48 protein-coding genes and 1 riboswitch (1 of these 49 cut by a window edge) are annotated in these 57,277 nt (G+C 65.1%); of the genes, 33 read left to right on the top strand and 15 right to left on the bottom strand.

All coding sequences use genetic code 11. The features are described from left to right. The 4 genes from mdoH to IB261_RS27745 form a co-directional block, all read left to right on the top strand. Positions 1-2,286, top strand: the 3' portion of a protein-coding gene (gene mdoH, locus IB261_RS27760) for a glucans biosynthesis glucosyltransferase MdoH (RefSeq protein ID WP_081515383.1). 288 nt of this gene lie to the left of the window's left edge; 2,286 of the gene's 2,574 nt are visible here — the last part of the coding sequence; its start codon lies beyond the left edge, outside the window; it ends in the stop codon at positions 2,284-2,286. Between the two features lie 223 nt (positions 2,287-2,509). Continuing rightward, the gene (locus IB261_RS27755; protein ID WP_081515384.1) at positions 2,510-3,307 is read left to right on the top strand and encodes a transporter substrate-binding domain-containing protein; all 798 of its coding nucleotides are present in this window, start codon (positions 2,510-2,512) and stop codon (positions 3,305-3,307) included. A 73-nt stretch (positions 3,308-3,380) separates the two neighbouring features. Further along, positions 3,381-4,343, top strand: coding sequence for an amino acid ABC transporter permease (locus tag IB261_RS27750; RefSeq protein ID WP_192383679.1), 963 nt, complete (start codon positions 3,381-3,383; stop codon positions 4,341-4,343). Beyond that, entirely contained in the window at positions 4,336-5,070 is a 735-nt protein-coding gene (locus IB261_RS27745; protein ID WP_081515386.1) for an amino acid ABC transporter ATP-binding protein, read from the top strand. Before IB261_RS27750 ends, IB261_RS27745 begins: the two co-directional genes overlap by 8 nt. Positions 5,071-5,336: 266 nt before the next feature. Here the strand turns inward: IB261_RS27745 and rhlE2 are convergent, their stop codons facing one another. The 6 genes from rhlE2 to IB261_RS27715 form a co-directional block, all read right to left on the bottom strand. After that, a complete protein-coding gene (rhlE2, locus tag IB261_RS27740) occupies positions 5,337-7,439 on the bottom strand; it encodes an RNA helicase RhlE2 (protein WP_192383680.1) in 2,103 nt (700 codons plus the stop codon). A gap of 154 nt (positions 7,440-7,593) precedes the next feature. Continuing rightward, positions 7,594-8,442, bottom strand: coding sequence for a methylenetetrahydrofolate reductase [NAD(P)H] (gene metF / locus IB261_RS27735; RefSeq protein WP_081515389.1), 849 nt, complete (start codon positions 8,440-8,442; stop codon positions 7,594-7,596). A 54-nt stretch (positions 8,443-8,496) separates the two neighbouring features. After that, the gene (locus IB261_RS27730) at positions 8,497-9,027 is read right to left on the bottom strand and encodes an HD domain-containing protein (RefSeq protein WP_081515390.1); all 531 of its coding nucleotides are present in this window, start codon (positions 9,025-9,027) and stop codon (positions 8,497-8,499) included. A 53-nt stretch (positions 9,028-9,080) separates the two neighbouring features. Beyond that, positions 9,081-10,490 carry an adenosylhomocysteinase gene (ahcY, locus tag IB261_RS27725; protein ID WP_081515391.1) on the bottom strand — a complete coding sequence of 470 codons (1,410 nt, stop codon included), beginning with the start codon at positions 10,488-10,490 and terminating at the stop codon, positions 9,081-9,083. 22 nt (positions 10,491-10,512) lie between these two features. After that, positions 10,513-10,625: riboswitch (S-adenosyl-L-homocysteine riboswitch) on the bottom strand. Between the two features lie 329 nt (positions 10,626-10,954). Continuing rightward, positions 10,955-12,178: a CaiB/BaiF CoA transferase family protein gene (locus IB261_RS27720; RefSeq protein WP_151188564.1), complete on the bottom strand. Its 1,224-nt coding sequence runs from the start codon at positions 12,176-12,178 to the stop codon at positions 10,955-10,957. A 124-nt stretch (positions 12,179-12,302) separates the two neighbouring features. Then, positions 12,303-13,484 (bottom strand): acyl-CoA dehydrogenase, encoded by a 1,182-nt coding sequence (locus tag IB261_RS27715; RefSeq protein WP_038803335.1) that lies wholly within the window; start codon positions 13,482-13,484, stop codon positions 12,303-12,305. A 229-nt stretch (positions 13,485-13,713) separates the two neighbouring features. On the opposite strand from IB261_RS27715, the gene IB261_RS27710 reads away from it, so the two are divergent. From IB261_RS27710 to IB261_RS27690, 5 genes are all read left to right on the top strand, one after another. Beyond that, entirely contained in the window at positions 13,714-14,622 is a 909-nt protein-coding gene (locus IB261_RS27710; protein WP_081515393.1) for a LysR family transcriptional regulator, read from the top strand. A gap of 105 nt (positions 14,623-14,727) precedes the next feature. Continuing rightward, positions 14,728-15,135 (top strand): acyl-CoA thioesterase, encoded by a 408-nt coding sequence (locus IB261_RS27705; protein ID WP_045215897.1) that lies wholly within the window; start codon positions 14,728-14,730, stop codon positions 15,133-15,135. 193 nt (positions 15,136-15,328) lie between these two features. Further along, positions 15,329-16,336 (top strand): ABC transporter substrate-binding protein, encoded by a 1,008-nt coding sequence (locus IB261_RS27700; RefSeq protein WP_192383681.1) that lies wholly within the window; start codon positions 15,329-15,331, stop codon positions 16,334-16,336. 67 nt (positions 16,337-16,403) lie between these two features. Beyond that, positions 16,404-17,210, top strand: a complete 807-nt coding sequence (locus IB261_RS27695) for an ABC transporter permease (RefSeq protein ID WP_015479267.1) — start codon at positions 16,404-16,406, stop codon at positions 17,208-17,210. After that, a complete protein-coding gene (locus tag IB261_RS27690; RefSeq protein ID WP_081515395.1) occupies positions 17,210-17,986 on the top strand; it encodes an ABC transporter ATP-binding protein in 777 nt (258 codons plus the stop codon). The genes IB261_RS27695 and IB261_RS27690 overlap by 1 nt, the downstream gene beginning before the upstream one ends. Before the next feature lie 19 nt (positions 17,987-18,005). On the opposite strand, the gene IB261_RS27685 is transcribed toward IB261_RS27690, so the two are convergent. After that, positions 18,006-18,998, bottom strand: coding sequence for a TPM domain-containing protein (locus IB261_RS27685; protein WP_192383682.1), 993 nt, complete (start codon positions 18,996-18,998; stop codon positions 18,006-18,008). After that, a complete protein-coding gene (locus IB261_RS27680; protein WP_081515397.1) occupies positions 18,995-19,609 on the bottom strand; it encodes a LemA family protein in 615 nt (204 codons plus the stop codon). The genes IB261_RS27685 and IB261_RS27680 overlap by 4 nt, the downstream gene beginning before the upstream one ends. A 146-nt stretch (positions 19,610-19,755) precedes the next feature. On the opposite strand from IB261_RS27680, the gene IB261_RS27675 reads away from it, so the two are divergent. The 3 genes from IB261_RS27675 (at position 19,756) to IB261_RS27665 (ending at position 21,685) form a co-directional block, all read left to right on the top strand. Next, positions 19,756-20,586, top strand: a complete 831-nt coding sequence (locus IB261_RS27675; RefSeq protein WP_081515398.1) for an EamA family transporter — start codon at positions 19,756-19,758, stop codon at positions 20,584-20,586. A 100-nt stretch (positions 20,587-20,686) separates the two neighbouring features. Continuing rightward, complete coding sequence (locus IB261_RS27670; RefSeq protein WP_151188562.1) at positions 20,687-21,073, top strand: MAPEG family protein; 387 nt, start codon at positions 20,687-20,689, stop codon at positions 21,071-21,073. A 144-nt stretch (positions 21,074-21,217) separates the two neighbouring features. After that, complete coding sequence (locus tag IB261_RS27665) at positions 21,218-21,685, top strand: c-type cytochrome (protein ID WP_081515400.1); 468 nt, start codon at positions 21,218-21,220, stop codon at positions 21,683-21,685. A gap of 67 nt (positions 21,686-21,752) precedes the next feature. On the opposite strand, the gene IB261_RS27660 is transcribed toward IB261_RS27665, so the two are convergent. Then, positions 21,753-22,151 (bottom strand): DUF1090 domain-containing protein, encoded by a 399-nt coding sequence (locus IB261_RS27660; protein WP_192383683.1) that lies wholly within the window; start codon positions 22,149-22,151, stop codon positions 21,753-21,755. A 163-nt stretch (positions 22,152-22,314) separates the two neighbouring features. On the opposite strand from IB261_RS27660, the gene IB261_RS27655 reads away from it, so the two are divergent. After that, on the top strand, positions 22,315-23,313 hold the full coding sequence (locus tag IB261_RS27655; RefSeq protein WP_081515402.1) for a CE1 family esterase: 999 nt from the start codon (positions 22,315-22,317) through the stop codon (positions 23,311-23,313). Here IB261_RS27655 and IB261_RS27650 read toward each other — a convergent pair. Continuing rightward, on the bottom strand, positions 23,310-24,056 hold the full coding sequence (locus IB261_RS27650; RefSeq protein ID WP_192383684.1) for a metallophosphoesterase: 747 nt from the start codon (positions 24,054-24,056) through the stop codon (positions 23,310-23,312). The genes IB261_RS27655 and IB261_RS27650 overlap by 4 nt on opposite strands. A 172-nt stretch (positions 24,057-24,228) precedes the next feature. Here IB261_RS27650 and IB261_RS27645 point away from each other — a divergent pair, with 172 nt between their 5' ends. Further along, the gene (locus IB261_RS27645) at positions 24,229-25,533 is read left to right on the top strand and encodes a ferredoxin reductase family protein (RefSeq protein ID WP_192383685.1); all 1,305 of its coding nucleotides are present in this window, start codon (positions 24,229-24,231) and stop codon (positions 25,531-25,533) included. Between the two features lie 5 nt (positions 25,534-25,538). Here IB261_RS27645 and ligB read toward each other — a convergent pair whose 3' ends face one another. The 3 genes from ligB to IB261_RS27630 all read right to left on the bottom strand — a co-directional run bounded on the left by ligB (position 25,539) and on the right by IB261_RS27630 (position 29,565). Further along, positions 25,539-27,206, bottom strand: coding sequence for an NAD-dependent DNA ligase LigB (ligB, locus tag IB261_RS27640; RefSeq protein ID WP_192383686.1), 1,668 nt, complete (start codon positions 27,204-27,206; stop codon positions 25,539-25,541). 148 nt (positions 27,207-27,354) lie between these two features. After that, positions 27,355-28,545, bottom strand: a complete 1,191-nt coding sequence (metK, locus tag IB261_RS27635) for a methionine adenosyltransferase (RefSeq protein ID WP_081515406.1) — start codon at positions 28,543-28,545, stop codon at positions 27,355-27,357. 18 nt (positions 28,546-28,563) lie between these two features. Next, entirely contained in the window at positions 28,564-29,565 is a 1,002-nt protein-coding gene (locus tag IB261_RS27630; RefSeq protein ID WP_192383687.1) for an ArsR/SmtB family transcription factor, read from the bottom strand. A 224-nt stretch (positions 29,566-29,789) separates the two neighbouring features. On the opposite strand from IB261_RS27630, the gene tkt reads away from it, so the two are divergent. The 8 genes from tkt to IB261_RS27590 all read left to right on the top strand — a co-directional run bounded on the left by tkt (position 29,790) and on the right by IB261_RS27590 (position 37,889). Next, a complete protein-coding gene (gene tkt, locus IB261_RS27625) occupies positions 29,790-31,787 on the top strand; it encodes a transketolase (protein ID WP_192383688.1) in 1,998 nt (665 codons plus the stop codon). 59 nt (positions 31,788-31,846) lie between these two features. Then, a complete protein-coding gene (gene epd, locus IB261_RS27620; protein WP_192383689.1) occupies positions 31,847-32,893 on the top strand; it encodes an erythrose-4-phosphate dehydrogenase in 1,047 nt (348 codons plus the stop codon). Positions 32,894-32,921: 28 nt separating this feature from the next. Beyond that, the gene (locus IB261_RS27615) at positions 32,922-34,085 is read left to right on the top strand and encodes a phosphoglycerate kinase (protein ID WP_192383690.1); all 1,164 of its coding nucleotides are present in this window, start codon (positions 32,922-32,924) and stop codon (positions 34,083-34,085) included. Between the two features lie 424 nt (positions 34,086-34,509). After that, the gene (locus tag IB261_RS27610) at positions 34,510-34,845 is read left to right on the top strand and encodes an MliC family protein (protein WP_192383691.1); all 336 of its coding nucleotides are present in this window, start codon (positions 34,510-34,512) and stop codon (positions 34,843-34,845) included. Positions 34,846-34,965: 120 nt separating this feature from the next. Continuing rightward, the gene (gene fba, locus IB261_RS27605; protein ID WP_024764154.1) at positions 34,966-36,030 is read left to right on the top strand and encodes a class II fructose-bisphosphate aldolase; all 1,065 of its coding nucleotides are present in this window, start codon (positions 34,966-34,968) and stop codon (positions 36,028-36,030) included. A gap of 73 nt (positions 36,031-36,103) precedes the next feature. Then, a complete protein-coding gene (locus tag IB261_RS27600) occupies positions 36,104-36,532 on the top strand; it encodes a hypothetical protein (RefSeq protein WP_081515413.1) in 429 nt (142 codons plus the stop codon). 42 nt (positions 36,533-36,574) lie between these two features. Beyond that, positions 36,575-37,345, top strand: coding sequence for a class I SAM-dependent methyltransferase (locus IB261_RS27595; protein WP_192383692.1), 771 nt, complete (start codon positions 36,575-36,577; stop codon positions 37,343-37,345). 49 nt (positions 37,346-37,394) lie between these two features. Further along, positions 37,395-37,889, top strand: a complete 495-nt coding sequence (locus IB261_RS27590) for a YgjP-like metallopeptidase domain-containing protein (protein WP_081515415.1) — start codon at positions 37,395-37,397, stop codon at positions 37,887-37,889. Here IB261_RS27590 and IB261_RS27585 read toward each other — a convergent pair. After that, the gene (locus tag IB261_RS27585) at positions 37,883-38,350 is read right to left on the bottom strand and encodes a hypothetical protein (RefSeq protein WP_081515416.1); all 468 of its coding nucleotides are present in this window, start codon (positions 38,348-38,350) and stop codon (positions 37,883-37,885) included. The two genes, IB261_RS27590 and IB261_RS27585, sit on opposite strands and share 7 nt — an antisense overlap. 176 nt (positions 38,351-38,526) lie before the next feature. Beyond that, positions 38,527-40,956 (bottom strand): penicillin-binding protein 1A, encoded by a 2,430-nt coding sequence (locus IB261_RS27580; RefSeq protein ID WP_081515417.1) that lies wholly within the window; start codon positions 40,954-40,956, stop codon positions 38,527-38,529. Positions 40,957-41,142: 186 nt separating this feature from the next. Between IB261_RS27580 and IB261_RS27575 the strand changes: the two genes are divergently transcribed. From IB261_RS27575 to hemE, 11 genes are all read left to right on the top strand, one after another. After that, on the top strand, positions 41,143-42,207 hold the full coding sequence (locus IB261_RS27575; protein ID WP_017520515.1) for a pilus assembly protein PilM: 1,065 nt from the start codon (positions 41,143-41,145) through the stop codon (positions 42,205-42,207). Next, positions 42,207-42,800, top strand: a complete 594-nt coding sequence (pilN, locus tag IB261_RS27570; protein WP_081515418.1) for a type 4a pilus biogenesis protein PilN — start codon at positions 42,207-42,209, stop codon at positions 42,798-42,800. The genes IB261_RS27575 and pilN overlap by 1 nt, the downstream gene beginning before the upstream one ends. Then, a complete protein-coding gene (pilO, locus tag IB261_RS27565; RefSeq protein ID WP_192383693.1) occupies positions 42,797-43,447 on the top strand; it encodes a type 4a pilus biogenesis protein PilO in 651 nt (216 codons plus the stop codon). The genes pilN and pilO overlap by 4 nt, the downstream gene beginning before the upstream one ends. Further along, the gene (gene pilP, locus IB261_RS27560) at positions 43,444-43,968 is read left to right on the top strand and encodes a type 4a pilus biogenesis lipoprotein PilP (protein WP_081515420.1); all 525 of its coding nucleotides are present in this window, start codon (positions 43,444-43,446) and stop codon (positions 43,966-43,968) included. Before pilO ends, pilP begins: the two co-directional genes overlap by 4 nt. A gap of 53 nt (positions 43,969-44,021) precedes the next feature. Continuing rightward, positions 44,022-46,100, top strand: a complete 2,079-nt coding sequence (locus tag IB261_RS27555) for a type IV pilus secretin PilQ (RefSeq protein WP_081515421.1) — start codon at positions 44,022-44,024, stop codon at positions 46,098-46,100. Positions 46,101-46,135: 35 nt separating this feature from the next. Continuing rightward, entirely contained in the window at positions 46,136-46,627 is a 492-nt protein-coding gene (gene aroK / locus IB261_RS27550) for a shikimate kinase AroK (protein WP_263864845.1), read from the top strand. A gap of 50 nt (positions 46,628-46,677) precedes the next feature. Then, positions 46,678-47,784: a 3-dehydroquinate synthase gene (aroB, locus tag IB261_RS27545; protein WP_081515422.1), complete on the top strand. Its 1,107-nt coding sequence runs from the start codon at positions 46,678-46,680 to the stop codon at positions 47,782-47,784. Positions 47,785-47,790: 6 nt separating this feature from the next. Further along, entirely contained in the window at positions 47,791-49,482 is a 1,692-nt protein-coding gene (locus IB261_RS27540; RefSeq protein WP_151188549.1) for an AAA family ATPase, read from the top strand. Between the two features lie 461 nt (positions 49,483-49,943). Continuing rightward, positions 49,944-54,389 carry a glutamate synthase large subunit gene (gene gltB / locus IB261_RS27535; protein WP_151188548.1) on the top strand — a complete coding sequence of 1,482 codons (4,446 nt, stop codon included), beginning with the start codon at positions 49,944-49,946 and terminating at the stop codon, positions 54,387-54,389. Positions 54,390-54,416: 27 nt separating this feature from the next. After that, positions 54,417-55,835, top strand: coding sequence for a glutamate synthase small subunit GltD family protein (locus tag IB261_RS27530; RefSeq protein ID WP_081515425.1), 1,419 nt, complete (start codon positions 54,417-54,419; stop codon positions 55,833-55,835). Positions 55,836-56,023: 188 nt separating this feature from the next. Continuing rightward, on the top strand, positions 56,024-57,088 hold the full coding sequence (gene hemE / locus IB261_RS27525; RefSeq protein WP_081515426.1) for a uroporphyrinogen decarboxylase: 1,065 nt from the start codon (positions 56,024-56,026) through the stop codon (positions 57,086-57,088). Positions 57,089-57,277: the final 189 nt, after the last annotated feature.

Here is a 57,277-nt window from a genome sequence, read left to right as displayed (position 1 = left end):
GAACCCTGGCGCACCAACCCGATCATGCGCGGCTGGCGCCGCCTGACCGGTCGCAGCAACCCCTCCAAGCCCTCCCGCGACCTGCCCAAGGCGCGCTGGCAGCGGGTCGGCTCGCTGCGCCGGTTCATCCTGGTCCTGCTCATGCTCGGCCAGACCAGCGTCGCCACCTACTACATGAAAGGCATCCTGCCCTACCAGGGCTGGGCCTTCGTCGATCTCGAAGAAATCAACCGCCAGACCTTCCTGCAGACCCTGGAGCAGGTGCTGCCGTACGTCATCCAGTTCGGCGTGCTGGCGCTCTTCGCCATCCTCTTCTGCTGGGTCTCGGCAGGTTTCTGGACTGCCCTGATGGGCTTCTGGGAACTGCTCACCGGCCGCGACCGCTACCGCATTTCCGGCAGCAGCGCGGGCAGCGAGCCGATCGCCGCCGACGCACGCACCGCCATCGTCATGCCGATCTGCAACGAGGATGTTCCGCGCGTCTTCGCCGGCCTGCGGGCGACCTACGAGTCGGTCGCGGCCAGCGGCGAGCTGGATCGCTTCGACTTCTTCGTGCTCAGCGACACCAACCAGCCCGACATTGCCATGGCCGAAGAAAAGGCCTGGATCGAGCTGTGCAAGGAAGCCCTGGGCTTCGGTCGCATCTTCTACCGTCGCCGCCGGCGCCGGGTGAAGCGCAAGAGCGGCAACATCGATGACTTCTGCCGTCGCTGGGGTGGCCAGTACAAGTACATGGTCGTCATGGACGCGGACAGCGTGATGAGCGGCGATTGCCTGACCAAGCTGGTGCGCCTGATGGAGGCCAACCCCGAGGCTGGCATCATCCAGACCGCGCCCAAGGCGTCGGGCATGGACACCCTCTACGCGCGCATGCAGCAGTTCGCCACCCGCGTCTACGGTCCGCTGTTCACCGCCGGCCTGCACTTCTGGCAGCTGGGCGAATCCCACTACTGGGGCCACAACGCGATCATCCGGGTGAAACCCTTCATCGAGCACTGCGCCCTGGCGCCGCTGCCGGGCAAGGGTTCCTTCGCTGGCGCGATCCTCTCCCACGACTTCGTCGAAGCCGCGCTGATGCGCCGTGCCGGCTGGGGCGTGTGGATCGCCTACGACCTGGAAGGCAGCTACGAGGAATTGCCGCCCAACCTGCTGGACGAGCTCAAGCGCGACCGCCGCTGGTGCCACGGCAACCTGATGAACTTCCGCCTGTTCCTGGTCAAGGGTATGCACCCGGTGCACCGCGCGGTGTTCCTCACCGGCGTGATGTCCTACCTGTCGGCGCCGCTGTGGTTCTTCTTCCTGGTGCTGTCCACCGCGCTGCTGGCGGTGCACCAGCTGATGGAGCCGCAGTACTTCCTGGAGCCGCGCCAGCTGTTCCCGATCTGGCCGCAGTGGCACCCGGAGAAGGCCATCGCCCTGTTCTCCACCACCCTGACCCTGCTGTTCCTGCCCAAGCTGCTCAGCGTCATGCTGATCTGGGCCAAGGGCGCCAAGGGCTACGGCGGTGTGATCAAGGTGACCCTGAGCATGCTGCTGGAGATGTTCTTCTCCGTGCTGCTCGCCCCGGTGCGCATGCTCTTCCATACCCGCTTCGTGCTGGCCGCGTTCCTCGGCTGGGAAGCCCAGTGGAAGTCGCCGCAGCGTGACGACGACGATACCCCGTGGAGCGAGGCGATCCGTCGCCACGGCCTGCAGACCCTGCTGGGCCTGTGCTGGGCGCTGCTGGTGGCGTGGCTGAACCCGCGCTTCCTGTGGTGGCTGTCGCCCATCGTCGGCGCCCTGATGCTGTCGATCCCGGTCTCGGTGATCAGCAGCCGGGTCAAGCTGGGCCTGGCCTCGCGCGACGAGAAACTGTTCCTCATCCCCGAGGAATACGACACCCCGCGCGAGCTGCGTGCCACCGACGAGTACACCTACCAGAACCGCTGGCAGGCGCTGAAGGACGGCTTCGTCCGTTCCGCCGTCGACCCGGTGCTGAACGCCCTGGCGTGCGCCATGGGCACCGCCCGCCACGGTCAGTCCGCCGCCATCGAAGCGACCCGTACCGCGCTGGTCGAGAAGGCGCTGGAAGCCGGCCCCGAGCAGCTCGACGGCAACCGCCGCCTGGCGCTGCTGAGTGACCCGGTGGCGCTGTCGCGCCTGCACCTGGCGCTCTGGCAGGGTGACAAGGAACAGTGGATCGGCCCCTGGCGGCAATCGCTGCAGGCCGATGCCCATGCCCCGGCCGTGCCCCTGGCGCCGGTCGCGGAGCAGGGCGCCATGGCGCTGCCCGCCGCGCAATCCTGACCCAGCGCCTTCCTCGTCCCGTCCGGGGCGAGGGAGGCGTGGCGGTTTAGCCTGTTTTCCCCGCGCACCGCTGCTGGTACCCTTCGCCAGCTATCCAGAAAAGATTGAGATATCCGCCGCATGGGGTACGCTTCGCACCCTTCTGTGCCCGGCATGCCTGGGCGCGCGCGATTCGATCGCTGGAAAAAACAAGAAGTTCTTTCACTTGCTTGGGAGTATGGGGATGAAAAAGTACCTGGCATCGCTGGTGATGGGCGTCTGCGCCCTGGTCAGCGTGAGCGCGGCTCAGGCCGGCGCCATCGATGAAGCGGCCAAGCGCGGCACCCTGCGCGTAGGCATGGACCCGACCTACATGCCGTTCGAGATGACCAACAAGCGCGGTCAGATTGTCGGTTTCGAAGTGGACCTGCTCAAGGCCATGGCCAAATCCATGAACGTCAAGCTGGAGCTGGTCTCCACCGCCTATGACGGCATCATCCCGGCCCTGCTCACCGACAAGTTCGACATGATCGGTTCGGGCATGACCCTGACCCAGGAACGCAACCTGCGCCTGAACTTCTCCGATCCCTTCATCGTGGTCGGCCAGACCCTGCTGATCCGCAAGGAACTGCAAGGCGAGATCAAGTCCTACAAGGACCTGAACGACGCGAAATACCGCATCACCTCCAAGATCGGCACCACCGGCGAATTCGTTGCCAAGAAGCAGCTGTCCAAGGCCCAGTACCACGGTTTCGACAACGAGCCCGAAGCGGTCATGGATGTGGTCAACGGCAAGGCTGACGCCTTCATCTACGACTCGCCCTACAACGTCGTCGGCGTGAGCAAGTTCGGCGCCGGCAAGCTGGTGCACCTGGACCAGCCGTTCACCTACGAGCCGCTGGCCTTTGGTCTGAAGAAGGGCGACTACGACTCGATCAACTTCATCAACAACTTCCTCAAGCAGATTCGCGAAGACGGCACCTACGATCGCCTGCATGACAAGTGGTTCAAGAACACCGACTGGCTCAAGGACATGGAATAATCCACGTCTGACGCTGGTTGACCCGACGCGCAGGCCCTGAGCCTGCGCGTTCGCATTTTCACGGTAGAGATTCGTGGCTAGAACGAAACGCGCAACCTGGCCCTGGCACGGGCTGACCGGACTGATCCTGCTGTTGATCGGTCTGGCCCTCTGGTACTCCACTTCGCTGATCTCCTACGAGTGGCGCTGGAACCGCGTCCCGCAGTACTTCGCCTACCAGGCCGAAGAACCGCTGCGCGCGGAGAGCATCTCGCGGGTCGAGAAGATCGAGGATCAGGGCGGTAACGCCCGTGTCACCCTGGTGGACGAAGACGGCAAGCAGCAGGTGCTGAGCGTGGCTGCCGACACCCTGCAGTTCTCCGAGAACGACGACGTCGCCGAGGGCGATGTGGTCGGCTCGACCCGTCACTGGGCTGCCGGCCCGCTGGCCTGGGGCCTGTGGACCACGGTGTGGATCTCCTTCGTTTCCGGCGCGTTCGGCCTGTTCATCGGCCTGTTCACCGGTCTCTGTCGCCTGTCGAAGAATCCAGCCCTGCACGACCTCTCGACGCTCTATGTCGAACTGGTACGCGGCACGCCGCTGCTGGTGCAGATCTTCATCTTCTACTTCTTCATCGGCACCGTGCTGAACCTGTCCCGCGAGTTCGCCGGTGTGGCGGCGCTGGCGCTGTTCACCGGTGCCTACGTGGCCGAGATCGTCCGCGCCGGCGTGCAGTCCATCGCCCGTGGCCAGGATGAGGCCGCGCGCTCCCTGGGGCTGAACGCCGCGCAGTCGATGCGCCACGTGATCCTGCCGCAGGCATTCAAGCGCGTGCTGCCGCCGCTGGCCGGGCAGTTCATCAGCCTGGTGAAGGACACTTCCCTGGTCTCGGTGATCGCCATCACCGAGCTGACCAAGAGCGGCCGCGAGGCGATCACCACCTCGTTCTCCACCTTCGAGATCTGGTTCTGCGTCGCCGCGCTCTACCTCGTGATCAACCTGCCGCTGTCGCATCTGGCGGGGCGTCTGGAGCGGAGGCTCGGCCAAAGTGATTGAAGTCCGTAATCTGACCAAGGTCTACGACACCCGCGGGCTGGTCGTGCGCGCGGTGGACGATGTCAGCACCGGCGTCGCCCGCGGCGAAGTGGTGGTGGTGATCGGGCCGTCCGGCTCGGGCAAGTCCACTTTCCTGCGCTGCCTGAATGGCCTGGAAGAGTTCGACTCCGGCTCGGTGAGCATCGACGGCGTTGACCTCGCCAACCCGAAGACCGACATCAACGCCTACCGCCGCGAAGTCGGCATGGTGTTCCAGCACTTCAACCTGTTCCCGCACATGACCGTGCTGGAGAACCTGTGCCTGGCGCAGAAGGTCGTGCGCAAGCGCGGCAAGGCCGAGCGCGAAGCCAAGGCCCGTGCGCTGCTGGAAAAGGTCGGTATCGGCCAGAAGGCCAACGAGTACCCGTCGCGCCTCTCCGGCGGCCAGCAGCAGCGCGTGGCGATTGCCCGTGCGCTGTGCATGGAACCGAAGGTGATGCTGTTCGACGAACCCACCTCGGCGCTCGACCCGGAAATGGTCGGCGAGGTGCTGGACGTGATGAAGACCCTGGCCGTGGAAGGCATGACCATGGTTTGCGTGACCCACGAGATGGGCTTCGCCCGCGAAGTAGCGGACCGCGTGCTGTTCTTCGATCACGGCAAGCTGCTGGAGGACGCCGCTCCGGCGGAGTTCTTCGCCCAGCCCAAGGATGCGCGTGCGCAGAGCTTCCTGCGGCAGGTGCTGTGAGTCTCATGCACTGCTGAAAAAGCCGCCTTCGGGCGGCTTTTTTGTGCCTGCCCGGAGGGGAAGTCTGTTCTCTGTGATCAGCCGCTGGCACCCGTAGGGCGAATAACCCGGAACGGGTTATCCGCCAGGGCGGCGGATAACGCCGTAGGCGTTATGCGCCCTACGCGGGCAAATGAGGTGCGGGGCTTTTGTAGGATCACTGGGTGTGTCGGCGACAAATCGCGGGCAAAAAGAAACCGCCCCGGAGGGCGGTTTCTTCTACAGCATCACTCGCGGTTGCGGGTCAGCAGCGCGGGACGCTCGGTCTTGCGGCGCGGTTCCAGTTCTTCCAACTGCTCCGGCGTCGGGAAGCGGTCGGTACGGACCAGGTCGCGCTTGTTGATCACTACCGGCTGGCGGGTCGGCTTGGCGGCGCCGTACTCGCTCGGCTCGCGCAGCGGGGCGTCGTTCATGCGCGAAGCCGGAGCCTTGCCACCGCGCTTGCGCTGGCCTTGCCCCTGCCCCTGCTTGCCCTGGCCGTTGCCGCCCTGGCCTTGTCCACGACCGCCGGCGCCAGGCTTCTTGGCAGCACGGCCCTGGCCTTGACCTTGGCTGCGGCCTTGACCGCTGCCGCCCTGGCCGCCGCCCTGACCACCCTGGCCGCGGGCGCGTTGCTGGCCCTGACCCTGGTTCTGGCCCTGACCTGCGCCTTGTCCCTGGCCCTGACCGCCACGGCGGCGCTGGCCGCGTTGCTGGTCCTTGTCCGGGAACGGGCTGACGTAGTCGGCGCGGTTGCCGAAATTGTCGAAGTCGTCGTCGAGGAATTCTTCCGGATCGCGATTGCCATCGACAGCTTTCGGCGCGCGAGCCGGCTTGGCCTGCTGCTGACGGCCCTGGCCCTGCTGCTCTTGCTGCTGGCGGGGCTGGCGCGGTTGACGGGGTTCGCGCGGTTCGCGCGGCTCACGAGCCTGAGCGTTGGCGTTCGGCTGAGCATCGCCGCCCTGGCCGTCGCCCTTCTTCTTGCCGCGTCCGCCACGACGGCGGCGCTTGCCGGCCGGCTTTTCGCCGTCGGCGGCTTCGCCTTCAGCGCTGGGAGCGGCGCTCTGCTGCTCTTCGGCCTGCGGCTGTTGCGGCTTGTCCTTGTTGCGGTCCTTGCGCTCGCCGCGCTTGGCCTTGTCCTTGCGCGGCTGACGCTGCGGGGCTTCCTTCGGCTCGGGCTGCTGGACTTCCGGCAGCACGGCGTCGGGGTCGAAGCCGAGCATGTCGCCATCGGGGATGCGCTGCTTGGTCAGGCGCTCGATGGCCTTGAGCAGCTTGTCCTCGTCCGGCGCCACCAGCGAGATGGCTTCACCGGTACGACCGGCGCGGCCGGTACGGCCGATGCGGTGGACGTAGTCTTCCTCGACGTTGGGCAGCTCGTAGTTGACCACGTGGGGCAACTGGTCGATGTCCAGGCCGCGGGCGGCGATGTCGGTGGCGACCAGGATGCGCACGTCGTTGGCCTTGAAGTCGGCCAGGGCCTTGGTGCGCGCGTTCTGGCTCTTGTTGCCGTGGATCGCGGCGGCCGGCAGGCCGTGCTTGGTCAGGTACTCGGCCAGGCGGTTGGCGCCGTGCTTGGTGCGGGTGAACACCAGCACCTGCTCCCAGGCGCCCATGGTCACCAGGTGCGCCAGCAGCGCGCGCTTCTGTACCGACGGAATGCGGAACACACGCTGCTCGATACGCTCGACGGTGGTGTTCGGCGGGGTGACCTCGATGCGCTCCGGGTTGTGCAGGAGCTTGTTGGTGAGGTCGATGATGTCTTTGGAGAAGGTCGCGGAGAACAGCAGGTTCTGGCGCTTGGCCGGAAGCTTGGCGAGGACCTTCTTCACGTCGTGGATGAAGCCCATGTCGAGCATGCGGTCGGCTTCGTCGAGGACGAGGATTTCCACGCGGGACAGATCGACGCTGCCCTGGCCGATCAGGTCGAGCAGGCGGCCGGGGCAGGCGACCAGGACGTCGACGCCCTTGGACATCGCCTGGACCTGCGGATTCATGCCGACGCCGCCGAAGATGCAGGCGCTTTTCAGGGGCAGGTCACGGGCGTAGACCTTGAAGCTGTCGTGCACCTGGGCAGCCAGCTCGCGGGTCGGGGTCAGTACCAGGACGCGGGCCTGGCGCGGGCCGTGGCGGTGTTCGCGGTCCGGGTGGCCTTCGGGGAACAGGCGTTCGAGCACCGGGAGGGCGAAGCCGCCGGTCTTGCCGGTGCCGGTCTGGGCGGCAACCATGAGGTCGCGGCCTTGCAGTACTGCGGGGATGGCGCGTTCCTGGACGGGAGTGGGGCGCGCGTAGCCGGCGGCTTCAACGGCGCCAGCCAGGGCCTCGGAGAGACCGAGGGAAGTAAAGGACATGCGGGGTTCCTGTAGGCCGGCGACCTGCCGGCTCGAGGGCGCGTGATTTCAGGCTCGGGGCGAGCGCTCAGCCGATGGCTGGAAGCACCCCGTCCACGATACGCCGGCGTTGCGCTGGCCGGGATCGCGGACGGTAAGCCCGGAGCAATGATCCTCAGCGGGGGAGCTTGAGGTTGTTCCAGAGCGCCAGGCTGGGTTCAGCCTGGTTCAGGGTGTAGAAATGCAGACCGGGTGCGCCGCCCTCGAGGAGGCGTTCGCACATGTCGGTGATGACCTGCTCACCAAAGGCCTGGATGCTGGCGATGTCGTCGCCGTAGGCTTCCAGCTGCTTGCGAATCCAACGGGGGATTTCCGCGCCACAGGCGTCGGAGAAGCGGGCCAGTTTGGTGTAGTTGGTGATCGGCATGATACCCGGTACGACCGGAATGCTGACACCGAGTTTCTCCGCACGCTCGACAAAATGGAAGTAGCTGTCGGCGTTGAAGAAGTATTGTGTGATGGCAGAGTCGGCGCCGGCTTTGACCTTGCGCACGAAATTCGCCAAATCATCCTCGAAATTGCGCGCCTGCGGGTGAACTTCCGGATAGGCGGCAACTTCGATGTGGAAGTGATCGCCGGTTTCGGCGCGGATGAATTCCACCAGTTCGTTGGCGTAGCGCAGCTCGCCGCTGGCCATGCCCATGCCTGAGGGCAGGTCGCCGCGCAGGGCGACGATGCGACGGATGCCGGCGTCCTTGTAGTGGGCCAGCAGGGCACGCAGCTCGGGCTTGGTGTCGCCGACGCAGGACAGGTGCGGTGCGGTCGGCACCTTCACTTCGCCATCCAGCTGCAGCACGGTGGTCAGGGTGCGATCGCGGGTGGAGCCGCCGGCACCATAGGTGCAGGAGAAGAAGTCGGGCTTTTTCGCGGCCAGCTGGCTTGCAGTGGCCAGCAGTTTTTCATGGCCGGCTTCGGTCTTGGCGGGGAAGAACTCGAAGCTGAAACGGCGTTCTTTCTGACTCATGGTCGTTCCTTCGGCGCCCCGTCATCGCGTGGCTGCCGGCATGTGCCGTCGACTTCAGAAGTAACGGCGGTAGTTGTCTATCTTCGTGCGCAGTCGCTCGGCGCTGGGCTCGTGCGCATGGCCGAGGACGGCCAGGATGCGCTGCGACTGAACATGGTATTCGGCGATCTTGCTCCGCGCCCAGGTCGAGGGTGGCGGCTGCAGGTTGGTGATCCGGTCGCACAGCTTGACGATCGCATACTGCGGCGCGCCGGTCGCCAGCCTTTCGAGGTAGATGTCGAATGGCAGTTTCTCGCCATTCACCACCTTGCTCAGGCGCTGGGCGCCGTCGGCGACGAACTCGCCGAAACGCATCTGCAGTTCCTCGAAGGGCACCGGGGTGTCCTCGAGTACGTCGTGCAGCAGGGCAATCTGGACGGTCTCCGCCAGGCGCTGGATGGGCGCTTCGCGGTCGGCCGCCATCACTTCATTGGCTACCATCGCCAGGTGGACTGCGTAGGGCAGCGACGAGGCGGTCAGCGTCTGCCCGGCGTGAGCGCCGGCGGCGAAGAGCCAGGCCTGGTTGTAGCTGTCCTGCAGGTCCATGGGGCACCAGATGGCAAAGAGGGCAGACGATTGCTCGTCTGCCCTCTGGCACATCAGTAGCGGTAGGTGTCCGGCTTGAACGGGCCTTCCACGGTCACACCGATGTACTCGGCCTGTTTCGGGGTCAGCTGGGTGACGACGCCACCGAAGCCTTTGACCATTTCCAGGGCCACTTCTTCGTCCAGTTTCTTCGGCAGGACTTCGACGGTCAGACGCTCGGCTTTCTTCTCGGCGGAGAGGTCAGCGTACTTCTGCTCGAACAGGAAGATCTGCGCCAGCACCTGGTTGGCGAAGGAGCCGTCCATGATGCGGCTCGGGTGGCCGGTGGCGTTGCCCAGGTTCACCAGACGGCCTTCGGCCAGCAGGATCAGGTAGTCGTCGTTGGCCGGATCGAAGTCGCCAGCACCGGTGCGGTGGATCTTGTGCACCTGCGGCTTCACCTCTTCCCAGGCCCAGGTCTTGCGCATGAAGGCGGTGTCGATCTCGTTGTCGAAGTGACCGATGTTGCACACCACGGCACGCTTCTTCAGCGCTTTCAGCATGCCGGCGTCGCAGACGTTGACGTTGCCGGTGGTGGTGACGATCAGGTCGATCTTGCCCAAGAGAGCTGCGTCAACGCTGGCTTCGGTGCCGTCGTTCAGGCCGTTCTTGTACGGGGAAACCAGCTCGAAGCCGTCCATGCAGGCCTGCATGGCGCAGATCGGGTCGATTTCGGAAACCTTCACGATCATGCCTTCCTGGCGCAGGGACTGGGCGGAGCCCTTGCCCACGTCGCCGTAGCCGATCACCAGAGCCTGCTTGCCCGACAGCAGGTGGTCGGTGCCGCGCTTGATGGCGTCGTTCAGGCTGTGACGGCAGCCGTACTTGTTGTCGTTCTTGCTCTTGGTCACAGCGTCGTTGACGTTGATCGCCGGGACTTTCAGGGTGCCGGCCTTGAGCATGTCGAGCAGGCGGTGCACACCGGTGGTGGTCTCTTCGGTGACGCCGTGGATGCGCTCGAGCATCTGCGGGTATTTCTTGTGCAGGATTTCGGTCAGGTCACCGCCGTCGTCCAGCACCATGTTGGCGTCCCACGGCTGGCCATCTTTCAGGATGGTCTGCTCGATGCACCACTCGTACTCCTGCTCGGTCTCGCCTTTCCAGGCGAAGACCGGGATACCGGCGGCGGCGATGGCGGCAGCAGCCTGGTCCTGGGTGGAGAAGATGTTGCAGGACGACCAGCGGACCTCTGCACCGAGGGCAGTGAGGGTCTCGATGAGCACGCCGGTCTGGATGGTCATGTGGATGCAGCCGAGGATCTTCGCGCCTTTCAGCGGCTGGCTGGCGGCGTACTTGCGGCGCAGGCCCATCAGAGCCGGCATTTCGGACTCGGCGATGATCAGCTCGCGGCGGCCCCAGGCGGCCAGGGAAATGTCGGCGACTTTGAAGTCGGTGAAACCGGCAGGCGTCATGACAGCGCTCATGCGTAACTCTCCATTCGTTGTCTGCGAATGGGCGCCGTTGATGCGTTTGGCGATCGGCGGTTGCCGACCGTGACGCGCCCCATCCGAGCCTGACATGTCGAAGCGAATCGACCTGCTGCAGCGCCCCTCGGACAGGTGGCGGGAACAGCCGGACAGCGCCGGCCGTTATTGAAGCTTGCGGATTATAGCCATGGCGCATGACAAGCCAAAGGCTTTTGGTCGCGTTCACGTATTGCATCGCGGCCGGGATCCCCGTCGCGCCCGCGCCAGGGGCCGTGAAAACCCTGGCGCGGGCGTCGTTGCGGGGATCGTTGGGCGCTCGCGGGAGCGGGCACCGATGGTCAGTCGTAGGGCGCATAAAGCGGCACGCTTTATCCGCCGTTCCTGGCTTCTGAGTCGACGGACGGCGGATAACGCCTGAGGCGTTATTCGCCCTACGGGAGTTTCATCGTGGGGCGGGGGCGTCAGATCACGCCGTCGTCGCGCAGCTTGCCGATGGCCGCCTGGTCCAGGCCCAGCACGCCTTCGAGGATTTCCTGGGTGTGCTGGCCGAGGGTCGGCGGGGCATTGCGGTATTCCACGGGCGTCTCGGACAGGCGGATCGGGCTGGCCACCTGCGGCACGCTGCCAGCCAGCGGATGCGGCAGGTCCACGCGCAGGCCGCGGGCGATCACCTGCGGGTCGGCGAAGACCTGCGCCAGGTCGTTGATCGGACCGCAGGGTACGCTGGCCTGTTCCAGCAGCGTGATCCATTCGGCAGTGGTGCGCATCACGGTGGACTGGCGGATCAGCGGGATCAGCACCTCGCGGTGCGCCACGCGCGCCTGGTTGGTGGCGAAGCGCTCGTCGCTGGCCCATTCCGGGTGGCCCGCCAGTTCGGCGAATTTGCGGAACTGCCCGTCATTGCCGACGGTGAGGATGAGGTCGCCATCGGCAGTGGGGAAGTCCTGGTACGGCACGATGTTCGGGTGCGCGTTGCCCAGGCGACGCGGCGGGTTGCCGGTGGTCAGGTAGTTCAGGGTCTGGTTGGCCAGGCAGGCGACCTGCACGTCCAGCAGCGCCATGTCGATGTGCTGGCCGATGCCGCTGACATCGCGATGGGCGAGGGCGGCGAGGATCGCGGTGGACGAGTACAGGCCGGTGAGGATGTCGGTCAGCGCGACGCCGACCTTCACCGGGCCGGCGCCTTCCTCGGCGTCGGAACGGCCGGTCAGGCTCATCAGGCCGCCCAGGCCCTGGATCATGAAGTCGTAGCCGGCGCGCTTGGCGTAGGGGCCGAACTGGCCGAAGCCGGTGATCGAGCAGTAGATCAGCTTCGGATTCAGCGCTTTCAGCGACTCGTAGTCCAGGCCGTAGGCTTTCAGCCCGCCAACCTTGAAGTTCTCCAGCACGATGTCGGCCTTGGCGGCGAGTTCGCGCACCAGGCGCTGGCCTTCGGGCTGGGTGAAGTCGATGGTCAGGGATTTCTTGTTGCGGTTCGCCGACAGGTAATACGCCGCTTCGCTGGTGTCGCGGCCGTCTGCATCCTTCAGGAACGGCGGGCCCCAGGCGCGGGTGTCGTCGCCGCTGCCGGGACGCTCGATCTTGATCACTTCCGCGCCGAGGTCGGCGAGGATCTGCCCGGCCCAGGGGCCGGCGAGAACGCGGGAGAGGTCGAGGACACGGATGTGCGAAAGGGCGCCGGACATGCAATCACCTGCAGCTTGAATAGGGGCGGGGAGGGCGCAGTGCGGGGACTCCACGGTCCTCCCCGGGGCCTCTCGGGCGAGAGGTAAAACGGGCGCCAGCTCCGAAGGAACTGGCGCGAGGCGCTTAGAAGAACGCCTGGATGCCGGTCTGGGCGCGGCCGAGGATCAGCGCGTGGACGTCGTGGGTCCCTTCGTAGGTGTTCACCACTTCCAGGTTGACCAGGTGGCGGGCGACGCCGAATTCGTCGGAGATGCCGTTGCCGCCGAGCATGTCGCGGGCCAGGCGGGCGATGTCCAGGGCCTTGCCGCAGCTGTTGCGCTTCATGATCGAGGTGATTTCGACGGCGGCGGTGCCTTCGTCTTTCATCCGGCCCAGGCGCAGGCAGCCTTGCAGGGCGAGGGTGATGTCGGTCTGCATGTCGGCCAGTTTCTTCTGGATCAGCTGGTTGGCAGCCAGCGGGCGGCCGAACTGCTTGCGGTCCAGGGTGTACTGGCGAGCGGTGTGCCAGCAGGCTTCGGCGGCACCCAGGGCGCCCCAGGAGATGCCGTAGCGGGCGGAGTTCAGGCAGGTGAACGGACCACGCAGGCCGCGCACGTCCGGGAAGGCGTTCTCTTCCGGGCAGAACACGTTGTTCATCACGATCTCGCCGGTGATCGAGGCGCGCAGGCCGACCTTGCCGTGGATCGCCGGGGCGGACAGGCCTTCCCAGCCTTTTTCCAGGACGAAGCCGCGGATCTGGCCTTCGTCATCCTTGGCCCAGACCACGAAGACGTCGGCGATCGGGCTGTTGGTGATCCACATCTTGGCGCCGGTCAGGCGGTAGCCGCCGTCGACCTTCTTGGCGCGGGTGATCATCGAGCCCGGGTCGGAGCCGTGGTCCGGCTCGGTCAGGCCGAAGCAGCCGATGTACTCGCCGCTGGCCAGTTTCGGCAGGTATTTCTGCTTGGTGGCTTCGTTGCCGAATTCATTGATCGGCACCATCACCAGGGAGGACTGCACGCTCATCATCGAGCGGTAGCCGGAGTCGATGCGCTCGACTTCACGGGCGATCAGGCCGTAGCACACGTAGTTCAGGCCGCTACCGCCGTACTGTTCGGGGATGGTCGCGCCGAGCAGGCCGGTTTCGCCCATCTCGCGGAAGATCGCCGGGTCGGTCTGTTCATGGCGGAAGGCTTCCAGCACGCGCGGAGCCAGCTTGTCCTGGGCGAACTGCTGGGCGCTGTCGCGCACCATGCGCTCTTCTTCGGTGAGTTGCTGATCCAGCAGCAGCGGATCTTCCCAGTTGAAGCTTGCTTTGGTCGCCATGGAGAAACCTCGAACGCAGACAGTGAAAGACCCGCACAAGTCTAGGCGGGCTCGGTGTGGGCCATCCTAGTCAGCCGTCGGGAAGCCGGGCAACCGACTAATTCGCACGCTGTTGTGCTATTTTGTCACTCCGTAATCGCAGGGTTGATGCGATTTTTTCCAGGAGCTGCCTCTATATCAGGCGTTCCTGGCGAATTCTGCGCATCACGATATTCCGAAGAGGCATTCGATGCGACGCAAGATCCCGACCACCGCGGCGCTGGTCGCCTTCGAATCCGCCGCCCGCCACGAAAGCTTCACCAAGGCCGCGGACGAACTGTCGCTGACCCAGAGCGCCATCTGCCGGCAGATCGCCACGCTGGAGGAGTTCCTCGGCGTCGAGCTGTTCCGTCGTTCGCGGCGCGGGGTGAAGCTGACCGAGGCGGGGCTCAACTACAGCCGCCGCGTGGCCCAGCGCCTGGACGCCGTGGAGCGCGACACCCTGGCGGTGATGGGCCAGCAGGGTGGCGGTACGCTGGAGCTGGCGGTGGTGCCGACCTTCGCCACCCAGTGGCTGTTGCCGCGGCTGAAGGATTTCAAGCGGCTGCACCCGGAAGTCACGGTCAACCTGACCAACCGCACCCGGCCGTTCCTCTTCGCCGACACCGAGTTCGACGCCGCGCTGTATTTCGGCGATGGCGTGTGGTCCGGTACGGTCGCCAACTTCCTCATGCACGAGAATCCGGTGCCGGTGTGCAGCCCCGAGCTGCTGGGTGGGCAACGGGCGTTGTCCGCGGCCCAGATCGCCGAGTTGCCGCTGATGCAACAGACCACCCGGCCCTACGCCTGGCGCCAGTGGTTCGGTTCGCTGGGCATGAGCGTGGCGCACGACATGAGCGGCACCCGCTACGAGCTGTTTTCCATGCTCGCCCAGGCGGCGATGCACGGCATGGGCGTGGCGCTGATCCCGCCGATGCTGATCCAGCAGGAGCTGGCCGACGGCCGGCTGATCGTGCCGATGCAACATGCCTATTTGAGCGAAAATGCCTATTACCTGATGATTCCCGAACGCAAGGTGGAGTCGGCGACCCTGGGCGCGTTCCGCGACTGGCTGGTCGACGAGGCGGCACGGTACAGAGCCGAAGCCGGCCTTGGCTGAGCCATGACAAGCAGACAGGCGCCGGCCGGGTCCAGACTTGCATAGCCGGCGGGGCTTTCCCCGTCATCGCGCTCACGAGGCGCAACCTCCCAAGAAGGAGCTTCCATGAATTTCCATACCCGCAAATGGGTCAAGCCTGAAGACCTCAACCCGAACGGCACCCTGTTCGGCGGCAGTCTTCTGAAGTGGATCGACGAAGAAGCGGCGATCTACGCCATCATCCAGCTGGGCAACCAGCGTGTGGTGACCAAGTTCATCTCGGAGATCAACTTCGTCAGCTCGGCACGCCAGGGCGACATCATCGAGCTGGGCATCACCGCCACCGAGTTCGGTCGCACCTCGATCACCCTGACCTGCGAGGTGCGCAACAAGATCACCCGCAAGAGCATCCTCACGGTCGACAAGATGGTCTTCGTCAACATCGGTCCGGACGGTCAGCCGGCGCCCCATGGTCGCACCGAGATCCTCTACATCAAGGACCAGTTCAAGGACGACGCCATTCCCCAGCCCTGATGGCTGGCTCGCCGAGGTGATTGCCAGCGTGCCCGGAGCCAAGCCGAACCGCGGCGAAAACCTTTGCATTTGCGTCGATTGAATGTGAGCCTGTGCCCGCCCACGGCGGGCATGGGCCGACGCACGCTCCCCGCCGATCCAGCAGCACGCATTCACCCGAATGTGCCTGCAAAACAATGACCGGGGAGAGACCATGCACACCACCTTCGCATCCGCGCTGCGCCAACTGGCCGTGGCCACCTGTGCCAGCCTGCTGCTGGCCGGCGCCGCGCACGCTGCAGCGATCAACGCCGACACCAAGCCCGAAGCCGGCACCTTCAAGATGGGCATGCAGCCCTGGCTGGGCTACGGCCAGTGGTATGTCGCCGAACAGGCTGGCGCCTTCAAGGCCAACGGCCTGGAGCAGGTCGAGCTGGTCAACTTCACCGAAGACAAGGACATGAACGCCGCCCTGGCCAGCGGCCAGATCGACGGTGGCAACCTCGCCACCCACACCGCCATGGCCATGGTCGCTGCCGGCCTGCCGGTGAAGATCGTCCTGCTGCTGGACCAGAGCACCAGCGCCGACGCGCTGATCGTCGACCCGTCGATCAAGACACTGACCGACCTCAAGGGCAAGCAGGTTGCCTACGAAGAAGGCACCACCAGCGACATCCTCCTGCACAGCGCCCTGCGCAAGGCCGGCCTGACTATCGCCGACGTGCAGCCGGTGCCGATGCCCGCCGCCAACGCCGGCAGCGCGCTGATCGCCGGCCAGGTCCCGGCTGCCGTGACCTACGAGCCCTACCTGTCCGCCGCCAAGCAGCAGAACCCCAAGGTCAACCTGCTGTACAAGGGCTCGGATGATCCGGGCATCATCAGCGACGTGTTCGTGGTCCGCGACGAAGTCCTCAAGGAACGTCCCGGCCAGGTGCTGGCGCTGATCAAGAGCTGGGAAGCCGGCCTCAAGCACTACAACGAGAAGGGTGCCGAAGGCCGCGCCGCCATCGCCAAGGGCGTGGGCGCCGACGAGTCCGAGCTGACCAGTGCCTTCGACGGCGTGCACTTCTACTCGGTGAAGGAAAACCAGGCCGAGCTGAAGGGCGCCTTCCAGAAGGGCTCGTTCGAGCACATCCAGAAGGCCGCCAGCGAAGCCGGCATCCTCCAGCAGCCGGTCACCCCGGCGCAAGCCATCGACGCGCGCTTCGTCGAGGCTCTCTGATCCTCTGAAACACCCCGCGCGCCGGCCCTGAGCCGGCGCGCGTCTTTCTCCGTTCGACGAGCCCGACATGAAAGCCCGTAAATCCAACCCGCTGTTCACCATCGGCAAGCCGATCGCGCAGCGCCACTTCCTGCTCATCGGCGGCGCCGTGTTCGTCCTGCTGGCGCTGCTCTGGTGGCTGGCCGGCGCGAGCGGCGCGGTGCCGAAGATATTCCTGCCGGCGCCCGGCGACGTCTGGGCGCGCATGCTCAAGCTGGCCGCCGACGGAACCCTGTGGTCGGACCTGAAGGTCAGCGTGTACCGCATCGCCGTGGCCTTCCTGGTGTCCTCGGCGATGTCTATCGTGATCGGCGTGTTCGCCGGCTGCTACGGCTTCTGGAAAGCCGCCACCGAGCCGCTGGTGGACTTCGTGCGCTACATGCCGGTGGTCGCCTTCGTTCCGCTGACCATCCTCTGGGCCGGCACCAGCGACTTCCAGAAATTCCTCATCATCTGGATCGGCACCTTCTTCCAGCAGGTGCTGATGGTGATGGACGCCATCAAGCGCGTGCCGGCGGACTTCGTCGGCCTCGGCCGCACCCTCGGCATGCCGGATCGCCGCATCCTCCTGAGGATCGTCCTGCCCAGCGCCCTGCCGGGCATCTGGGACGCGCTGCGGATCAGCCTCGGCTGGGCCTGGACCTGGCTGGTGCTGGCCGAACTGGTGGCCGCCACCTCCGGCCTGGGCTACCGCATCACCGTGTCCCAGCGCTTCTTCCAGACCGACACCATCATCGGCTACATCCTTCTGCTGGGCTTCCTCGGGCTGGTCACTGACCAGGCCATGCGCGCCGGCGAGAAGGTCCTGTTCCGCTACAACCGGAGACGCAGCTGATGGCGACTTTGGAAATCTCCGGCCTGAACAAGAGCTTCGCGGTCGGCAAGGAGCGCCGCGAGGTGCTGCGCAACATCGACCTGACCCTGGCGGACAACGAGTTCGTCTCCATCGTCGGCACCTCGGGCTGTGGCAAGAGCACGCTGCTGTCCATTGCTGCCGGCCTGGAGGAGTTCGACAGCGGCAGCGTCAAGGTGGATGGCGTGCCGATCGCAGGTCCCGGCCTGGACCGTGGGGTGGTGTTCCAGTCCTACACCCTGCTGCCGTGGCTCACTGCGCGGCAGAACGTCGAGTTCGCCCTCAAGGCGGCCGGCATGTCCCGTGCGCAGTGCCGCGAGATCGCCGATGAGCACCTGGAACTGGTGAAGCTGACGAAGTTCGCCGAGGCTTATCCGAACGAATTGTCCGGCGGCATGAAGCAGCGCGTGGCGATTGCCCGAGCGCTGTCCTACCGGCCGAAGATCCTGCTGATGGACGAGCCCTTCGGCGCGCTGGATGCCATGACCCGTCACCAGATGCAGGAGCTGCTCACGCGCATCTGGGAGACCCACCGGCTGACGGTTATGTTCGTCACCCATGACGTGGAAGAGGCGGTCTACCTGTCCGACCGCATCGTGGTAATGGGCCTGGGCCCGGGGCGGATCAAGACCACCTTCGACGTGAAGCTCGGTCGTCCGCGCCATGAGGACATGGCCGCCAGTGCCGAGTTCATCGACCTGCAGCGCCAGGTGCTGCGTTCGATCCGCGAAGAAGAACAGGGCGTCGCCGCCCTGTAATTCTCAAGCGTGCAGGGGCTTACCAGCGGCCGGAGGCCCCGCCGCCGCCGCTGGAGCCACCGCCCCCTCGGAAGCCTCCGCCTCCGCCGCCCCCACGCCCACCGCCGCCACGGCTGATCGAGCTGATGATCATCAGCAGCAGCTGCAGCACTCCCGAGGTCAGCCACATCGGCGGCAGGAAGAAGATGTACAGCACCAGCGGGATCGAGAAGGAACCGATCATCTGCTGCTGCAGGGCTGCGGGATTGGTTTCGCTGAACAGCAGCACCGCCGAAGCCACGCCGCCGACCAGCGCGCTGCACAGCAGGTAGCGGCCCATGCTGCGCTGGCGCAGCCACTGCACCGGGAGCAGCAGGCACAGCAGCGGCACACCGACCAGCAGGGCGAGCAGGCCGATCAGGCGCGCGGGCGGGATTTCCTCGGCGGCGCTGGCGTTGCGGTTGGAGTAGGCATCGCTGTAGCCCGTCACCGGGCCGGTCTGCGGCAGTTGGTCGGCTGCGCTTTCGTCGGGTTCGGCTGGGGCTACCGCTGGCGGCTCGATCAGCGCTACCAGGCTGTCCACGCCGGCCTGGATGCCGCCGGCGAAATCACCGGTCTTGAAGTGCGGGACGATCTGATCGCGGATGATGCGTCCGGCCTGCACGTCGGTAATGGTGCCCTCCAGCCCGTAGCCGACTTCGATGCGCAGCGCTCGGTCATTCTTGGCAACCACCAGCAGCACGCCGTCGTCCACGCCCTTGCGGCCGAGCTTCCATTGCTCGAAGGCGCGGACTGCGTAGTCCTCGATACTGTCCTCGCCGGTGCTGGGGATCAGCAGCACGGCGATCTGCGCGCCCTTGCGCTGTTCGAGGCCGGCGAGCCGGCTTTCCAGCTGCGCGCGCTGGCCTGCATCGAGGGTCTGGGTGAGGTCGGTGACGCGGGCGCCGAGCGGCGGGATGGCGACCGGCGCCGCCTGCAGCAGGCCCGCCCAGCACAGCAGCAGGGCGGCCAGCAGCCAGCGCGGCAGGGTCATTGCGCGGGCTGCGCCGGCGCGTTGCCGAAGTCCACTTTAGGCGCGGTGGAGATGGCGGCTTCGTTCTCGACGCTGAAGTTGGCCTTGGGCTTGTAGCCGAAGATTTTCGCGGTGATCACCTGCGGGAACTGGCGAATCATCACGTTGTATTCCTGCACCGACTTCACGTAGCGGCCACGGGCGACGGTGATGCGGTTCTCGGTGCCTTCGAGCTGGGTCAGCAGGTCCTTGAACAGGCCGTCGGCCTTGAGCTGCGGGTAGTTTTCCGAGACCACCAGCAGGCGCGAGAGCGCCGAACTGAGCTGGCCCTGGGCCTGCTGGAAGCGCTTGACCGCTTCCGGATCGTCCAGCTGGTCGGCATTGAGCGTGGTGCTGCCAACCTTGGCGCGGGCCTCGGTCACCTGGGTCAGCACGCTGGCTTCATGGGAGGCGTAGCCCTTCACGGTGCTGACCAGGTTGGGGATCAGGTCGGCGCGGCGCTGGTACTGGTTGAGCACTTCCGACCAGGCGGCCTTCACCTGCTCGTCACCGGCCTGCATGGCGTTGTAGCCGCAGCCGGAGAGCAGGGTGACCAGGATGTAGCCGGTGAGGAACTTGATCAAACGGGGCATGGCAGACGCTCGTGCTGACGAAAAGGCCCAGTCTAGGTCAGTTCCGGCTGAGGAGTCAGATGGAAATGTCCGAAACAGCCAGCACTTGCCGGCCATGGGGTGGCTCAGGGTAGAATTCATCTGGTCTATACCAGGAGTTCGTTTTCGTGCTCGCCACTACCCTGGTGCTGCTGGCCGCCCTGCTGCACGCCACCTGGAATACCCTCGTCAAATTCAGCAGCGACCGCCTGCTGGTGGTAGCCTGCATGGACATGGTCGGCCTGGCAGCCGCGCTGGCCCTGCTGCCATGGATCGAGATTCCTCCCGCGGCGGTCTGGCCCTGGCTGCTGGCCGCCGTGTCGCTGCAACTGGTCTACCGGGTGCTGCTGATCCAGGCCTACAAGGTCGGTGACCTGGGGCTGGTCTACCCGCTGATGCGCGGCCTGTCGCCGCTGGTGGTGCTGGCGCTGACCCTGACCTTCGGCGGCGAGCACCTGACCGACAAGCAGATCCTCGGCATCCTGCTGATCCCGGTCGGCATGCTGTTCCTGCTCAAGGGCGGGGGCGGCTCGAAGCTGCCGTGGATCGCCTATCCCACTGTGCTGCTGATGGGCGTGTGCATCGGCAGCTACACCTGGACCGACGGCAACGCGCTGAAGCTCTGGCCCAAGCCGCTGGACTACCTGGTCTGGCTGTCGCTGCTGTCCGGCCTGCCATTCCCGCTGGTTGCGCTGGTCGGGCGAACGCGGGCCTTCGCCAAGTTCTGGATCAACGACTGGAAGCTCGGCCTGAGCGTCGGATTCTGCGTGCTGCTCAGCTACGGGCTGGTGCTCTGGGCCATGCAGATGGGCTCCATCGCCGAGGCTGCCGCGCTGCGCGAGACCAGCGTGCTGCTGGTGGTGCTGTTCGGCATGCGCTTCCTCAAGGAGCCCTTCGGCCTGCCGCGCCTGGCCGCCTGCAGCCTGGTGCTGGCGGGCATGCTGGTGATGAAGCTGTGAGGATTGGCCCGCGCTACGCCGCGTGGCGCCAAGCCGGTCAAGGACGCGGCGTGCGGCGATGACCTAAGCTGCGCGCTTTCCCCTCGACGAGATTCTTCCCATGCCCATTGCCTTCTGGTGCGTCCTGATCGCGATCTTCCTGCCCTACGTCGGCACCAGCCTCGCCAAGTTCACCGGCGGTGGTTTCGGCCCCCGGCAGAACCACGACCCGCGTACCTTCCTCGCCACCCTGGAGGGCTACCGCAAGCGCGCCAACGCCTTCCAGATGAACAGCTTCGAGGTCACCCCGGCCTTCGCCGCGGCGGTGATCATCGCCTACGTGGTGAACAACGCCGAACCCGCCACCATCGACCGCCTGGCCATCGCCTGGGTCACCAGTCGTCTGCTCTACCTGATCTTCTACGTCGCGGACCTGGCGTTGCTGCGCTCGCTGGTCTGGTTCCTCGGCATGGGCCTGATCATCGCGATCTTCGTCGTTTCGGCCTGACCTGTGCGCGCCTGAACGGCGGCTGAACGAAAGGCGCACGGCTGCGGCGGATGGCCGCAGCTGCTTGGGCGTGGTCTGGAACATTCGGACATCGGGGCGGATAATCCGGCGCTTCCGTGAATAGCCGTCCTACAAGAGTCCCCCATGAAGTTGAAGACCCTGCTCGTTCTGCTGCTCGCCGGCACGGCGCTCGCCGGCTGCCATCGCCAGGACCCCAACTCGCCGGAGTACAAGCGCCAGGCGGTGTTCAAGGAGATGCTCAAGACCAGCGAGGACATGGGCGGCATGCTGCGCGGACGCATCCCCTTCGATGCGGACAAGTTCCGCGCGAACTCGACCAAGCTCGGCGAACTGGCCGACAAGCCCTGGCAGTATTTCCCCACTACCCAGCCGCCGGCTGACAAGGTGGAAAGCGACGATACCCGCGCCAAGGCGGAAATCTGGCAGCGCCAGCTGGAGTTCCAGGCCGACGCCAAGACCTTCCAGCAGGCCGTCCACGCGCTGGGCGAGAACACCCGCAATGCCACGCCGACGCCCGAGGGCGTGCGCAAGGACTTCGCCGCGGTGGAAGACGCCTGCGAAGCCTGCCACAAGAAATTCCGCGCGCTCTAACGCCGTAGTCCTTTGCAGGAGCGAGCAAGCTCGCTCCTGCAGTCAGCGTGACCCGCCAAGCAGGGCTTTACTCCTCCAGCTCGCGCTTGGCCTGCTCCAGTTCGGCGCGGGCTTCGGCCAGCTTGTCCTTGCGCTTCTCGATCTTCTCCGCGTCGCCCTTGTTCATCGCCTTGCGCAGGTCCTTTTCGCGCTGGGCGACTTCCTTCTCGGCATCCAGCACGTTCTGCTTGCGCTCCTGCGTGAGGCTGGCGTCGGTGCAGTAGGTCTTCACCTTCTCCAGCGCGGTCTGCAGGCCGGCGACGCGGTTGCCGTTGCCCTGGGTCTTGGCCTGCTCGAGCTGGGTTTCGATGGCGGCACGCTTGGCTGCGCAGCCGGTCAGCGGTTGCTTGGCGGCATCGGCGGCAAACAGCGGGTTTGCGCAGCCGAGGGCGAGAACGGCGGCCATCAGGGCAGAGCTTCGGAACATTTTCGGAGTCCTTGGTTACCAAACACTATGACGTTGGAGTCAACGGCTAGAGTTTGCCATGGACGGCGCGGCGAGGGGCTGCCCCAGGACAATCGCCCCCGTTCGATTGCCCAGGAGAAAGCCGAGACTCGCAAGGCCCGCCAGGCGGGCAAGGAGAGGCGGTATGCGGGTGGCGATGCGGATCGTGCAGGCACTCATCGCGCTGCTGGTGCTGGCGCTGCTGGTGGGCGGCTGGTGGTACGTGCCCGGTGAGCTGAAGCTGCAGCCGGTGCTGACCGGCAGCAGCGAGGATGCCTCGGTGCGCCAGGGCGAACGGCGCCGCAGCTATGTCCTCTACGTGCCGCAGAAACTGGCCGAGCGCCCGGCGCTGCTGGTGGTCCTGCACAGCTCGCAGAGCAACGGCGAGCGCATGCGCCGCGACAGTGGCTACCGCTTTGATGCCCTGGCCGATCGCGATGGTTTCCTGGTGCTCTATCCCGATGGTTTCGAAGGGCACTGGAACGACTGTCGGCGAGTGGCCTCCTACAGCGCGCGGCGCCTGAACATCGACGACGTCGGCTTCCTCTCGCAGATGATCGAAAGCCTGCAGCGCGAGCGCGGCGTCGATCCGGCTCGGGTGTTCGTCACCGGCTACTCCAACGGTGGGCAGATGGCCCTGCGCCTGGCCGCGGAGGCGCCGGACAAGGTCGATGGCGTCGCCGCCGTGGCTGCCAGCCTGCCGGGCGCCGGCAACGACGCCTGCCGTCCTGCCGAACAACCCAAGGCCGCGCTGTTGATGAATGGTACGCGTGACCCGATCAATCCCTACGCGGGTGGCCGGGTCACGCTGTTCGGCTTCGGTGATCGCGGCACCGTGCTTTCCGCCGAGGACTCTGCCCTCGCGCTGGCGCGGCGCAATGGCCAGGGCGGCGAGCCGCAGGTGGACAAGCTGACCCAGCCGGGCCCGGTGTGGACGCAGCGGCAGCGCTGGGCTGCCGGCGACGGGCCGCCCGTGGAATTGGTGACAGTGTTCGGCGGCGGCCATCTGATTTCGCAGCCGCTGTACCGACCGCCGCGCCTGCTTGGCCGAGTCGACCCGCAACTGGACGGGCCGGCTGAGATCTGGCGCTTCTTCAGCGAGCTGTCACCTGACGAGCCGCCACGCATCGAGCCGCCGTTCTAGAGTTCGACCACCCGACAGGGATCGAAGCCGCTGTCCTCGCCGGGGTAGGCGCCGGGGTTGGCGATGATCCGACCCCGGCCGACCCGATAATCCAGGCACTCGTGCACGTGTCCGTGAATCCACAGGTCGCAGCGTTCGGCCAGGGCTTCCAGGTTCGAGGCGAAGGCGGGCGACAGGGCGTCGCCGACATAGTGCGAGGGAATGGAGCGAGCGCTGGGCGCGTGGTGCGTCACCACCACCGTCGGGCCGGCGAAGGGTTGATCCAGCTCCGCCGCCAGCCATTCGCAGCTGGCGCCGCAGAGCTCGCGACTCATCTCGGGAGTGAAGGGCTGGGTGAAGTAATCCACCGTGTTGAAATCAGGCATCAGCAACTGCGCCTGCTCACAGGCCAGTTCCGACGCGCGTTCGCCGTAGAGCTGGAAGTCCGTCCACAACGTGGTGCCGAGGAAGCGCACGCCGCCGAGGGTCACCGCATCCTTCTCGAGGAAGTGGATATCCAGCGCGCGGGCCAGGTTGCGCATGGCCTGGGTCAGTTCGGGCAGGTCGGAGTGGTAGAACTCGTGGTTGCCGGCGACGTAGATGATGGCGCTGTCCGGGAATTCCTCCCGCGCCCAGTGCAGGCCCTGCAGGTGCTCGTGAATATCCCCGGCCAGCACGACGACATCCGCGGCCGCCTGCGGCAGTTCGCGGCGGCTGTTGGGGAAGTATTCGTGGTGGAGGTCGGACAGGATTCGCAGGCGCATGGTGTGAAACTGGTATTTAGGAATATGCCGAGCATAACGAAGGGCGATGCGTTTGACATGGGTCATGGCATCGCGGGTGTCTGCCTAAAGACCTTTCGAAATTAAGGGATGATTCAGAAGATTCCTTCAGCTTCCGCTTGGGCTCGCTGCTTTGGCGCCCCAAGGAGGACTCATGAAACTCATCTGGATCGTACTGCTGGCCGTTGCGGCCACCTTTGGCCTGGCGCTGTTCTTCGACCCGCCGGCTACCCTGGACATCTGGGTCCTGCGCAAGCAGGCCATTCTCTTTACCGGCGTCGCGTCCTTCGCGCTGATGTCGCTGATCATGCTGCTGGCGGTGCGCCCGGTCTGGCTGGAAAAGCCGCTGGACGGCCTCGACCGCATGTACCGCGCGCACAAGTGGGCGGGCATCCTGGCCATCGTGCTGGGCCTGGCGCACTACCTGATGGAACTGGGCGGGCCGCTGCTCGCCGAGTTCATCGCCAAGCCGGCCAAGGGGCCGCGGGTGGAGACCTTCCTCGACGTGTTCCGCGGCTCGGCCAAGGATCTGGGCGAGTGGTCGGCCTGGCTGCTGGCGGCGATGCTGGTCATCACCCTCTGGCAGCGCTTCCCTTACCACCTGTGGCGCTACGTCCACAAAACCCTCGCGGTGGTCTACCTGGTGCTCGCCTTCCATGGCGTGGTGCTGGCGCCGGCGGGTTACTGGACGCAGCCGGTGGGCTGGCTGGTGGCGTTCTGCGCGGTGGTGGGCAGCCTCTGCGCGCTCTGGTCGCTCACCGGGCAGATCGGCCGTCGGCGTACCCATGAAGGCGTCGTGGTCGCTATCGAGCGCCCCGGCGAGCGCATGCTGGAAGTCACCTGCAAGCTGCAGGGGCGCTGGCAGCATCGCGCCGGTCAGTTCGCCTTCCTCACCTGTGATCGTCTCGAGGGACAGCATCCCTTCACCCTTTCCTGCAGCGATCTGGGCAATGGCGAGGTGCGCTTCAGCATCAAGGCGCTCGGGGACTACACACAGCGCCTTCAGGATGCTCTGAAGATCGGTGATCCGGTGAAGGTGGAAGGGCCCTACGGCCGCTTCGACTTCCGTCGTGACAAGGGCGAGCCGCAGGTGTGGATCGCCGGTGGTATCGGCATCACGCCCTTCCTGGCCTGGCTCGAGTCGCTGCAGGCGCGGCCGGAGGACTGTCCGGAAGTAACGCTGCTGTATTGCGTACGCTCACCGTCCGACGCCATCTACGCCGGGCGCCTGCGCGAGCTGTGCGCGAAGTTGCCACGCATTGATCTGCGCGTGCATTACAGCGAAAGCGAAGGCTACCTGCAGGCGGCGGACCTGGGCCTGCAGCCCGGAGCGCAGGGTCGCTGGCCGAGCGTCTGGTTCTGCGGCCCGCAGGCACTGGCCGAACTGCTGCGCCGTGACCTGCGCCGGCAAGGCATGCCGGGCAGCCGCTTCCACCAGGAAGCCTTCCAGATGCGCTGAGGCGCTCAGAAACCGGCGACACCGAGGTCCTGCAACTGCCCGCGCAGTTGCAGGACTTCCGGTGCCCTGAAGAAGGCTTCCAGTTGCGCCGCGCGGACCTTTCCGATGCCCGGTTGCTCCTGCCACTGAGGCGCGCTGCGGGCGGCCAGGGCAGACCAGTCTTCTGCCGCCGGATAGGCATTCGTGAGGGGCGTGCCGAGAGCGCGCAGCCAGACGGCGAACGAGCGCTGTCGCGCCAGCTGGAACTGCTGGTGCAGGTTGGCGGCGCTGCGCTCGCCCAGGCCGGGCACCTGGCTCAATTGCTCCGGCGTCAGAACCATCCAGTCGAGCAGTCCCGCCAGCAGGCCGGCCTCGTGCAGGCGCCGCCAGGTGCCGGGACCGACGCCCGAGAGTCCCAGGCCGCTCTTGCCGCTCAGCCATTGCAGGCGGGCAAGGAATTGCTCCGTGCAGCCCTCCGTGGGTTGCCAGCAGGAGAGGGCGTTGAACTGCTCGTCCGTGGGTACAGCCAGTTCGGGGCGAATCGGCGAGCGCCAGACCACGCCGTCGAGGCGGGGGATGGTCAGCCCGGCAAGGGCGATGGCGACCTGATCACCGGGCCGGATATCGAGGCTGCGCCAGCGCTTGAGCGAGCCGGCGGCGACCCGCTGGATGGTCCGCCCATCCAGTTCCACGGGGGCGAGATGCAGCAGCGGCGTCACCCGCCCGCTGCGACCGACCTTGAACTCCACGCGCCGCACCTCGGCCAGTGCCTGTAGATGCGGGTACTTCCAGGCCACCGCCCAGCCCGGTGCCTGTGCGCTCCAGGCCTTGCCCGGTGGCCGGCGGCCCTGGCGGATGACGATGCCGTCGCTGGCGAACGGCAGGGGCTGGCGATACCAGCGTTCGCGCCAGGCTTCGATTTCCGGCTGCCCTGCCACTGCCTCGGTCAGCTCGGCGCTGTCGCCGAACCCCATCTGGCGCAGGCGTGCCAGGCGCCCGGGCATCTCCAGCGGGCCGTTCGGCAGCTCCCAGACGAACAGGCCGATTTGCGTGCCCACGTCGCCAAGCTCCTTGCGTGCCATCAGCCCGGCGACCTTGCCGCGTGCACCCGCGCCCCCCTTCAGCGCTTGCACATGCTGCGGAAGGCGCCAGTACAACTCGCCTTGCAGCACCCATTCGCCGCCCGTGCCGGGCAATTCCTTGGGGATTGCGGCAATCCGCTGCGCATTGGCGGTCCAGTCCTGCCCGCGGGTGCCGTCGCCGCGGCTGATCGCCTGGGCAAACCTGCCGTTGCGGTAGACGAGCGTGACCGCCACGCCGTCGACTTTGGGCTGCACCCAGAGATCGCTGCGGTTTGCCAGCCAGGTGCCGACGGCCGAGGCGTCGGGAAGCTTGTCGAGGCCTGTGTGGACGAAGGGGTGGCGAACCGCCCCGGCGCTGCTGGCCAGCGGTGATTCGGGGGTGGCAGAGGCTTGCGGGAAGCACGCCTGCCATTGGCGCAGGCGCTCGCGGGACTGGTCGTAGAGTTCATCGGCGACCGGTGATTGGCCGTCTCGGTGGTAGTTGTCATCCCACTGCCGCAGCTGTGCGCGGAGCGCGTCGATCTGCCGGGGTGCCTGCTCGGCCGGCCAGTCGGGGCAGGCATGGGCGAGAAGGGGAGGGAGCAGCAGAAGGGCGAGGGCAAGGCGAAGCATGGCGAGCGTCCGGGCAGCGGAAACCCGCAAGGCTAGGACTGGGGCGCAGCACTCGGCGCTGGGATGGCTGTGGATTCTTCGCGAGGGTTTGTGGGAGCGCGGAAACGAAAAAGCCCCGCCGAGGCGGGGCTTTTCCTGCTACCGGGTCTTACAGGCCGGCGGCATCACGCAGGGCGGCAGCCTTGTCGGTGCGCTCCCAGGTGAAGGCGGTGAAGGTGTCGTCACCGTAGGTCATTTCGAACGGGTTGCGACCGAAGTGGCCGTAGGCCGCGGTCGGCTGGTACATCGGGTGCAGCAGGTCGAGCATCTTGGTGATCGCGTACGGACGCAGATCGAAGTGCTCGCGGACCAGCTGGATGATCTTGTCATCGCTGATCTTGCCGGTGCCGAAGGTGTTGATCGAGATGGAAGTCGGCTGGGCCACGCCGATGGCGTAGGACACCTGGATTTCGCAGCGCTCGGCCAGGCCGGCGGCAACGATGTTCTTGGCCACATAGCGACCGGCGTAGGCAGCGGAACGGTCGACCTTGGACGGGTCCTTGCCGGAGAACGCGCCGCCGCCGTGACGGGCCATGCCGCCGTAGGAGTCGACGATGATCTTGCGGCCGGTCAGGCCGCAGTCGCCCACCGGGCCGCCGATCACGAAGTTGCCGGTCGGGTTGATGTGGAACTGGGTGTCCTTGTGCAGCAGCTCGGCCGGCAGCACCTGCTTGATGATCAGCTCCATCACGCCTTCGCGCAGGTCCTTGTAGCTGACTTCCGGGTTGTGCTGGGTGGACAGGACGATGGCGTCGATGCCGACGACCTTGCCACCTTCGTAGCGGCAGGTGACCTGGGACTTGGCGTCCGGGCGCAGCCACGGCAGCAGGCCGGATTTGCGGGCCTCGGCCTGACGCTCCACCAGACGGTGGGAGAAGCAGATCGGCGCGGGCATCAGCACGTCGGTTTCGTTGCTGGCATAGCCGAACATCAGGCCCTGGTCGCCAGCGCCCTGGTCTTCCGGCTTGGCGCGGTCGACGCCCTGGTTGATGTCCACCGACTGCTTGCCGATGATGTTCAGTACGCCGCAGGTGGCGCCGTCGAAGCCGACGTCGGAGCTGTTGTAGCCGATGTCGATGATGACTTTGCGCACCAGGTCTTCCAGGTCGACCCAGGCGGAGGTGGTGACTTCACCGGCGATGATCGCGACACCGGTCTTCACCAGGGTCTCGCAGGCCACGCGGGCGTATTTGTCCTTGGCGATGATGGCGTCGAGCACCGCATCGGAAATCTGGTCAGCGATCTTGTCCGGATGGCCTTCGGAGACGGATTCGGAGGTGAAAACAGAGTATTCGCTCATCTAACGGTTCCCATTCAATTACCGGTGGGTGAGGACGCTTCGCGAATCCGGTTTGGCGAAGTGCCGTACCTGGATCTGAAAGCCATTGCGTAAACCGATGTAAACACTTTCGCCGGACGCGAGTCCGGCGGCGTCGGCCCAGTGGGCCAGGTCTTCCTGTTCGAACCCCAGCCAGAGATCACCACAGGCCTCGCGGGCCCAGCTCTGGTCGTGGCTGCAGAGTTCGGTCACCAGCAGGCTGCCACCGGGTTTCACCAGGTGGGCCAGCTGCTTCACGGCCTCCGCCGGTGCGGCGAAGTGGTGCAGCACCATGTTCAGCACCACGCAGTCCGCCGCGTCGTCGACGTCCTGCAGGGCATCGCCCAGCCGCAGCCGGACGTTGTTCAAACCTTCGCTGGCGCAGCGTTGCCGCGCCATGTCGAGCATGGTCTGGCTGTTGTCCAGCGCCGTGACCTGGCCGAAACGCCGGGCCAGCTCGGGGAGAAATCCGCCGTCGCCGGGGCCGACTTCCAGCGCCGTGGCGCCGGGGGCGAAGCTCAGTGCATCGAGCAGCGCCAGCACGCTTTCGCGGTATTGCGGCAGTCCTGCGATCAGGTCCTGGGTCGCCTGGAACTTCTCCGCGCTGCGGGCGAAGAAATCACGGCTGACGGCGGCACGCTGGGCGTGTACGCCATCGATGCGGGCGCTGACGTCATCGGCCAGTGCCAGTTCGTCCACTTCTTCGAGCAGCGCCCCGTGCAGCGTGCCGCCCAGGCTTTCGCCCTGGGGCAGGGCGCGGCGATAGAAGATCGCGTTGCCTTCGCGGCGGGTGGCGACCAGGCCGGCCTGGGACAGCACCTTCAGGTGGTGGCTCATGCCCGACTGGCGGACGCCGAAGATATGCGCCAGCTCCAGCACGCCGAACGAATCGTTGGCCAGCACCCGCAGGACATTCAGCCGCAGCGGATCGCCGCCGGCCTTGCACAGGGCAGCCAGCTGGTCGCAATCGTCGTGGCGGATCTCGGGCAGGCGCAGACTCATAGGTCGGGCAGTCTAGTCGTGGCTTACGGGGTGGGCAATAGCTGTATCAAAAAGTTTTGATATTGACGGATGAGCGGTTTCTGACCAGCTGGATGACCCAGGCGCGTGCCTTGCATCAGGCATCTGCCGATCTGTCATTGCCCCGCGGGGCCCGGCTGGGCGAAAATACCGGCCTTTTTTCATTCCCTTCGATCTTTCGAAGCAGCCCCCGCAGGAGATTAGCGATGCCCAGCCGTCGTGAGCGAGCCAACGCCATCCGCGCACTGAGCATGGATGCCGTGCAGAAAGCCAACAGCGGCCATCCCGGCGCCCCCATGGGCATGGCGGATATCGCCGAAGTCCTCTGGCGCGACTTCCTCAAGCACAACCCGAGCAACCCGCAGTGGGCTGACCGTGACCGCTTCGTGCTGTCCAACGGCCACGGCTCGATGCTGATCTACTCGCTGCTGCACCTCACCGGCTACGACGTCACCGTCGATGACCTGAAGAACTTCCGCCAGATGCACTCGCGCACTCCGGGTCACCCGGAATACGGCTACACCGCCGGCGTCGAGACCACCACCGGCCCGCTGGGCCAGGGCATCGCCAATGCCGTGGGCATGGCGCTGGCCGAGAAGGTGCTGGCCGCCCAGTTCAACCGTGACGGCCACAGCATCGTCGACCACTACACCTACGCCTTCCTGGGCGACGGCTGCATGATGGAGGGCATCTCCCATGAAGTCGCTTCGCTGGCCGGCACCCTGCGCCTGAACAAGCTGGTCGCCTTCTACGACGACAACGGCATCTCCATCGATGGCGAAGTCCACGGCTGGTTCACCGACGACACCCCCAAGCGCTTCGAAGCCTACGGCTGGCAGGTGATCCGCAATGTCGACGGGCATGACGCCGACGAGATCAAGACCGCCATCGAGACCGCCCGCAAGAGCGACGTGCCGACCCTGATCTGCTGCAAGACCATCATCGGCTTCGGCTCGCCGAACAAGCAGGGCAAGGAAGAGAGCCATGGCGCCGCCCTGGGCGTCGACGAAGTGGCCGCCACCCGCGCCGCGCTGGGCTGGAACCACGCGCCGTTCGAAGTCCCGGCGGACATCTACGCCGAGTGGAGCGCCAAGAACACCGGCGCCACCCGCGAAGCCGAGTGGAACAAGCGTTTCGCCGCCTACCAGGCTGCGCACCCGGAACTGGCCGCCGAGTTCGAGCGCCGTGTTGCCGGTGAACTGCCGGCCGACTTCGCCGAGAAGGCCGCTGCCTATGTCGCCGACGTCGCCCTGAAAGGCGAGACCATCGCCAGCCGCAAGGCCAGCCAGAACGCCCTGAACGCCTTCGGCCCGCTGCTGCCGGAACTGCTGGGCGGCTCCGCCGACCTTGCCGGCTCCAACCTGACCCTGTGGAAAGGCTGCAAGGGTGTGAGCGCCGACGACGCCAACGGCAACTACATGTTCTACGGCGTGCGCGAGTTCGGCATGAGCGCCATCATGAACGGCGTGGCCCTGCACGGCGGCTTCATCCCCTACGGCGCGACCTTCCTGATCTTCATGGAATACGCCCGCAACGCAGTGCGCATGTCCGCCCTGATGAAGCAGCGCGTGCTCTATGTGTTCACCCACGACTCCATCGGTCTGGGCGAAGACGGCCCGACCCACCAGCCGATCGAGCAGCTGGCCAGCCTGCGCCTGACCCCGAACCTGGACACCTGGCGCCCGGCCGATGCCGTGGAATCCGCGGTGGCCTGGAAGTACGCCATCGAGCGTGCCGACGGTCCGTCCGCGCTGATCTTCAGCCGCCAGAACCTGCCGCACCAGCCGCGCGACGCCGCCCAACTGGCCGACGTGGCGCGTGGCGCCTACGTGCTGAAGGACTGCGACGGCGAGCCGGAACTGATCCTGATCGCCACCGGCTCCGAAGTCGGCCTGGCCGTCCAGGCGTTCGACAAGCTGAGCGCCGAAGGCCGCAAGGTGCGCGTGGTCTCCATGCCGTCCACCAGCGTCTTCGACCAGCAGGATGCCGGCTACAAGCAGGCCGTGCTGCCGGTCCAGGTCGCTGCGCGCATCGCCATCGAAGCTGCCCACGCCGACTACTGGTACAAGTACGTCGGCCTGGAAGGCCGTGTCATCGGCATGACCACCTTCGGTGAGTCGGCCCCGGCCCCGGCGCTGTTCGAGCACTTCGGCTTCACCGTCGAGAACGTGCTGGAAGTCGCCGCCGAGCTGCTCGAAGCCTGACGAGCGCCTGAGCCTGCCGGGGCCCATCAGGCCCCGGCAGCGAACACCAAGGGATAACAATGTCCAAGCGCCCTTACCGAGTTGCCCTCAACGGTTACGGCCGTATCGGCCGCTGCGTGTTCCGTGCTCTGCACGAACGCGGCGCCAAGGCTGATTTCTCCATCGTCGCGCTGAACGACCTGGCGGACCTGGCCAGCCTGGAGTACCTGACCCGCTTCGACTCCACCCACGGCCGCTTTCCCGGCGAGGTGAGTGTGGCCGACGGCTGCCTGCATGTGGGCGGCGACTGCGTGAAGGTATTCCGCGAAGCCGAACCCGAGGCCATCGACTGGCGCGCCCTGGACATCGACCTGGTGCTGGAATGCTCCGGTGTCTACAACACCCGCGCCGACGGCGAGCGCTTCCTCGGTGCCGGTGCGCCGCGGGTGCTGTTCTCCCAGCCGATGGCCAGCGAGGTGGACATCGATGCCACCGTGGTCTTCGGCATCAACCAGCAGGGTCTCTCGGGCGCCGAGACGCTGGTGTCCAACGCCTCCTGCACCACCAACTGCAGCGTGCCGTTGCTCAAGTTGCTGAACGAAGCCGTGGGCATCGAGTACGTCTCGATCACCACCATTCACTCGGCGATGAACGACCAGCCGGTGATCGACGCCTACCACCACGAAGACCTGCGCCGCACGCGCTCGGCCTTCCAGTCGGTGATCCCGGTGTCCACCGGGCTGGCACGAGGTATCGAGCGCCTGCTGCCGGAACTCGCCGGGCGAATCCAGGCCAAAGCCATTCGGGTGCCGACGGTGAACGTCTCGGCCCTGGACATCACCCTGCAGGTCTCCCGCGATACGTCCGCCGAGGAGATCAACCGCGTGCTGCGCCAGGCTGCCACCGAAGGCCCGCTGAAAGGCCTGCTGGCGTACACCGAGCTGCCCCACGCCAGCTGCGATTTCAATCACGACCCGCACTCAGCCATCGTCGATGGCAGCCAGACCCGCGTTTCCGGCCCCCACCTGGTGAACGTGCTGGCCTGGTTCGACAACGAGTGGGGGTTCGCCAACCGCATGCTCGACACCGCAGGGCACTACCTGCGGGTCGCCGCTACCGAACGTTAATCAAACAGCCCCAACAGGACTGACTGTCATGACCGTGTTGAAGATGACCGACCTCGACCTCCAAGGTAAGCGCGTGCTGATCCGCGAAGACCTCAACGTTCCGGTGAAGGACGGTGTGGTCAAGAGCGACGCGCGCATCCTGGCCTCGCTGCCGACCATCAAGCTGGCCCTGGAAAAGGGCGCGGCGGTGATGGTCTGCTCGCACCTGGGCCGCCCGACCGAGGGTGAATTCTCCGCCGAGAACAGCCTGCAACCGGTTGCCGACTACCTGTCCAAGGCCCTCGGCCGCGCTGTGCCGCTGGTCAAGGACTACCTGGGTGGCGTCGAAGTGAAGCCGGGCGAAGTCGTGCTGTTCGAGAACGTGCGCTTCAACAAGGGCGAGAAGAAGAACGCCGACGAGCTGGCCCAGCAATACGCCGCCCTGTGCGACGTGTTCGTCATGGATGCCTTCGGCACCGCCCACCGTGCCGAGGGTTCGACCCACGGCGTGGCCAAGTTCGCCAAGGTCGCCGCGGCCGGCCCGCTGCTGGCCGCCGAACTGGAAGCCCTGGGCAAGGCCCTGGGCAACCCGGCCCGCCCGATGGCTGCCATCGTCGCCGGCTCCAAGGTTTCCACCAAGCTCGACGTGCTCAACAGCCTGGCGCTGATCTGCGACCAGCTGATCGTCGGTGGCGGCATCGCCAACACCTTCCTCGCTGCGGCGGGCCACAAGGTCGGCAAGTCGCTGTACGAGGCCGATCTGGTCGATACCGCCAAGGCCATCGCCGCCAAAGTCAGCGTTCCGCTGCCGGTGGACGTCGTGGTTGCCAAGGAGTTCGCCGAGACCGCCGTTGCCACCGTCAAAGACATCGCTGACGTGGCCGACGATGACATGATCCTGGACATCGGTCCGAAGACCGCCGCCCAGTTCGCCGAGCTGCTGAAGACTTCGAAGACCGTCCTGTGGAACGGTCCGGTCGGCGTGTTCGAGTTCGACCAGTTCGGCGAAGGCACCAAAACCCTGGCCAAGGCCATCGCCGAAGGCACCGCCTTCAGCATCGCCGGCGGTGGCGACACCCTGGCGGCTATCGACAAGTACGGCATCGGCGAGCAGATCTCCTACATTTCCACCGGTGGTGGCGCCTTCCTCGAGTTCGTCGAGGGCAAGGTCCTGCCGGCCGTGGAAGTGCTGGAGCAGCGCGCCAAGGCCTGATCCTGGCGACACCGCCGGGCGACAGTAAAGCAAACCTCTTCGGCATCCCCGGGTCACAAGCCTTGTACGGATGCCAAGGAGAACGGTCATGCGAGCTGTCGTCCCTCTGTTGTCGTTTTGCCTCGTGCTGGTCGGCTGTGCCGGAAGCGGTGGAGCCCCCAGTACCTGTGAAGTGATGAGCCCGCCTTCGGTCATGGTGCCTTCGGACCAGAACCGCGAACGGGTGGATAGCCAGAGCAGCGGCGATCCGACGCCCGAGCAGAAACCGGTGAACTGCCCCTGAGGCAACGCCTGGCGGCCGGGATCACGATCTGACAGTGCCGCCCGCGCCCAGGCGCAGGCGGCACTGGCGTTCCTGCGGCGGGACGGGCAATCTGGCGTATTGGATATCCGGCGGCGCGTCCGCCCGAAGGAGAGTCGCCCGATGTTGCGTTATCTCGTCCCGGCCCTGGCGCTTGCGCTGGTGGCGGGTTGTTCCAGTCACTCGACAGGCGGCAACTCCGCTGTGCAGGGTGGTTGGAACCACTGGGTCTGCGACAGCAAGGCCGAAGTGCGGTGGCGTTACGTGGACCCCAGCAAGTCGGTCGTCGACCTGAGGCTGGGGGAGGACGACGTGGTTCATCACCTGGAAGAGGAACCCGGCGGCTCCGGCGCTTTCTATAGCGACGGGCTGATCGGCTTGAGCATCAAAGGTGACCAGGGCCTGGTGTACTGGGTCGAGAGCAACGACCTGATCGGCCGTGGTTGCAAGGCGCACTGAGCGCCGATTGTCCGGCTCGCGCCGGAAGACTTGAACACGGCCTGCCCCTGCGGCAGGCTTCCAAACATGTAGTTAAGGGGCTCGTGTGACCGAGCCTGACTTCTGGGAGAAGCGAAGACCATGGCACTCATCAGCATGCGCCAAATGCTGGACCACGCCGCCGAGTTCGGCTACGGCGTTCCGGCTTTCAACGTCAACAACCTCGAGCAGATGCGCGCCATCATGGAAGCGGCCGACAAGACCGATTCCCCGGTGATCGTGCAGGCCTCCGCTGGTGCCCGCAAATACGCCGGTGCGCCCTTCCTGCGCCACCTGATCCTCGCGGCCATCGAGGAATTCCCGCACATCCCGGTGTGCATGCACCAGGATCACGGCACCAGCCCTGACGTCTGCCAGCGCTCCATCCAGCTGGGCTTCTCCTCCGTCATGATGGACGGCTCGCTGAAGGAAGACGGCAAGACCCCGGCCGACTACGAGTACAACGTCCGCGTCACCCAGCAGACCGTTGCCTTCGCCCACGCCTGCGGCGTGTCCGTGGAAGGTGAGCTGGGTTGCCTGGGCTCCCTGGAAACCGGCATGGCCGGCGAGGAAGACGGCGTTGGCGCCGAAGGCGTGCTGGACCACAGCCAGCTGCTGACTGATCCGGAAGAAGCCGCGGACTTCGTCAAGAAGACCCAGGTCGACGCCCTGGCCATCGCCATCGGCACCAGCCACGGCGCCTACAAGTTCACCAAGCCGCCGACCGGCGATGTGCTCTCCATCGAGCGCATCAAGGAAATCCACAAGCGCATCCCCAACACCCACCTGGTGATGCACGGCTCCTCCTCGGTGCCGCAAGAGTGGCTGAAGGTGATCAACGAGTTCGGCGGCGACATCAAGGAAACCTACGGCGTGCCGGTCGAGGAAATCGTCGAAGGCATCAAGCACGGCGTGCGCAAGGTCAACATCGACACCGACCTGCGCCTGGCTTCCACCGGTGCCATCCGCCGAATGATGGCCGAGCAGCCGAGCGAGTTCGACCCGCGCAAGTTCTTCGCCAAGACCATCGTCGCCATGCGTGATATCTGCATCGCTCGCTACGAAGCCTTCGGCACCGCCGGCCATGCCTCGAAGATCAAGCCGATCTCCCTGGAAGGCATGTTCCAGCGCTACGCCAAGGGTGAGCTGGTGTCGAAGGTCAACTGATCCCGAGCCCTGCTTGTTCCTGAAGAGCCCCGCCCTGCGGGGCTCTTTCGTATCTGCCAGAAGGAAATCGCCGATGCTGCGTGCCTTGCTTTGTGTCCTGCTGCTGACGCTCGCCGGTTGCTCGCTGCGCCCGACCGCGCCTGTCGCGCCGCCTTCCAAGCCGCCGGTGGACCTGCCGGTGGACGCGCAGAACTGCCTGACTCACCAGGAATGCACGTTGAAGACCTCGCGCACCCTGCTGTTCGTCTTCGACTATGCCGAGGCGGGCGCAGCCCTGGTGGAAAACGAGAACCGCGTGCTCAGTACGCCGGAGAAGGCACCGAAGAAAGGCTGGCCGGCGATCCGCATCCAGTTGGCCGATCCGGATGGTGGGCGCTTCGAGTTCTCCAGCGAGTGCCGGCAGAAGCGCTGCCGTATCAAGGAATCGCGTCTGCTCAGCTGCTACCGTAGTTACCTTGATGGAAAGACCACTCTCGACGGCAAGGCCTGCCGGTTCCGCTGAGCGCTGGTGCTCGAGGCGGGCCGGACCGGCTCTGGAGGCAAGATGACGGATGTACATGGCAGTGCGCAGGAAGGTTTCTCCCGCGAGGCGAAGGCCTACGCCCACGGGCGCCCGGACTATCCCGACGAGCTGCTGGGCTGGCTCGGCGAGGAGCTGGGCATAGGTGCCGACACGGAAGTGGTCGACCTCGGTGCCGGTACCGGGAAGTTCACTTCCCTGTTGCTGCGCACTGGTGCGCAGGTCACGGCCATCGAGCCGGTGGCGGCCATGCGGGAGCAGCTCGGTGCTTCCTTGCCCGCTGTGAAGGTGCTCAACGGCACGGCCCAGGCGATGCCGCTGGTGACGGAAAGCGTCGATGCGCTGACCTGTGCCCAGGCCTTCCACTGGTTCGCCGACGAGCGGGCGCTGGAGGAAATCCATCGCGTGCTGCGACCGGGCGGCCATCTCGGGCTGGTCTGGAATGTGCGCGACGAGCGTGTCGACTGGGTTGCCCAGGTGACGCGCATTCTCGAACGCTACGAAGGCAGCACGCCGCGCTTCCACACCGGGCAGTGGCGCCGCGCCTTTGCCGGGTCGCGCTTCGAAGACCTGCGCCTGCGCGAATTCAGCTACCAGCACATCGGCCCGCCGGAGCGGGTGATTGTCGCGCGTACCCTGTCGGTGAGCTTCATCGCAGCGTTGCCCGACGAGCAGAAGCAGCGGGTCGCCGAGCAACTTCACGAGCTGATCGCCACGCACCCGGCGCTGAAGGGGCGCAGCGAAGTCGCCTTCCCCTATCGCACCGAGGCCTACAGCACCCGCGCGCTGGCCTGACCGGGGAATGCGGTAGACTGGCGGACGTTTCCTCCGCCAGTCGTATCCCATGCAGCCGCTTCGCTATCTCCAGGCCTATCCGCCACAACTTCAGGATCAGGTGCGCCAGCTCATCGAGCAGGACCGCCTCGGCGAGTACCTGGAGCGCCGCTATCCGGGTCGTCATGACGTGCAGAGCGACAAGGCGCTGTACGGCTACGCCATGGACCTCAAGCAGCAGTACATGCGCACCGCGCCCGCGGTGGACAAGGTGCTCTACGACAACAAGCTGGACGTGGTGCAGCGTGCGCTGGGCCTGAACACGGCGATCTCCCGCGTGCAGGGCGGCAAGCTCAAGGCGAAGAAGGAAATCCGCGTCGCCTCGCTGTTCAAGGACGCGGCCCCCGAATTCCTGCAGATGATCGTCGTCCACGAACTGGCGCATCTGAAGGAGCGCGATCACAGCAAGGCCTTCTACCAGCTCTGCGAGCACATGCTGCCCGGCTATCACCAGCTGGAGTTCGACCTGCGTGTCTACCTGACCTGGCGCGACCTGCCTCAGTAGTACAGCCGCCCCAGGTAGAGCAGCCCCAGGCACCACGGCAGCAGCAGGGCGAAGCCCAGGTAGCGCAGCGCCGTCCGCGGGCCGCTCTCGCCCCGGTTCAGCCAATTGACGCCCGCCAGCACCAGCGCATAGGTCGCCAGGCCTGCCAGCAGCCATTCGTACTGCTCCGTCGTGGGCGAAACCGGCCCGAGGTGGGTATGGGTGAGGTGCCATGCGCAAAGAGCGATTGCCGGCACCAGCAGGGCCGATGCCACCAGGATTCTCCCGGCGAGTTGCAGCAGGAAGGCGATCAACAGCCCCGCCAGGCCCGCGCTGGCAATCAGCAGGGCAAACAACTGGTCGAGATAGACGAGATCGGGCGAGGGTTCGAGCGAGCGGGGTTGTGCGAGCAGGCGCAGCAAGGGCGCACCGAGCAGAAGGGCGATCAGGCAGAACAGCCAGCCTGGCAGGGCACGTGGCATCCGAAACTCCTGATGAAGTTGCTGCGGGAAGCCCCTGACGCGCCGGATGGGGTCGGTCGCCTGGGGTTGTTCGCCGCCGCAAAGCCCAGATTAATCAATGATTTGGCGAAATGCCATAATTTTGTCGGGAATGATTCCCGAAAATGAGAAGGCCCCTCCGGGGAGGGGCCTTTCTGTCAGAAGAGGTCGATTGGCGCTTCTTCATCCGCCGGCATGCCGCTGCCGGGAGCGCTGCCGGGCGCCAGTTCGTTCATCGACGGCGGCGTATCCTCGTTCTTGAACAGTTCGAAGTACGCGCCCGGGGTGCCCGGAGGCGCAGCACGGCCGGTGACCGGGTCGATGCGCAGGCTGACCAGGCCGGGCGGCTCGGGCAGCAGGTGCGACGGCTTGTCTTTCAGCGCCGCGCCCATGTAGCGCATCCAGATCGGCAGGGCGACGTTGCCGCCGTACTCGGCGCGGCCGAGGCTTTCCGGCTGGTCGAAGCCCACCCAGACGGTGGTCATGTAGTCGGCGTTGAAGCCGGAGAACCAGGCGTCCTTGGACTCGTTGGTGGTGCCGGTCTTGCCCGCCAGATCATCGCGCTTGAGCGCCAGTGCGCGACGGCCTGTGCCGCGCTTGATCACGTCTTGCAGCATGCTGGTCATGATGTACGCGGTGCGCGCATCGATGACGCGTTCGGCGGCCGCTGGCTCGATGGTGGTCTTGGCCTGGCTCGGATCGTCGTTGCCGAAAGCGTCGGTGGCGGCCGGTTGTGGCTGCGCCTGCACCTGTTCTTCGTTCTGCGGAATGCTCGGCGGGTTGGCCTGGTACAGCACCTGCCCGTCGCGGCTTTCGATGCGTTGCACGATGTAGGGCGCGACCTTGAAGCCGCCGTTGGCGAAAACGGTCCAGGCGCTGGCGATCTCCATGGGTGTCAGGGTCGCGGTGCCCAGCGCCATGGATAGGTTCGGCGGCAGGTCGTCCTTGTTCAGGCCGAACTTGCTGATGCAGTTGCGTGCGCGGTCGACGCCCAGGGCCTGGAGGATGCGGATCGATACCATGTTGCGCGACTTGTAGAGCGCCTCGCGCATGGGGATCGGGCCGAGGAAGGTGTTGGTGTCGTTCTTCGGACGCCAGACCTTGTCCAGGTACTCGTCATAGAACACCACCGGGGCGTCATTGATCAGCGAGGCGGCGGTGAAGCCGTTGTCCAGCGCACAGCTGTAGATGAACGGCTTGAAGCTGGAGCCGGGCTGGCGACGGGCCTGGGTGGCGCGGTTGTAGTTGCTCTGCTCGAAGGAGAAGCCGCCCACCAGCGCCATGATCGCGCCGTCCTGCGGGTTGAGCGAGACCAGGGCGCTCTGCGCGGCCGGCACCTGGGTCAGGCGCAGCGAACCGTCTTCCTTGCGCTGTACGCGGATCACGTCGCCGGCCTGCACCACGTCGCTGGGCTGGCTGGGCATGCGGCCCATGCTGTTGTTGCTCAGGTAGGGGCGAGCCCACTTCATGCCGTCCCAGCTCAGGGCTTCTTCCTTGCCGTCGCGGGTCATGACCATGGCGCCGCTCTTCTCGACCTGGGTGACGATGGCTGGTTCCAGGCCGCCCAGCGGGCGCTGCTGCGCGATGGCCTGGCGCCACGCGTCACGAGTCTTGCCCGGGAGGCGCGTCTCGGGGCCGCGGTAGCCGTGCCGCTGGTCGTAATCCTGAAGACCTTCGCGCAGGGCGGTGTTGGCGTCTTCCTGCAGGTCGCTGCGCACCGTGGTGTAGACGCGATAGCCCTCGGTGTAGGCATCGCCACCGAAGCGGCCGACCAGTTCGGCGCGGGCCATCTCGGCGATGTATGGGGCTGCCAGCTCCGGAGTCTGGACGTGGTAGGACGCACCGACGGGTTCCTGGATAGCGGCCTGATAGCGCGGCTGGTCGATGAAGCCGAGCTTGAGCATGCGCTCGAGAATCCAGTTGCGACGCTCCAGGCTGCGTGCGGCGTTGGCCAGGGGGTTATAGCGCGACGGTGCCTTGGGCAGGCCTGCGATCATCGCCATCTGCGCCAGGCTCAGGTCCTTGATGGACTTGCCGTAATAGACCTGGGCGGCGGCTTCGACGCCGTAGGCGCGGTTGCCCAGGTAGATCTTGTTGACGTAGAGCTCGAGGATCTCGTCCTTGGTGAGCGAGCGCTCGATCTGCAGGGCGAGCAGGATCTCGTTGATCTTGCGGGAGAAGCTTCTCTCATTGGTGAGGAAGTAGTTCTTCGCCACCTGCATGGTGATGGTGCTGCCACCGGTCTGGATGTGCCCGGTCTTCAATAATTGCGCGGCAGCACGCATCAGGCTTTTGACGTCCACGCCATAATGGTTGGCGAAATTGTCATCTTCAGCCGATAACAGTGCGTGGGTGAAATCCGGGGGGATTTCAGCAAATCGAATCGGCGTTCGGCGCATCTCGCCAAACTCTGCTATCAATTTGTTATCAGCACTGTACACGCGCAGCGGCATCTGCAGCCGCACGTTGCGCAAGGCCTCCACGGACGGGAGGTTCGGGCTGAGGTACAGATAGGCGCCGCTGAAACTGAGCAGCACTCCACAAATAATGGTGACGCAGGTCCACCACAGAAACTTCAGCAGGCGCATCGGGAAGGTCTTGGATTTCCAGGGAAAAGAAAGAGTTAAGCGGATGGCGCGGTAAAAAGGGAAAAGCTGATCACATTATAAGCAGTTTTTTTGCTGGCGAGCCATTTGCGAAGCTGTCAAGTCTGGTATCTAATGTGGAAAAACATAAATCGTCCGTAAGTCTCGGATGCTGATAGGAAATCAGTCGTGCTAGGGCTCTTCAATAAGAAAGCGAACACGCTGCTGGGGATAGACATCAGTTCGACTTCGGTCAAACTTCTCGAATTGAGCCGCTCTGGAGGCCGCTACAAGGTAGAGGCCTACGCTGTCGAGCCGCTCCCGCCCAATGCAGTGGTAGAAAAGAACATCGCTGAGCTGGAGGGTGTCGGCCAGGCGCTGTCACGTGTGGTCGCCAAGGCGCGGACCGCAGTGAAAACGTCTGCGGTCGCGGTTGCCGGCTCGGCGGTCATCACTAAAACCATCGAGATGGACGGCGGACTCTCGGACGACGAGCTGGAGAATCAGCTCAAGATCGAGGCCGACCAGTACATCCCCTATCCCCTCGAAGAGGTCGCGATCGACTTCGAGGTGCAGGGCACGTCCGCACGCAACGCGGATCGCGTCGATGTTCTTCTCGCCGCATGCCGGAAGGAGAACGTCGAGGTGCGCGAAGCTGCGCTGGCGCTCGCGGGCCTGACGGCCAAGGTCGTCGACGTCGAAGCCTACGCGCTGGAGCGAGCGTTCAGTCTGCTGGGAGACCAGTTGGGCGGCAATGCCGACGAGCTCACAGTTGCGGTGGTCGATATCGGCGCCACCATGACCACGCTGAGCGTTCTGCACCATGGCCGCACCATCTATACGCGTGAGCAGCTTTTCGGCGGGCGTCAGCTCACCGAGGAGATCCAGCGCCGCTATGGACTGTCGGTCGAGGAAGCGGGTCTCGCCAAGAAGCAGGGCGGTCTTCCGGATGACTACGACAGTGAAGTGTTGCAGCCGTTCAAGGACGCCGTGGTTCAGCAGGTGTCGCGTTCGCTGCAGTTCTTCTTCGCGGCCGGCCAGTTCAACGATGTGGACTACATCCTGCTGGCGGGAGGCACTGCGTCCATCCCTGACCTGGATCGTCTGATCCAGCAGAAGATCGGCACTCCGACCCTGGTGGCCAACCCCTTCGCCGACATGGTGCTGAGTGGCAAGGTCAACGCCGGAGCGCTGGCCAGTGATGCGCCCGCGCTGATGATTGCCTGCGGTCTGGCGATGAGGAGTTTCGACTGATGGCACGCATCAACCTATTGCCGTGGCGGGAGCAGCTGCGCGAGGAGCGCAAGCAGCGCTTCCTGGTGATCCTGGGTGCCGTTCTGCTGGCTTCCGGGGCGATCGTTTTCCTCGGGGATCAGTACTTCAACTCGGCCATCGAGAACCAGACAGCGCGCAACGACTTCCTGCGCAAGGAAATCGCCGTGCTGGATGCGCGTATCAAGGAGATCAGTGAGCTGAAGACCCGTCGCCAGCAATTGCTGGAGCGGATGAAGATCATTCAGGACCTGCAGGGCAACCGCCCGATCATCGGCCGAGTGTTCGACCAACTGGTCCGCACCCTGCCTGATGGCGTGTTCTTCACTGAGCTGAAGATGTCCGGGAAGTCCATTGCCATTGCCGGTGCGGCAGAGTCCAACAACCGCGTCTCCAATCTCATGCGCAACCTCGATTCGTCCGAGTGGCTGACTTCGCCGAACCTGACCGAAGTGAAGGCTGTTACCCAGGGCGCCCTGGATCAGGCGAATGTCTTCCAGTTGACGGTGCAGCAGACCCAGCCCGGCAGTGAGGAACAGGACAAGCAGAGCACCCCGCAAGGAGCCAAGAAATGAGTCTGGCCAGTTCTCTGGAGAGCTTGCGCAAGGTCGATATCAACGATCTTGACCTGAACAACCTTGGTTCCTGGCCGGCAGCAGTCAAGGTCATCGCCTGTATCCTGCTGATGGCCGTGGTTCTGGCGCTTGGCTACAACTTCCATCTGAAGGAACTGCAGGATCAGCTCGACCGCAATCGCGAGGAAGAGCAGACCCTCAAGCAGCAGTTCTCGACCAAGGCCTTCCAGGCGGCAAACCTGGAAGCCTACAAGGGGCAGATGAAGGAGATGGAAGAGTCCTTCGGCGCCCTGCTGCGTCAGCTGCCGAGTGATACCGAGGTCCCTGGCCTGCTGGAAGATATCACCCGCACTGGCCTGGGTAGCGGTCTGGAGTTCGAAGAGATCAAGCTGCTGCCGGAAGTGACCCAGCAGTTCTATATCGAGCTGCCGATCCAGATCAGCGTCGTAGGCGGATACCACGATCTGGCGACCTTCGTCAGCGGTGTGTCCAGCCTGCCGCGAATCGTCACGCTGCATGACTTCGACATCAAGCCGGCGAGCTCGGACAGCACTTCCAAGCTGCGCATGAGCATCCTGGCGAAAACCTATCGCTACAACGACAAGGGCGTGAAGGTTACTGCCCCGGCTGCGGGAGCGAAGAAATGAGGGGGCGCCTGATCATTTGCAGTTTCCTGCTCCTGACCTTGAACGGTTGTGGCTCGGGTAGTGATTTTGCCGACCTGCAGAGCTACATGGACGAAGTGCGCGCTCGCCCGAAGGGGACGATCGAGCCGATGCCCAAGTTCCAGGCCTATGAAGCCTTTACCTATAGCGCCTCGTCCCTGCGCAGCCCCTTCCAGCCGCCGGTGAAGATCGACCTGGCGATCAAGCAGAAGGGCAACAGGGTCATCAAGCCCGATGAAACACGGGTCAAGCAGTTCCTCGAGGGCTTCAACATCGAAACCTTCGAAATGGTCGGCACCCTGGCCAAGGACAGTCAGGTATTTGCTCTCGTGAAAGGTGCAGGAGGGGTGCATCGGGTACGAGTGGGTGACTACCTTGGGCGCAACGACGGCAAGATCGTTGCGATCAACGAAGCCAAGATCGACGTGATTGAAATCGTTCCTGATGGTGAGGGTGGCTGGCTGGAGCGACCGCGCAGCCTGACTCTCAAGGAACGCTCCTAAGGGCGGGGATGAACATGGATAACAAACAGCAGTCTGCACGACGGATTCAGACGATGAATAGAAAGCTTTCCCGCCTCGGCATTTCCGTGCTCGCGGCCGTATTCGCGCCGGCTCTGCTGGCCGCGAACCTGCAGAGTGTCGACGTGGCGGCGCTGCCGGGCGATCGCGTGGAGCTGAAGCTGGGCTTCGACGAGCCGGTTGCCGCGCCGCGTGGCTACACCATTGAGCAGCCGGCGCGCATCGCGCTGGACCTGCCGGGTGTGCAGAACAAGCTGGGCAGCAAGAACCGCGAGCTGGGCGTGGGCAATGCCCGCAGCCTGACCGTGGTCGAGGCGAAGGACCGTACTCGCCTGATCGTCAATCTGGCGACCCTCGTGCCCTACAGCACCCGTGCGGAAGGTTCGAACCTGTACGTCGTGGTCGGTGCGGGCGCAGCGACTTCCAGCTCCTACGCCTCCGCGGCGCCGGCAGCGGCTCCAGCGGCCAGGCCCGCTCAGCCCAAGCCCTACGTCCCGGCTGGCAAGGCGATTCGTAATATCGACTTCCAGCGTGGCGAGCAAGGCGAAGGCAATGTCGTGATCGATCTGTCCGATCCGACCGTCAGCCCGGATATTCAGGAGCAGGGCGGCAAGATCCGCCTGGACTTCCCGCGTACCCAGCTGCCGGACAATCTGCGTGTCCGTCTGGACGTGAAGGACTTCGCGACCCCGGTACAGCTGGTCAACGCTTCCGCGGTCGGCGACAAGGCCAGCATCACCATCGAGCCGACCGGTCTGTACGACTACCTCGTCTACCAGACCGACAATCGCATGACCGTCAGCATCAAACCGCTGACCCAGGACGATGCCGAGAAGCGCAAGAAGGACACCTTCGCCTACACCGGTGAAAAGCTGTCGCTGAACTTCCAGGATATCGATGTGCGCTCGGTGCTGCAGCTGATCGCCGACTTCACCGACCTGAACCTGGTGGCTTCGGACACCGTGCAGGGCAACATCACCCTTCGTCTGCAGAACGTGCCGTGGGATCAGGCGCTGGATCTGGTGCTCAAGACCAAGGGCCTGGACAAGCGCAAGGTCGGCAACGTATTGCTGGTCGCACCGGCTGACGAGATCGCGGCTCGCGAGCGCCAGGAGCTGGAAGCGCAGAAGCAGATCTCCGAACTGGCTCCGCTGCGTCGCGAGCTGATTCAGGTGAACTACGCCAAGGCGGCGGACATTGCCAAGCTGTTCAGCTCCGTCACTGGCAGCGGTGCCAGCGCTCCGGGTGTTGCGGCGGCTGCACAGGGCGACAACCGCGGTTCGATCACCGTGGATGATCGCACCAACAGCATCATTGCCTACCAGACCCAGGATCGCCTGGACGAGCTGCGCCGCATCGTGGCCCAGCTGGACATCCCGGTTCGTCAGGTGATGATCGAGGCGCGCATCGTCGAAGCCAACGTCGACTACACCAAGGAACTGGGTGTGAACTGGAGCGGCTCGCTCTCCGGCCACGGCAACTTCGATGTCTCCGGCGGCACCAACAGCACTGGCAACACCTTCGTTGACCTGGGCACGTCGAACGCCACCCCGACTTCGGGCATCAGCATCGGCTTCACCACCAACAACACCATCCTGGATCTCCAGCTCAACGCCATGGAGAAGACCGGTAACGGTGAAGTGGTGTCCCAGCCGAAGGTCGTCACCTCGGACAAGGAAACCGCGAAGATCCTGAAAGGCTCGGAGATTCCCTACCAGGAAGCCAGCTCCAGCGGCGCGACCTCGGTGTCCTTCAAGGAAGCGGCGCTGTCCCTGGAAGTGACCCCGCAGATCACTCCGGACAACCGCATCATCATGGAAGTGAAGGTCAACAAGGACGAGCCGGACTACGCCAACGCCCTGAACGGCGTACCGCCGATCAAGAAGAACGAGGTGAACGCGAAAGTGCTGGTCAACGATGGCGAAACCATCGTGATTGGTGGCGTGTTCTCCAACACCCAGACCAAGTCCACGGCCAAGGTGCCGTTCCTGGGCGACGTGCCGATGATCGGCCGCCTGTTCAAGAACGACTATGTGACCGACAGCAAGAACGAGCTGCTGGTTTTCCTTACCCCGCGGATCATGAATAATCAGGCCATTGCAATCGGCCGTTGATCAATGTCGTGTCCAATTTGATTCTGGTAGGCCCGATGGGAGCTGGTAAAAGCACCATCGGGCGTCTTCTCGCCAAAGAGCTTCACCTCGTCTTCAAAGATTCGGATAAAGAGATCGAGCAGCGCTGCGGAGCCAACATCCCCTGGATATTCGATGTCGAGGGCGAGGCGGGCTTCCGTGAGCGTGAGCAGGCAATGCTGGCCGAGCTATGCGATGAAGGGGGCATGGTCATCGCCACCGGCGGTGGCGCCGTCATGCGTGACGCCAATCGGCTCATCCTCAAGGGGGGCGGCAAGGTGATCTACCTGCACGCCTCGGTCGAGCAGCAGATTTCCCGCACGGCGCGCGACAAGAACCGCCCGTTGCTGCAGAAGCCCAATCCGGAGCAGATCCTTCGTGATCTCATGCAGATGCGCGATCCGCTTTATCGCGAAATAGCCGACGTGATCATCGAAACCGACGAGCGGCCTCCGCGTCTTGTCGTGCTGGAGATCATCGAGCGCCTGCGTGAGCTGGAGCGCCATTAACGGCGCTGCAATCTGCGGTATCCTAGTCCCCTTTCTTGCCTGGGGGTTTCATGCGCACACTCAACGTCGATCTGGCCGATCGCAGCTACCCGATCTACATCGGCGAGGGGCTGCTGGATGATCTGCGCTACTTCGAGCCGCACATTCGTGGCCGTCAGGTAGCCATCGTCACCAATGAAACCATCGCGCCGCTGTACCTGGATCGACTGCAGAAGACCCTGGCCGGCTACAAGGTCACCACGGTCGTGCTCCCCGATGGCGAGGCCTACAAGCAGTGGGAAACCCTGCAACTGATCTTCGATGGCCTGCTGACCGCGCGCCATGACCGCAAGACCACGCTGATCGCCTTGGGCGGCGGCGTCATCGGCGACATGACCGGTTTCGCTGCGGCTTGCTACCAGCGCGGCGTCGACTTCATCCAGGTGCCTACCACCCTGCTGTCCCAGGTGGATTCCTCCGTGGGCGGCAAGACCGGCATCAACCATCCGCTGGGCAAGAACATGGTCGGGGCCTTCTACCAGCCCCAGGCGGTGGTCATCGATACCGCGACCCTGAAGACCCTGCCGCCCCGCGAGCTCTCCGCCGGCCTGGCTGAGGTGATCAAGTACGGCTTCATCTGCGACGAGCCCTTCCTCACCTGGCTGGAAGCGCACATGGATGACCTGCTGGCGCTGGATACCATCGCGCTGACCGAAGCCATCGAGCGCTCCTGCGCGGCCAAGGCTCGCGTGGTCGGTGCTGACGAGAAGGAAACCGGCGTCCGCGCCACCCTCAACCTGGGCCATACCTTCGGCCACGCCATCGAGACTCACATGGGTTATGGCGTCTGGCTGCACGGCGAAGCCGTGGGGGCGGGAACCGTGATGGCACTTGAGATGTCGCATCGGCTGGGATGGCTGACAAAGGCCGAGCTCGATCGCGGCATCCGCCTGCTCGCCGCGGCGAAGCTGCCGGTGGTCCCGCCGCAGGAAATGAACGCCGAGCATTTTCTCGAGCACATGGCCGTCGACAAGAAAGTGCTCGATGGCCGTCTGCGTCTGGTATTGCTCCAAGGGCTGGGGGGCGCGGTCGTGACCGCCGAATTCCCCCGTGAGATTCTGGAAGAAACACTGCGCGCTGACTACCAGGCACTGGTCGGTCAGGCAGGAGAACACTGAGGTCCCATGTCCAGCTTGCATGCCGATGAGGCCTTCCTGGCCCACTACCAGTTCAGTCACGACCCGTTTGCACCGCGGGTTCCGGGCTTCAAGTTCTTCCCTGCGCAGCGCAAGCCCGTGCTGGGGCAGTTGCACCACCTGGCGCGCTACAGCCAGTTGCTGCTGGCCGTCACCGGCCCGCTGGGCAGTGGCAAGACCCTGCTGCGCCAGGCCCTGGTGGCCAGCACCAACAAGGACGCCGTCTCCAGCGTGGTGATTTCCGGTCGCTCGGTGACCGACGAAGCCACCCTGCTGCGCCAGCTCGCGCAAGGCCTGGGCATCACCCAGACCAGCATCGAGGCGATCCTTGCCAAGGTCGCTCAATTGGCGATCACCGGCCAGGACGTCTACCTGCTGGTGGATGATGCCGAGCAACTGCGCGATGACGCTCTGGAAGTCCTCCTGCTCTTGGCTGCCGGTAATTCCGAGGCGCGCCTGCATGTCTTCCTGTTCGGCGAGCCCGAGTTGCTGTCGCGCCTCGAAGTGCTGTCCGAGGGTGAGGAGCGCTTCCACGCCATCGAGCTGCAGCCGTACAGCGAGGAAGAGACCCGCGAGTACCTGGCGCAGCGCCTCGAGGGTGCGGGGCAGGGCATCGAGCTGATCTCGGCCGACCTGCTGGCCGACATCCACGAGCAATCCGGCGGCTGGCCCGGCACCATCAACCAGACTGCCCGCGACGCCATGATCGAGGCGATGCTGGCTGACCGCAGTGGCGAGCGCAAAGCTTCCGGCGCCGGCTTCAAGCTGCCGAAGAAGCACCTGGCGATCCTCGGCGTGGTCGCCATCGGCGTCATCGCTGCCTGGTTCATGCAGGGCAAGACCACCAAGCCGGAGACCGCGAACAACACCGCTGCGCAGACTTCGTCGCAACTGCCGCTGGGTGGCGCTGCTGCTCCGCAGCCCAGCGCGCAGCCGCAGCCGGATGCCCAGGGCAATGGTCCTTCGGTGGAGTTCGCCGGTTCCAACCAGCCGCTGCCGCTGCCGCTGGTGGGCGAGAGCCAGCCGGTGATTCGTGAGCCCATGGCCCAGGCTGGTGGCCAGGAAGATGCCGACGAAGGCGGCATGCCTTCGGCAGCCATCCCGCCGACCGTGACCACCACCGCGCCGCCGGTGACCCCGCTGGCGAACAATGGCCCGAAACCGCTGAACCCGGTGCCGGCGGCTCCCGTCCAGCAGCAGGCTGCGATCCAGCCAGCCCCGACTCCTGCGCCCGCTCCGCGTCCGGAACCGGTCAAGCCTGCCGCTACTGCGCCGGCCAAGCCTGTCCAGGCTGCCAAGCCGGCTGCGACCAAACCTGCCACCACCGTTGCCAGCGCCAAGCCTGCGACCGCCGCCAGCAAGCCCGCCGCCGCAACCGGTAGCGCCGGTGGCAGCAGCTGGTACCAGTCCCAGGCCGGTTCGCGCTACTCCGTGCAGGTGCTGGGCACCGGCTCCGAAGCCAGTGCCAAGGCCTTTATCAGCCAGCAGGGCGGCGGCGACTACCGCTATTTCCGCAAGAACCTGCAGGGCAAGCCGTTCTACGTCGTGACCTACGGCAGCTTCGCCGACCGCGCCTCCGCGCAGGCGGCGATCAAGAAGCTGCCGGCGAAGATCCAGGCCTCCAAGCCCTGGGCTCGTCCTTTCTCCAGTATCCAGCAGGACATCGCCGGGGCGCGCTGAAAGGTCGCAGTGTCGCAATACTGAAAAAGCCGAGCCCCATCCCCTGGGGCTCGGCTTTTTTATTGGCTTGTGTCTTTTGCTGCATTCTTATAAAAATGCGACATCGGGTGTCAGCAGTGCGTCAAAAAAAACAGTGACGTCGCTTTCCCCATGTGTACAATGACCTCCCTTTGCCTATCGGAAACTTGCCGCTTGAGCGAGTAGACAGGCGAAGTGCTTGAAGAGGGTCTGCTGACGTTTCGTCATGGCCAGGGCCGGAACCGCCGCCACGTTGGGTAAGACGTGGCACCTCGCGCGGAACGGTCATTCCAGGTGAACCAGGGGCTACAACGGCGCTGCACGATAGATGCGGCCCGAGCCTTTGGGGTGCGCGGGAAACGAGCCTGCACGGCGAAACAGGGCGATGGCGAAACGTCAGCAGACCCTGGAATTTATAAAAGTTTTGCCGGTGAGAGTTCCCTATGAAAGCAGGTCTGTACCATCCTGAGACGTTCAAGGATAACTGCGGATTCGGTCTGATCGCCCATATGACGGGCGAGGCAAGCCACGAACTTCTGCAAACCGCCATCGAAGCACTGACCTGCATGACCCACCGAGGTGGGATCAACGCGGACGGGAAAACCGGGGACGGCTGTGGGCTGCTGATCCAGAAGCCCGACCAGTTCCTGCGCGCCGTGGCCCAAGAGTCCTTCAGCGCCGAGCTGCCCGCCCAGTACGCCGTGGGCATGGTCTTCTTCAACCAGGATCCGGTGAAAGCCGAAGCCGCCCGCGCGAACATGAATCGCGAGATCGAGCGCGCCGGCCTGAAGCTGGTCGGTTGGCGCAAGGTGCCGATCGACACCAGCGTCCTGGGTCGCCTCGCGCTGGAGCGCCTGCCGCAGATCGAGCAGGTGTTCATCGGCGGTGAAGGCCTGTCCGACCAGGAATTCGCGGTCAAGCTGTTCAGCTCCCGTCGCCGCTCCTCCGTGGCCAACGCCGAGGACGCCGACCACTACATCTGCAGCTTCTCGCACAAGACCATCATCTATAAGGGCCTGATGATGCCGGCGGACCTCGCCGCCTTCTATCCGGACCTCTCCGACGAGCGCCTGAAGACCGCCATCTGCGTCTTCCACCAGCGCTTCTCGACCAACACCCTGCCGAAGTGGCCGCTGGCCCAGCCGTTCCGCCTGCTGGCGCACAACGGCGAGATCAACACCATCACCGGCAACCGCAACTGGGCCCAGGCCCGTCGCGCCAAGTTCGCCAACGAGTGGATGCCCGATCTCGACGAGCTCGGCCCGCTGGTCAACCGCGTGGGCTCCGACTCCTCCAGCATGGACAACATGCTCGAGCTGATGGTCACCGGCGGCATGGACATGTTCCGTGGCCTGCGCATGATCATTCCGCCGGCCTGGCAGAACGTCGAGACCATGGACGCCGACCTGCGCGCGTTCTACGAATTCAACTCGCTGCACATGGAGCCGTGGGACGGCCCCGCCGGCGTCGTGCTGACCGACGGCCGCTACGCCGTCTGCCTGCTCGACCGCAACGGCCTGCGTCCCTCGCGCTGGGTCACCACCAAGAACGGCTACATCACCCTCGCCTCGGAAATCGGCGTGTGGGACTACAAGCCCGAGGACGTCATCGCCAAGGGCCGTGTCGGTCCGGGCCAGATCCTTGCGGTGGACACCGAGACCGGCCAGCTGCTGCAGACCGAGGACATCGACAACCGCCTGAAGTCGCGCCACCCGTACAAGCAGTGGCTGCGCCAGAGCGCGCTGCGCATCCAGGCCACCCTGGACGATGACCAGGGCGTTGCCAGCTACGACGGCGACCAGCTCAAGCAATACATGAAGATGTTCCAGGTCACCTTCGAGGAGCGTGACCAGGTGCTGCGCCCGCTCGCCGAGCAGGGCCAGGAAGCGGTCGGCTCGATGGGCGACGACACCCCGATGGCGGTGCTGTCCAAACGCATCCGCTCGCCCTACGACTACTTCCGCCAGGTCTTCGCGCAGGTCACCAACCCGCCGATCGACCCGCTGCGCGAAGCGATCGTGATGTCCCTGGAAACCTGTCTGGGCATCGAGCAGAACATCTTCGAAGAGTCCCCGCACCACGCCAACCAGGCGATCCTGACCACCCCGGTGATCTCCCCGGCGAAGTGGCGGACCCTGATGAACCTGGAGCGTCCGGGCTTCGACCTGCACCACATCGACCTGAACTACGACGAGTCCGTCGGCCTCGAAACGGCCGTGCGCAACATTGCCGACCAGGCCGAGGAGGCCGTGCGCGCCGGCAAGGTGTTGCTGGTGCTGTCCGACCGTCACATCGCTCCCGGCAAGCTGCCGGTGCATGCGGCCCTGGCCGTCGGCGCCGTGCACCACCGCCTGGTGCAGACCGGCCTGCGTTGCGACTCCAACATCCTGGTGGAAACCGCCACCGCCCGTGACCCGCACCACTTCGCGGTTCTCGTGGGCTTTGGCGCGTCCGCGGTCTATCCGTACCTTGCCTATGAAGTGCTGGCCGACCTGATCCGTACCGGCGAAGTGCTGGGCGACCTCTACGAGGTCTTCAAGTACTACCGCAAGGGCATCTCCAAGGGGATGCTGAAGATCCTCTCGAAGATGGGCATCTCCACCATCGCCTCCTACCGTGGCGCCCAGCTGTTCGAAGCCATCGGCCTGGCCGACGAAGTCACCGGCCTGTGCTTCCCGGGTACCCCGAGCCGCATCCAGGGCGCGCGCTTCCTCGACATCGAGAACGAGCAGAAGCTGCTGGCGTTCGAGGCCTGGAACAACCGCAAGCCGATCCAGCAGGGTGGTCTGCTGAAGTTCGTCTACGGTGGCGAGTACCACGCCTACAACCCGGACGTGGTGAACACCCTGCAGGCCGCCGTGCAGCAGGGCGACTACGCCAAATTCAAGGAATACACCGCGCTGGTCGACCAGCGCCCGGTCTCCATGCTGCGCGACCTGCTCAAGGTGAAGACCAGCGAGCAGCCGCTGAGCCTGGACGAGATCGAGCCGCTGGAGTCCATCTTCAAGCGCTTCGACGCTGCCGGCATCTCCCTCGGCGCGCTGTCGCCGGAGGCCCACGAGGCCCTGGCCGAAGCGATGAACCGCCTGGGCGGCCGCTCCAACTCCGGTGAGGGTGGCGAAGACCCGGCGCGCTACGGCACGCTGAAGAGCTCGAAGATCAAGCAGGTGGCCACCGGCCGCTTCGGTGTGACCCCGGAATATCTGGTCAACGCCGAAGTCCTGCAGATCAAGGTGGCCCAGGGCGCCAAGCCTGGCGAAGGTGGCCAGCTGCCCGGTGGCAAGGTCAACGGCCTGATCGCCCGCCTGCGCTATGCAGTGCCCGGCGTGACCCTGATCTCGCCGCCGCCGCACCACGACATCTACTCCATCGAAGACCTCGCCCAGCTGATCTTCGACCTCAAGCAGGTCAACCCGCAGGCGCTGGTATCGGTGAAGCTGGTATCCGAGCCGGGCGTTGGCACCATCGCCGCCGGCGTGGCCAAGGCCTATGCCGACCTGATCACCATCTCCGGCTATGACGGCGGTACCGGCGCATCGCCGATCACCTCCATCAAGTACGCGGGTTCCCCGTGGGAGCTGGGCCTCGCCGAGGCGCACCAGACCCTGCGCGGCAACGACCTGCGCGGCAAGGTCCGGGTGCAGACCGACGGCGGCCTGAAGACCGGCCTGGACGTCATCAAGGCGGCCATCCTCGGCGCCGAGAGCTTCGGCTTCGGCACCGCGCCGATGATCGCCCTGGGCTGCAAATACCTGCGTATCTGCCACCTGAACAACTGCGCTACCGGCGTCGCCACCCAGAACGACAAGCTGCGCAAGGACCACTTCATCGGCACCGTGGACATGGTGGTGAACTTCTTCACCTTCATTGCCAGCGAAACCCGTGAGTGGCTGGCCAAGCTCGGCGTGCGCAGCCTGGAAGAACTGATCGGCCGCACCGACCTGCTGGAAATCCTGCCGGGCGAGACGCCCAAGCAAGGCAACCTCGACCTCACGCCGCTGCTGGGCAGCGACCTGATCCCGGCCGAGAAGCCGCAGTTCTGCGAAGTCGAGAAGAATCCGCCGTTCGACCAGGGCCTGCTGGCCGAGAAGATGGTTGAGCTGTCGCGCTCCGCCATCGAAGGCGCCAAGGGCGGCGAGTACGAACTGGACATCTGCAACTGCGACCGTTCCATCGGTGCGCGGATTTCCGGTGAGATCGCCAAGGTCCACGGCAACCAGGGCATGGCCAAGTCGCCGATCACCTTCCGCTTCAAGGGCACTGCGGGGCAGAGCTTCGGCGTGTGGAACGCCGGCGGCCTGCACCTGTACCTGGAAGGCGACGCCAACGACTACGTCGGCAAGGGCATGACCGGCGGCAAGCTGGTCGTCACTCCGCCCAAGGGCAGCCCGTTCAAGTCGCAGGAATCGGCCATCGTCGGCAACACCTGCCTGTACGGCGCCACCGGCGGCAAGCTGTTCGCCGCCGGCACCGCGGGCGAGCGTTTCGGCGTGCGCAACTCCGGCGCCCATGCCGTGGTTGAAGGTACCGGTGACCACTGCTGCGAATACATGACCGGCGGTTTCATCTGCGTACTGGGCAAGACCGGCTACAACTTCGGCTCCGGCATGACCGGTGGCTTCGCTTATGTCCTCGACATGGACAACACCTTCGTCGACCGCGTGAACCATGAGCTGGTGGAAATCCAGCGCATCAGCGGCGAGGCGATGGAGGCCCAGCGCAACCATCTGCGCAAGGTGCTGGTCGAGTACGTGGCGGAAACGGCGAGTGAGTGGGGCGCACATCTGCTGGAGAACCTCGACGACTACCTGCGTCGGTTCTGGCTGGTGAAACCGAAGGCCGCAAGCCTCGGTTCCCTGCTGACCAGCACTCGTGCCAACCCGCAATAAGCGCCTGAAGTTTGATGAGGTCTGAAAATGTCTGAACGTCTTAACAATGACTTCCAGTTCATCGAAGTCGGGCGCAAGGATCCGAAGAAGAAGCTTCTTCGCCAGCGCAAGCGCGAGTTCGTGGAAATCTACGACCTGTTCAAGCCGCAGCAGGCGGCTGACCAGGCCCACCGTTGCCTGGGCTGCGGCAACCCGTACTGCGAGTGGAAGTGCCCAGTCCACAACTTCATCCCCAACTGGTTGAAGCTGGTCTCCGAAGGCAACATCCTTGCCGCCGCCGAACTGTCCCACCAGACCAACACCCTGCCGGAAGTCTGCGGCCGGGTGTGCCCGCAGGACCGCCTGTGCGAAGGCGCCTGCACCCTGAACGATGGCTTCGGCGCGGTCACCATCGGCTCGGTGGAGAAGTACATCACCGACACGGCCTTCGCCATGGGCTGGCGCCCGGACATGTCCAAGGTCAAGCCCACCGGCAAGCGCGTCGCCGTGATCGGCGCGGGCCCGGCAGGCCTGGGCTGCGCCGACGTGCTGGTGCGCAACGGCGTGACCCCGGTGGTGTTCGACAAGAACCCGGAAATCGGCGGCCTGCTGACCTTCGGCATCCCCGAGTTCAAGCTGGAGAAGCAGGTGCTCTCGCGCCGTCGTGAAGTCTTCACCGGCATGGGCATCGAGTTCCGCCTGAACACCGAGATCGGCAAGGACGTCACCATGGAGCAGCTGCTCGATGAGTACGATGCCGTGTTCATGGGCATGGGCACCTACACCTACATGAAAGGCGGCTTCCCTGGCGAAGACCTGCCCGGCGTGCACGATGCGCTGGACTTCCTGATCGCCAACGTGAACCGCAACCTGGGCTTCGAGAAGTCGCCGGAAGACTTCGTCGACATGAAGGGCAAGCGCGTCGTGGTGCTGGGTGGTGGCGACACCGCGATGGACTGCAACCGCACCTCCATCCGCCAGGGCGCCAAGAGCGTGACCTGCGCCTACCGCCGTGACGAAGAGAACATGCCCGGCTCGCGCAAAGAGGTGAAGAACGCCAAGGAAGAAGGCGTGAAGTTCCTCTTCAACCGCCAGCCCATCGCCATCGTCGGCGAGGACAAGGTGGAAGGCGTGAAGGTGGTAGAGACCCGTCTCGGTGAGCCGGACGCCCGTGGCCGTCGCAGCCCCGAGCCGATCCCGGGTTCCGAGGAAATCATCCCGGCGGAAGCCGTGCTGATCGCCTTCGGTTTCCGCCCGAGCCCGGCGCCGTGGTTCGACCAGCACCAGGTGGAAATCGACAGCCAGGGCCGCGTCATCGCCCCGGCGGCCTCGCAGTTCAAGCACCAGACCAGCAACCCGAAGATCTTCGCCGGTGGCGACATGGTCCGCGGTTCCGATCTGGTAGTGACGGCGATCTTCGAAGGCCGCACCGCCGCCGAAGGCATCCTGGACTACCTGGGCGTCTGAGTGCGTTCCATGTAGGGCGAATAAGGCGGAACGCCTTATCCGCCGTGACGGATAACGCCTCTGGCGTTATGCGCCCTACATTGATGACGCAGCGACAAACTGTCGCGATAGACAAAAGGCACGGCACCCGCCGTGCCTTTTCTTTTGGGCTTTGCGAAAATACCCGCACTTTTTTGCCGGATGCCGTTATGACTGCCTTGAAGAACGATCGCTTCCTCCGCGCCCTGCTCAAGCAGCCCGTCGATGTCACCCCTGTCTGGATGATGCGCCAGGCCGGCCGCTACCTGCCGGAGTACCGCGCCACCCGCGCCAAGGCCGGTGACTTCATGAGCCTGTGCATGAACCCGCAGATGGCCTGCGAAGTGACCCTGCAGCCGCTGGACCGCTACCCGCAGCTGGACGCGGCGATCCTCTTCTCCGACATCCTCACCATCCCCGACGCCATGGGCCAGGGCCTGTACTTCGAAACCGGCGAAGGCCCGCGTTTCAAGAAGGTCGTCAGCAACCTGGCCGACATCGAAGCCCTGCCGATCCCTGACCCGGAAAAGGACCTTGGCTACGTGATGGACGCCGTGCGTACCATCCGCCGCGAACTGAACGGCCGCGTGCCGCTGATCGGCTTCTCCGGCAGCCCCTGGACCCTGGCCACCTACATGGTCGAAGGTGGTTCCAGCCGTGACTTCCGCAAGACCAAGGCGATGCTCTACGAAAACCCGCAGGCCCTGCACGCGCTGCTGGACAAGCTGGCGCAGTCGGTCACCAGCTACCTGAATGGCCAGATTCTCGCGGGCGCACAGGCGGTGCAGATCTTCGATTCCTGGGGTGGTGCGCTGTCGGCAGCGGCGTACCAGGAATTCTCCCTGGCCTACATGCAGAAGATCGTCGACGGCCTGATCCGCGAACATGAAGGGCGCCGTGTGCCGGTGATCCTCTTCACCAAGGGTGGCGGCCTGTGGCTGGAGTCCATGGCCAATACCGGCGCCGAAGCGCTGGGCCTGGACTGGACCTGCGACATCGGCAGCGCCCGCGCCCGCGTCGGCGACAAGGTGGCCCTGCAGGGCAATATGGACCCGGCGGTGCTCTACGCCAAGCCGGAAGCCATCCGCGCTGAAGTGGCGCGTATCCTCGGTGCCTTCGGTAATGGCAATGGCCACGTGTTCAACCTTGGCCATGGTGTCACCCCGGAAGTCGATCCTGCCCATGCCGGCGCCTTCTTCGAGGCGGTGCACGAGCTGTCGGCGCAGTATCACTGAGCCTGATGCTTCACTGAAAGCCCCGCAAAGCGGGGCTTTTTTGTGGCTTCCTGTAGGAGCGGGCCATGCCCGCGATCCGCCGGCAGGGCCGGCGCTTTCTTTTGCTCTGGTGTTGCAGGTTTGCTGCGTTGGCTTGGGTGTTTCTGCACCGCTTCAGCGAGTCCTTCTGAACGGGGCATTCGGCGTGTG

This window comes from Pseudomonas sp. PDM20 (genome assembly GCF_014852575.3).
Taxonomy (GTDB): domain Bacteria; phylum Pseudomonadota; class Gammaproteobacteria; order Pseudomonadales; family Pseudomonadaceae; genus Pseudomonas.
Note: the sequence above shows the minus strand (reverse complement) of the source record. Positions and strands in the feature narration are given on the sequence as shown.

Bases quoted from the DNA above. Each gene is read 5' to 3' on its own strand.
- IB261_RS27730 (WP_081515390.1), bottom strand. From the start codon at position 9,027: ATGGACCTGCAGGACAGCTACAACCAGGCCTGGCTCTTCGCCGCCGGC.
- IB261_RS27685 (WP_192383682.1), bottom strand. From the start codon at position 18,998: ATGACCCTGCCGCGCTGGCTGCTGGCCGCCCTGCTGCTGTGCTGGGCG.
- IB261_RS27705 (WP_045215897.1), top strand. From the start codon at position 14,728: ATGAATTTCCATACCCGCAAATGGGTCAAGCCTGAAGACCTCAACCCG.
- IB261_RS27615 (WP_192383690.1), top strand. From the start codon at position 32,922: ATGACCGTGTTGAAGATGACCGACCTCGACCTCCAAGGTAAGCGCGTG.
- IB261_RS27630 (WP_192383687.1), bottom strand. From the start codon at position 29,565: ATGAGTCTGCGCCTGCCCGAGATCCGCCACGACGATTGCGACCAGCTG.
- IB261_RS27600 (WP_081515413.1), top strand. From the start codon at position 36,104: ATGCTGCGTGCCTTGCTTTGTGTCCTGCTGCTGACGCTCGCCGGTTGC.
- IB261_RS27720 (WP_151188564.1), bottom strand. From the start codon at position 12,178: ATGTCCGGCGCCCTTTCGCACATCCGTGTCCTCGACCTCTCCCGCGTT.
- IB261_RS27670 (WP_151188562.1), top strand. From the start codon at position 20,687: ATGCCCATTGCCTTCTGGTGCGTCCTGATCGCGATCTTCCTGCCCTAC.
- IB261_RS27655 (WP_081515402.1), top strand. From the start codon at position 22,315: ATGCGGGTGGCGATGCGGATCGTGCAGGCACTCATCGCGCTGCTGGTG.
- IB261_RS27585 (WP_081515416.1), bottom strand. From the start codon at position 38,350: ATGCCACGTGCCCTGCCAGGCTGGCTGTTCTGCCTGATCGCCCTTCTG.
- IB261_RS27755 (WP_081515384.1), top strand. From the start codon at position 2,510: ATGAAAAAGTACCTGGCATCGCTGGTGATGGGCGTCTGCGCCCTGGTC.
- IB261_RS27555 (WP_081515421.1), top strand. From the start codon at position 44,022: ATGAATAGAAAGCTTTCCCGCCTCGGCATTTCCGTGCTCGCGGCCGTA.
- pilO (WP_192383693.1), top strand. From the start codon at position 42,797: ATGAGTCTGGCCAGTTCTCTGGAGAGCTTGCGCAAGGTCGATATCAAC.
- IB261_RS27700 (WP_192383681.1), top strand. From the start codon at position 15,329: ATGCACACCACCTTCGCATCCGCGCTGCGCCAACTGGCCGTGGCCACC.
- IB261_RS27595 (WP_192383692.1), top strand. From the start codon at position 36,575: ATGACGGATGTACATGGCAGTGCGCAGGAAGGTTTCTCCCGCGAGGCG.
- IB261_RS27650 (WP_192383684.1), bottom strand. From the start codon at position 24,056: ATGCGCCTGCGAATCCTGTCCGACCTCCACCACGAATACTTCCCCAAC.
- IB261_RS27590 (WP_081515415.1), top strand. From the start codon at position 37,395: ATGCAGCCGCTTCGCTATCTCCAGGCCTATCCGCCACAACTTCAGGAT.
- ahcY (WP_081515391.1), bottom strand. From the start codon at position 10,490: ATGAGCGCTGTCATGACGCCTGCCGGTTTCACCGACTTCAAAGTCGCC.
- metF (WP_081515389.1), bottom strand. From the start codon at position 8,442: ATGAGTCAGAAAGAACGCCGTTTCAGCTTCGAGTTCTTCCCCGCCAAG.
- IB261_RS27610 (WP_192383691.1), top strand. From the start codon at position 34,510: ATGTTGCGTTATCTCGTCCCGGCCCTGGCGCTTGCGCTGGTGGCGGGT.
- IB261_RS27660 (WP_192383683.1), bottom strand. From the start codon at position 22,151: ATGTTCCGAAGCTCTGCCCTGATGGCCGCCGTTCTCGCCCTCGGCTGC.
- tkt (WP_192383688.1), top strand. From the start codon at position 29,790: ATGCCCAGCCGTCGTGAGCGAGCCAACGCCATCCGCGCACTGAGCATG.
- IB261_RS27680 (WP_081515397.1), bottom strand. From the start codon at position 19,609: ATGCCCCGTTTGATCAAGTTCCTCACCGGCTACATCCTGGTCACCCTG.
- aroK (WP_263864845.1), top strand. From the start codon at position 46,136: ATGGGAGCTGGTAAAAGCACCATCGGGCGTCTTCTCGCCAAAGAGCTT.
- hemE (WP_081515426.1), top strand. From the start codon at position 56,024: ATGACTGCCTTGAAGAACGATCGCTTCCTCCGCGCCCTGCTCAAGCAG.
- IB261_RS27530 (WP_081515425.1), top strand. From the start codon at position 54,417: ATGTCTGAACGTCTTAACAATGACTTCCAGTTCATCGAAGTCGGGCGC.
- fba (WP_024764154.1), top strand. From the start codon at position 34,966: ATGGCACTCATCAGCATGCGCCAAATGCTGGACCACGCCGCCGAGTTC.
- IB261_RS27710 (WP_081515393.1), top strand. From the start codon at position 13,714: ATGCGACGCAAGATCCCGACCACCGCGGCGCTGGTCGCCTTCGAATCC.
- rhlE2 (WP_192383680.1), bottom strand. From the start codon at position 7,439: ATGTCCTTTACTTCCCTCGGTCTCTCCGAGGCCCTGGCTGGCGCCGTT.
- gltB (WP_151188548.1), top strand. From the start codon at position 49,944: ATGAAAGCAGGTCTGTACCATCCTGAGACGTTCAAGGATAACTGCGGA.
- IB261_RS27580 (WP_081515417.1), bottom strand. From the start codon at position 40,956: ATGCGCCTGCTGAAGTTTCTGTGGTGGACCTGCGTCACCATTATTTGT.
- metK (WP_081515406.1), bottom strand. From the start codon at position 28,545: ATGAGCGAATACTCTGTTTTCACCTCCGAATCCGTCTCCGAAGGCCAT.
- IB261_RS27715 (WP_038803335.1), bottom strand. From the start codon at position 13,484: ATGGCGACCAAAGCAAGCTTCAACTGGGAAGATCCGCTGCTGCTGGAT.
- pilN (WP_081515418.1), top strand. From the start codon at position 42,207: ATGGCACGCATCAACCTATTGCCGTGGCGGGAGCAGCTGCGCGAGGAG.
- IB261_RS27540 (WP_151188549.1), top strand. From the start codon at position 47,791: ATGTCCAGCTTGCATGCCGATGAGGCCTTCCTGGCCCACTACCAGTTC.
- IB261_RS27690 (WP_081515395.1), top strand. From the start codon at position 17,210: ATGGCGACTTTGGAAATCTCCGGCCTGAACAAGAGCTTCGCGGTCGGC.
- ligB (WP_192383686.1), bottom strand. From the start codon at position 27,206: ATGCTTCGCCTTGCCCTCGCCCTTCTGCTGCTCCCTCCCCTTCTCGCC.
- pilP (WP_081515420.1), top strand. From the start codon at position 43,444: ATGAGGGGGCGCCTGATCATTTGCAGTTTCCTGCTCCTGACCTTGAAC.
- epd (WP_192383689.1), top strand. From the start codon at position 31,847: ATGTCCAAGCGCCCTTACCGAGTTGCCCTCAACGGTTACGGCCGTATC.
- IB261_RS27695 (WP_015479267.1), top strand. From the start codon at position 16,404: ATGAAAGCCCGTAAATCCAACCCGCTGTTCACCATCGGCAAGCCGATC.
- IB261_RS27665 (WP_081515400.1), top strand. From the start codon at position 21,218: ATGAAGTTGAAGACCCTGCTCGTTCTGCTGCTCGCCGGCACGGCGCTC.
- IB261_RS27645 (WP_192383685.1), top strand. From the start codon at position 24,229: ATGAAACTCATCTGGATCGTACTGCTGGCCGTTGCGGCCACCTTTGGC.
- aroB (WP_081515422.1), top strand. From the start codon at position 46,678: ATGCGCACACTCAACGTCGATCTGGCCGATCGCAGCTACCCGATCTAC.